We start from the raw sequence: 56102 nt of genomic DNA, 5'->3' as shown, positions 1-56102 counted from the left end.
CGTCCGCGTCACGCGTGGCGGGAGTGTCGGACGTGGCGGGGCGTCAGGCATGTCCGGCGTCTGGTGCGGTGCCACCGGAAACCCGGGCCCGGCACCGCAGAATGGCGCATGCCCTCAGCAGACGCACCCTCGCCCTGGACCGGGGAGGACCTGAACCGGCTGCACCGCGTCGTGGTCCGGGCGTTGCAGCGCCACGCCTCCCCGGCACCGGGGGCTGAGGGTGCAGCGGGGGGGCGGCGCGGGCCGGCCCGTACGCGGGGTGGTGCAACCCCCGGAACGTCCGGACACCACCCGCGCGGTCCTGTGGGACGGCCGCGACCTGGACAGTTCGCCCGCCTACGACCTCCCCCTGGTCGAAGACCTCCGACTGCAACGTCCCGTGGAGCGTCATCGATGCGGTACTGCGGCAGCTGGCGGCCGCCGGACCGGACCCGGCCGCCGCCACGTCCGCGAACGGCCTGGGCATCCCCGTCGTCGACGCCCGCCCCGCGACCCGGCGGTTCCTGGTGGAGCCCGAGTACGACCTCACCGACGCGCTCCACCAAGCCGTTTCCATGATCGGGTACTACGGCGGCGATCCGGACCCCGGGCCCGAGCTGCTGCTCGCCGGATTCCTGCTGGTCGGCCCCGCCACGGTACGGCTGTACGTCGACCGGACGCCGGCGCCGGCCCGGCCGCCGGGCCCGCCCCGCGGATCGGGGTGGACATCGCGCTGCGGGACGAGGAGGGCGCCGTACGAAGGGGGTTCACCGGGGCGATGGCGGCGCTGCCCTCCCTCGTACGCGACGAGCTCGACTGGAACACCGCGGAGGACGTGGACCCCTACTGCGCGGCGGTCCACGGCTTCACCCGGTGGTGACGCGGGCTCACATGGCCCGGTCGTGGCCCTCCCAGTACGGATCGCGCAGCCGCCGCTTGTAGAGCTTGCCGTTCGGATCGCGCGGCATCGTCTCGATGAAGTCGACCGTCTTGGGGCGCTTGTAGCCGGCGAGCTGGCGTTCGCAGTGGTGCAGGATCTCCGCGGCGAGCGCGTCGCCCGCGACGAAGCCCTCGGCCGGTTCGATGACCGCCTTGACCTCCTCGCCCCAGTCGGCGTGCGGAATGCCGAAGGCGGCGGCGTCCGCGACGGCCGGGTGGGTGAGCAGGGCCGACTCGATCTCGGCCGGGTAGATGTTCACCCCGCCGGAGATGATCATGTCGATCTTGCGGTCGCGGAGGAAGAGGTACCCCTCCTCGTCCATCAGTCCGAGGTCGCCGACGGTGAAGAAGTCGCCGATGCGGTTCTTCTTCGTCTTGCCCTCGTCCTTGTGGTAACTGAAGCCGCCGGTGTTCATCTTGATGTAGACGGTGCCCAGTTCCCCGGCGGGCAGCCGGTTGCCGTCGTCGTCGAAGACGGCCAGTTCGCTGATCGGCCAGGCCTTGCCGACGGTTCCCGGCTTCTTCAGCCAGTCCTCGGCCGTCGCGAAGGCGCCGCCGCCCTCGCTCGCCGCGTAGTACTCCTCCACGCAGCCGCCCCACCAATCGATCATCGCCCGTTTGACGTGGTCGGGGCAGGGCGCGGCGCCGTGGATGGCGTGCCGCATCGAGGAGACGTCGTACGCGTCCTTCGTCTCCTGCGGGAGCGCGAGCAGCCGGTGGAACTGCGTGGGGACCATGTGGGTGTGCGTGCAGGCGTGCCGGTCGATCAGGCGCAGCATGTCCTGCGGGGTCCACTTGTCCATCAGGACCAGCGGGTGCCCGATGTGCAGGGCGGCGCCCGCGAACTGGAGGACGGCCGTGTGGTAGAGCGGCGAGCAGACCAGGTGGACGTTGCCGTCGAAGGGGCGGATGCCGAAGATGCCGAGGAAGCCCCCGAGGTACGTCTCCTCGGGGAGCTTGCCGGGCAGCGGTCGGCGGATCCCGCGCGGGCGGCCGGTGGTGCCGGAGGTGTAGTTCATGACCCAGCCGAGGGTGCGCTCCTCGGGGGCCGTCCCGGGCTGGTCCGCGAGGAGGTCCCCGTACGGGCGGAAGCCCGCGACCGCTCCGACGGCGTAGCGGTGGCTCGCGGGGAGGGCGGCCTCGTCGGCCGCGGCGGTGGCGGCGTCGGCGAAGCGCTCGTGGGCTATGAGCACCTTGGCCCCGGAGTCGGAGACGATCCAGGCGATCTCGGGGCCGACGAGGTGGTGGTTGACGGGGACGAGGTAGAAGCCGGCCTGGGAGGCGGCGAGGTAGGCGGTGAGGAACTCGACGCCGTTGGGGAGGACGACGGCGAAGACGTCCCCCTTCCGCAGGCCCGCCGCGCGCAGGCCGTGGACGAGGCGGTTGACGTCGGCGTGCAGCCGGCCGGCGGTCCACTCCTCGCCTTCGGGGGTGACGAGGACGGTGCGCTCGGGGTCGGCGGCCGCCTGGGCCCAGAAACCGTTGGGGAGCTGGTCACTCATGCTGATCACACCTCTCAGGCCCGGCCGGCGATGCGGTTGATGCGGTCGATGGCGCGCTCGAACCCGGCGGTGAGGTCGTCGAAGACGGCCTGGACGCTGCGTTCGCTGTTCATCCGCCCGACGATCTGGCCGACGGGGGTGCCGAGCAGCGGCTGGACCTCGTACTTCTGGATCCGGGAGACGGCCTCGGCGACGAGCAGGCCCTGGAGCGGCATGGGGAGCGCGCCCGGGCCCTCCGGGTCGTCCCAGGCGTCGGTCCACTCGGTGCGCAGCTGGCGGGCGGGCTTGCCGGTGAGGGCGCGGGAGCGGACGGTGTCGCCGGAGCCCGCGGCGAGCAGCTTCTCGGTGAGGGCGCGCGAGTGGAGGTCGGCCTCGGTGGTGGTGAGCCAGAGGGAACCGAGCCAGGCGCCCTGGGCGCCGAGGGCGAGTCCGGCGGCGATCTGCTCCCCGCTGCCGATGCCGCCGGCGGCGAGGACCGGGAGCGGGGCGACGGCTTCGGCGATCTCGGGGACCAGGACCATGGTGGCGATGTCGCCGGTGTGGCCGCCGGCCTCGTAGCCCTGGGCGACGACGATGTCGATGCCGGCTTCCGCGTGGCGGCGGGCGTGCTTGGCGCTGCCGGCGAGGGCGGCGACGAGGACGCCGTGGTCGTGGGCGCGGGCGATGACGTCGGCGGGCGGGGAACCGAGGGCGTTCGCCAGGAGTTTGATGGGGTAGTCGAAGGCGACGTCGAGCTGGTTGCGGGCGACCTGCTCCATCCAGCCGGTGATCCGCCAGCCGGAGGCCTCTCCTTCGGCGAGCTCGGGCACGTGGTGCTTGGCGAGGGTGTCGCGGACGAAGGCGCGGTGCCCGGCCGGGATCATCGCCTCGATGTCGGCTTCACTGATGCCGTCGACCGCCTTCTTGGCGGGCATGACGACGTCGAGGCCGTAGGGCTTGCCGTCGGTGTGCGCCTGCATCCAGTCGAGGTCGCGTCTGAGGTCGTCGGGAGCGGTGTAGCGGACCGCACCGAGTACGCCGAAGCCGCCCGCGCGGGTGATGGCCGCGGCGACCGCCGGGAAGGGCGTGAAGCCGAAGATGGCGTGCTCGACTCCCAGTTTCTTGCTCAGCTCCGTCTCCATGGGCGGCAGGATGCCGCAGCCCGGCATGCGAGGGAAGAGATTTTCTGATGCAGTGTCAGATTCTTTACGGGCCGGTCGGTGCGGAGGGTGCCCGACGGGCGGGCAGATACCCACTAGCGTGCGGATCGCCTGCGGCGCGCACAGCGGATCCGGGAGGGGGGCCGTTCGCCCGCGGCGCGCTGGACGGCTCCGGGGCCGTCCCGGCTCCACCGGCGTCCGAGGCGCGGGGTCCGGGGGCGCTCGCCGCAGGCGGTCGGCGGGGCAGGCGGTCGGCGGGCCGCCCCAGCCTCGCCGTCGTTTGAGGCGCGGGGTCCGGGGTGGCTCGCCGCAGGCGAACGGCCGGCGGGCCATCCCAGCCTCGCCGGTATTTGAGGCGCGGGGTCCCGGGCGGCTCGCCGCAGGCGAACGGCCGGCGGGCCATCCCAGCCCCGCCGGCGTTTGAGGCGCGGGGTCCGGGGCGGAGCCCTGGGAGACGGCGCCGCAGGTGGACAGCGGACAGGAGGGCGCACATGACAGTACGCACGGGGGCCTACGGCGTGGCGGGCGCAGCAGCGCGGCCCGCACAGGCCACAACGGGCGGGCCCGAGAAGACCAACGGCCGGCCCGGAGCAGCCGGCGGCGGGCTGACGCGGCGGCGGCTAGGGGCCCGGCTGCTCGCACTCGGCGGGGTGCTCGTCCTGCACGCCGCGCTCCCCGGCGCCGCCGCCGGGGCCTCGGGCAACCCGGCCGAGCGCCGCGCGCTCCAGGGCCTGCGGCTGCGCTACGGCTCCGCACGCCAGGCCGGCCTGCTGGAGAAGCACCTCGAAGGGGTCGCGGACGAGGCCCGGCGCTTCCTCGGCCCCTCCCCCGAACACCCCTACTACGCCGGTGCGGTGGTCCTCGCCGGCCGGGGCCGCACCATCGCCCTGCACCGGGCCATGGGCGAGGCCGTGCGCTACGCGGACTACGACGGGCGGACCGACCGGGTCCGGGAGTTCCCGGCGGCCGAGCGGATCGCGATGGCCGAGGACACCGTCTTCGATCTGGCCTCCCTGACCAAGCTGTTCACGTCCATCCTGGCCGTGCAGCAGATGGAACGGGGGCACTTGGAGCTGGAGGCTCCGGTGCGCCGGTACCTACCGGAGTTCACCGGGGGCGGCAAGGAGGTGATCACGGTCCGCCAACTGCTCACGCACACCTCGGGGCTGCGCTCCTGGGCGCCCTTCTACAAGGAGTCCACGCGGGAGGGCCGCCTGAGGCTGCTGTGGTCGGTGAGGCCACAGGAGACTCCCGGTACGGTCTACCGGTACTCCGACCTGAACCTGATCACCCTCCAGCTGCTCTTGGAACAGATCACCGGTCGCACTCTGGATGTCCTGCTCCGCGACGAGATCACTGCTCCACTGGGGATGCACCGCACTCGTTACAACCCACCGCTCTCCTGGCGCCGGGTCATTGCCGCCACCGAGGTGCAGCGCCCGCCCTGGTCCGGCCTGGACCGCGGGCTGGTGTGGGGCGAGGTCCACGACGAGAACGCGTACGCGCTCGGCGGCGTCGCGGGCCACGCCGGCGTCTTCGGCACCGCCTGGGACCTGGCCCTCCTCGCCCGCACCCTCCTCGACGGCGGGTCCTACGCGGGCAGGCGGATCCTGCGCCCGTCCTCCGTCGAGCTGCTCTTCACGGACTACAACACCGCCTTCCCCGGCGACGACCACGGCCTCGGCTTCGAGCTCTACCAGCACTGGTACATGGGCGCCATGGCCACCCCGCACTCCGCCGGCCACACCGGCTTCACCGGCACCTCCCTGGTCCTCGACCCCTCCACCGACTCCTTCCTGATCCTGCTCGGCAACTCCGTCCACCCCGTGCGCACCTGGCGGGCCGGCAGCGCGCCCCGCGTGGCCGCCGGCAACCGCTTCGCGCGTGCCGTCCCGGTCCGTACCCGGCACGGCGGCACGGCCTGGTTCTCCGGGATCGAGCCCGGCGCCTCCGGCACGCTCACGCTGCCGCCGCTCGCCCCGGCCACGGCGTCCGCCCGGCTGCGCTGCGCCGTGTGGTGGGACACCGTGCCCGGCGAGGGCGCCCTGCACCTGGAGGTCTCGTCCGACGGGGAGCACTGGGAACCGCTGCCCTTCAGCACCGTCCGGTCCACCGGCGGCGCGCCCGAGGAATGGCCCCGCGGCTCGGTGAGCGGCTGGTCCGGCCACATCTGGCACCGTCTCGAAGCCCCCCTCACCGCCGCTGGGGCGGGCCGGGAGGTACGGGTGCGCTTCCGCCACACCGCGACCGGCCGCTACGTCGGCCGCGGGATCTACGTGGACGTCATCCGGGTGTCGGAACCGGCGCGGCTCCTCTTCTCGGAAGACCGCCCCGCCGACGCCGCCCGCCTCGAAGCCGCCGGCTGGACCCGCTCCGCGGACTAGACGATCAGGTCCGGGGGATCCCCGCGGACATGAGGGGAGCGAGGGGCTTGCGGAGGGGCTTGTGGAGGGGCTTGTAGACGAAGCCGGTCAGCGGTGCGAGGACCTTCCAGTCGAGCGTTTCGTAGAGCGCTCGGCCTTGGACGGTCGCGCCCAGGATGCCCGTGGCCACGCCGTTCTCGATGGCCGCGTCGGTGAGTGCGCCCATCACCACCGTCCCGAGGCCGCGGCGCTGGTGAGCCTCCTCGGTGATGATCTGGTCGAAGACGCAGGCGGCACCCGTCAGGCCGATCTGACCGCGGGCGGCGAGCTCCCCGTCGGCGGCCAGGATGCGCACGCTGATGACATCGTCGTCCGTCTCGGCGGTGGCCGTGTAACCGTCTGGCGGGCGCACGGCGGCCGGACGCAGGTCGACGGCCATCAGGAAGCCGGGATCGGTCGGCTCCCACTCGGGCGAGAACCACGGCTCCATGACGTCCGGTTCCAGAAAGGCCTTGATGCAGGTGGTCGGTTCGGTGATCGCGTCGACGAGCCCGCGGGCGGTCTCGGCATCGGCGTCGAGCAGGACGTGACGGACCGCCTGTGCCGGCAGCCCGACCTGGATGCTCAGCCCCCACGGCGCGTCCACCGGCTTCGGCGCCCGCCGCGAGACGGTCCATCCCTCGACCCACGAACGCGCGAGCTCCACCATCCGGACACCCCTCCGAGTAATGACTGAGATCGGAATTCGAATGTTACACAAGCGCGGGTGGAGCCGTCGGGAAATACGGCGCCCGCACGGGAACCGGCGCAAGGGGAGTCGTCACGCGCCCTGCTGCCGGCTCACCATCTCGGTGATCCAGACCGGCGCGAACGGAGAGGTGCAGCCCGGGGAGGTCGGGTAGTCCTTGAGCACTTCCAGGCGCTCACCGATGTCGATGGCGCGGGCGCGGTACTCGGGGTGCTCGATCCCGATCTGGGCCAGGCAGTGGTTCATCGCCCACTGCAGGCGCTCCGGGGCGTCCTTCATCCGGGCCTCGATGGTGTCGAGCAGTCCGGCGAGGTCGAGGCCCTCGGGCTTCTTCGCCACGCGTTCGGTGGTCAGCGCCCAGCCGGCGCTCGCGACCACCGGATCCGGATCGGCGGACCAGACCACGCGCAGCTCTTCGTGGTGCGGGTTCTTCTTCACCACGTAGTTCACGAGCCAGTCGTGCACCTTGGGTGTACGGGCACCGCGCAGCATGGCGTCCAGCTCGTCCTGCCCGAACGCCTTCGGGCGGCAGATCAGGATCGCCAGCAGTCTCGCCGCGGTGTCGTCCGTCTCCCAGAGCCGGCACGCGAGTTCCTGCTGCGTCTTCAGCCGCTTCGCGAGCGCGCGCAGCTTGCCGAGGTTCACTCCGTGGTCGTCGCCGTGCTTCTCGTTCACGGCGCGCGCCTTCGGGTCCTCGAGCGCGGCCAGCTCGGCCATCACCTCGACCACCGCCGTCTCGGTGCCCACCGTCTCGGCCATCTCGGCCTCCCGTCCGTCCCGTGCGGGATGCAGCCTACGACGGTGGGCGGCCCCTGTCGTACGCGCGCGGGCGCCGTGGTCGCGCGGACGACGCGCGGCGCGCGGCGTGTGGCGGGCCGGGGGCGAGCGGCCGTCCGTACGCAGCCGGACGGGTCCGCTCGCTCCGGTGTGTCACACGGCCGGGGTGCCGACCGGAGGCCGCGGTTCGCGGCGCATCGCCCACAGGGTCGGGCCGTCCCCGGGCAGCCGGATCTCCTCGCGCACGGTGAAGCCGAAGTGCTCGTAGAAGGGGAGGTTGTCCGCCTTGGAGGACTCCAGACAGGCGGGCAGGCCGGCCACATCGGCCTTGGCGAGGCCCGAGCGCAGCAGGGCGGCCCCCTGGCCCGTGCCCTGCGCGGCGGGGTCGGCGCCGATCACCGCGAGGTACCAGTGCGGATCCTGCGGCGTGTGCTGGGCGGCCGCCTCGACGGTGGCCGCGAACAACTCGGCCCGGTCGCCGAGGATGTCCTGCAACTGCTGGATGGTTTCCGCGTCGGGAACGGCCTTGGCCTGCGCCTCCGGCGGCACCCAGAAGGCCGCCGCGGCTTCGGTGAGCTCGCACACGGCGTTGGAGACGTACTGCCGGGTGAAGAGCGTCGTGAAGTAACTGCCCAGTGACGCCTCGCGCGAGGAGTCGTCGGGGAAGAACCAGCGCATCATCGGGTCGTCGTCGAAGGCCCGGGCCAGGGAGCGGCTGATCAGCGCTGCGTCGTCGATCGCTGCCGTCTTCGGCGTGTTCGGTATCAGCATGCGGACATTCTGCATCGGATGATCTTGAACGGTACGGGCGGGGTCCGACTTGTCGGACACCCGACCCCCGCCACCCGGCTCCCGCTAGTGGCGGACCAGGCAGAAGGGATGGCCCGCCGGGTCAGCGAAGATCCGCCAGCTGCGGCCGTCCGCGCCCCCGTCGAGCAGCGTCGCTCCGGCCGCCAGCACCTGTTCCTGGGCGCGGTCGAGGTCCGGGACGCCGAGGTCCAGGTGGAACTGCTGCGGCCGGGTGGGGTCCGGCCAGCGCGGGGGCGCGTAGTCCGCCGCGCACTGGAAGGCGAGGACCTGACCCGACGGCGCGTGGAGGGTCGCCCAGTCCTCGCCGACCGCCCAGCGCCGGTCCGACTGGTCGACGTTCCCGCCCAGCAGGGTCCGGTAGAACTCGGCCAGCTTCTGCGGATCGGAACAGTCCAGGACCACGCACTGCAGTTCAGCGATCATGGCCGGATCCTAGGCCCTGTCCGGGGTGCGCGAGGGCCGCGTCGATCATCCGGCGGGCGACGGAGGTCAGTTCGGCCGGGTCCGGGGCCAGGCGGGAGCGGGCGAGGGCGCCGGCCAGCCGGTCGTAGAGGAGCCCGTCCGTCCAGGCGACGAGCAGCTCGGCGGCCTCCTCGGGGCGGTCGGCGCCGAGTGCGGCGAGAATGCCGGCGGCCCGGGCCCGGGGCCCCTGCCCCGCGCGGAGGAAGTCCGCCTCAAGCGCGGGGTTACGGGCGGCCTCCAGGCTGAGTTCGAACCGGGCCAGCTGGCGCTCGCGCCCCACCGTCAGCCAGCGGTGGAGCAGTCCGGCCAGCGCGGCCGCGGCCGCCGCGCGGTCCTGCACCGGGAGCACGGACGGGCCCTCGCCGCCAAGGTCGAGGTCTTCGAGATCGAGGTCGGCCAGTCGTTGGTAGCAGGCGCCGATGAGGGCTGTCCTCGTACGGAAGTAGTACGAGGTACTGCCCGCCGGCAGCCCTGCCGCGCCGTCGACCGCGCGGTGGGTCAGCCCGCGCAGGCCGGTGGCGGCCACGAGGCCGATCGCGGTGTCGGCGATCAGCGTCCTGCGGTCCGCGGGGGCGCTCTGACGAGGGGTGGACATCCCTTCACTCTACAGCTGTAGAGGACGGCGAAAGGGGAGGGAAGGGGGCTCGTCATGTCGGCACTTGATCATCACGCGGTCGTGACAGGCGCGGGAATCGGCGGGCGCCCGGGATCGTCCTCGCGCCCAACGCCCTGCGCGCCTTCACCGCCATCGGCTTCGACATCACCCGCGCGGTGGGCCGTGCCGTGCCCGCTGCGGGATGGGCCTGCGCCGCGCGGACGGCCGCCGGTTACGGCGGACCGCCGCTCGCCGTGCACCGCCCGGCCCTCGCCGACGCCCCGGCCGGCGCACCCCCCCGAAGGCTCGGTCCGGTACGGCGTCACGGTCGGCCCGGCGGACGACCCGGACGGCTCCCCCGCGGCCCGCACCTCGACCGGCGGCCTCGCCGGCGCCGACCTGGTGCCGGCCTCCGCTACAGCCGGGAGACCGTCTGGCGCACCGTCCTGCCCGCCGCCGCGAGCCGTGCCGAGGCGGACACCGCCGAGACCTGGGGCCGCGGCGAGCGGTTCGGCGTCGTCCCGCTCGCCGACGGCCGGATCTACCTCTACGCTGCCGCCGTCGTCCCCAGGGCCACCACCCCGCCGACGTCCGCACCAAGCTCCTGCCCCGCCACGACACCTGGCACGACCTGATCCCGGCTCTGCCGGAGCGGATCGCCCCCGCGGCCGTGCTCCAGCACGACCTGGGCGATGGATGCGCTGTTCGACGGATTCGTGCTTCCGGACGGAATGCGTGCCGTGCCCGCGGGCGTTGGGAGTCGTTGGTGAAGTTCGTTGACTGTTCGATGCGAAGGCAGGCAGATCTCCATGACGACCGACATCGACTGGGAGCACCCGACCGACCCCAGGGAGGGCTCCTGGCAGCTGGACCACGTGAAGCAGTACGTGAGCTCGGGGGGCTCCGAGGGCCAGTACTGGAACGGCACCCAGACCCTCCTGCTCACCACCCTCGGCCGGGTGTCGGGCAAGCCGGTCCGCACCCCGCTCATCTACGGGGAGGCCGACGGCCGTTACCTGGTCGTCGCGTCGAAGGGTGGTGACCCCGCGCACCCGCTCTGGTACCGGAACCTGTCCGCGCACCCCACGGTCCGCATCCAGGTCGGCCCGAAGGTCATGCAGGGCACGGCCCGTACCGCCACTCCCGAGGAGCGCGCCGCGTACTGGCCGGTGATGGTCGGGCACTGGCCCGCGTACGACGAGTACCAGGCCAAGACGGACCGCGAGATCCCGATCGTGGTCATCGACCCGGTCGCATAGGCCCCGCAGGCCGGGTCCCGTCGGACAACCCCTCCCCGGGCGGGCCCTTCCCCCGCCCGGGGGCTCCGTCACCTCAGTGGCACGTCCGCGCCACCTGCTCCAGCTCGTCGCCCCACACGGCCACGTCCCGCGGGCCGATGTGCGGCGCGGCCAGGGACCGTACGCGGAAGGGGTTGCGCGGTGTCGTCCCGTCCGCCTCACGGATCATCAGGCCCTGGAGGGCCGGCGGGATGGAGCGGTCCTCGGTGAAGCGCAGGAACGTGCGCGGTACCCGCCCCCACTTCTCCGGCAGCCCCCGGGCGTCGGCGGCCCCGATCGCCGCGGACTCGTCCGGCTCCAGGGTGTTGAGCAGCGCGCGCACCTCGGCGTCCGGCAGGTCGCTGCCCAGCGCCTCCTTCGCCGCCGCGAAGAAGGCGGGGTCGCCCGAGCGCCAGTTGACCCGGTTGACGCCGAGCTCCGGCGGGGTCTGCACGGCGGTGAGGCGGAACAGGGAGCTGGTGGACGCCTCCGGGGTCGCCATCAGCTGCGTCACCGAGGCGTGCCGGGTCGGGCAGAAGGCGGACGCGTACACCAGGTGGGAGATCAGCTCGGGCACTTGGTTGGCGACCGCGTTCACCGTCACCCCGCCGAGGCTCTGGCCGACCAGGATCACGGGACCGTTGCGGTGCACGGCGCGCACGACTCCGACGACGTGCGCCGCGAAGTCCTGCAGCGTCACCCCGCCGATCGGCGAGGGTTCGGTGCGCAGCCGCTCCAGGTCCTGGGGGGTCTGGTAGGAGACCGGGAAGTACGCGCCCGCCCCGTGCCCGGGCAGGTCCACCGCGACCGCCCGGTGCCCGCGGACGCCGAGCTCGTGCAGGACGGGCGACCACCCGTAGGAGTTGCTCCCGGCGCCGTGCACGAGGACGAAGGTGGGCGCGGCGTGCCGTTGCGCATCGGCGCGCACGTCGTCGCCCAGGTCATTGCCGCCACTCAAGTTACTCATGAGTAGAATTCTAGGCGTGGGCGCCTCCATGACCGGCCGATTTCAGCCATGCGTCGCGCCGGACTCCGCGGCGGCGACGGGCTAGTGCCCGAGCACCGCCATCGCCGCGTTGTGCCCGGGGACCCCGCTGACCCCGCCGCCCCGGACCGCCCCCGCGCCGCACAGCAGGACGTTGCGGTGGGCGGTCTCCACGCCCCACCGGCCGCCCCCGCCCCCGCCCCCGTCCGAGTCGGCGAACGGCCAGGACAGGTCGCGGTGGAAGATGTGTCCTCCGGGCAGGCCCAGTTCGCGTTCCAGGTCCAGCGGGGTCTTCGCCTCGATGCACGGGCGGCCGTCCGCATCGAAGGCCAGGCAGTCGGTGAGCGGTTCGGCCAGGTGCGCGTCGAGCTGCGCGAGGGTGGCGGTCAGCAGTACCTCGCGGGCCTGGTGGTTGTCGTGTCCGAACAGCCGGGCCGGGGTGTGCAGGCCGAAGAGGGTGAGCGTCTGGTAGCCCTGCTCCACCAGCTCCGGGCCGAGGATCGTCGGATCGGTCAGCGAGTGGCAGTAGATCTCCGAGGGTGGTACGGACGGCAGTTCGCCGGAGGCGGCCTCCGCGTGGGCCCGTGCGAGCTCGGCGTACCCCTCGGCGATGTGGAAGGTGCCGCCGAAGGCCTCGCGCGGGTCCACCGCGGTGTCCCGCAGCCGGGGCAACCGGCGCAGCAGCATGTTGACCTTGAGCTGGGCGCCCTCGGGCGTCTCCTGCGGCGGTGCTTCGCCGAGGAGTCCGGCCAGGGCTCGCGGCGAGGCGTTCACCAGCACCGTGCGGCCGACGGCCCGGCCCTCCCCTGTTGCGGTACGGAACACCACCTCGGCCGGAGCGGTCCCGTCCGTGTCGATCCGCAGCACCTCGTGGCCGGTGGCGATCTCCGCCCCGGCGGCCCGCGCGGCGGCCGCGAGGGCGTCCGTCAGGGCGCCCATGCCGCCGACCGGGACGTCCCAGTCCCCGGTCCCGCCGCCGATGACGTGGTAGAGGAAGCAGCGGTTCTGCGCGAGCGAGGGGTCGTGCGCGTCCGCGAAGGTGCCGATCAGGCCGTCCGTGAGGACCACTCCGCGGACCAGGTCGTCCGTGAAGTGCCGCTCGACCGCCTGCCCGAGCGGCTCCTCGAACAGCATCCGCCACGCGGCCTCGTCGTCGATCCTGGCCCGCAGCTCGGCCCGGGTGGGCAGGGGCTCGGTCAGGGTGGGGAACACCTTCCGGGCGACCTGCCCGGTGGTGCCGTAGAAGGCGCGCCAGCTCTCGTACTCGCGGTCCGAGCCGGTCAGTCGGGCGAAGGAGTCACGGGTGCGCTCCTCGCCGCCGCCGACGAGCAGTCCGCCGGGCCGGCCGTCGCGTTCGACGGGCGTGTACGAGGAGATCGTCCGGCGGCGCACCGCGAACCGCAGGTCCAGGTCGCGCACGATCTTCGCCGGGAGCAGGGAGACGAGGTACGAGTAGCGCGAGAGGCGGGCGTCGACGCCCACGAAGGGGCGGCTGGAGATCGCGGCCCCGCCCGTGTTCCCGAGCCGTTCCAGGACGAGGACCGATCTGCCCGCCCGCGCCAGGTACGCGGCGGCCACGAGGCCGTTGTGCCCGCCGCCCACGATCACGTCGTCGTACACGTCCCGCCCGAAGGTCGTCATGGCTCTTGGTAACACACCTCGCCGAGCCGCTCCAGACAGTGGGCTTCGTCGGCGTGGGCCAGCGCCGTGTCGGGATGCTCGTCGCCCAGGGACCGCTCGCGGATGCCGGAGAGATCCCGGTAGATGGGCAGGGCCTCGTCCCAGCGGCCCAGCCGGCTGAGCCCGACGGCGAGTTCCCGGCGGCTGACCAGGGTGTCCGGGTGCTCGGCGCCGAGCACCTCGGCGCGTACGGCGCCCACCTGCCGGGCCTCGGCCACCGCCTCCTCCCAGCGTTCCAGGCGGCCCAGGTTGACCCCGAGGACGTGCCGGGCGCGCAGGGTCTCGGGGTCGGTGGCCCCGTAGGCGCGGGTGCGGTCGCGGACCAGGGCCCGGAACAGGTCGAGGGCCTGCGCGCTGTTCCCGGTGCGGCCGAGCGCGATGCCGACCTCGTAGCGGGCGGCCAGGGTGTCGGGATGGTCGCGGCCGAGCACCCGTTCCCGTACGGCGGTGACCTCGCGGAAGCCGGCCAGGGCCTCCTGCCAGCGCTCCAGGCGGCCGAGCGCGTACGCCGCCTCGTAGCGGGTGAGCAGGGTGTCCGCGTGCTCGGGGCCCAGGACGGCGGCCCGGTCGGCGGCGACCGCGGCGGCCGTGGCGTGGGCGTCGGCGAACCGGCCCAGCGCACCCAGGGCGCAGGCCAGGTTGTGGCGGCAGCGCAGGGTGTCGGGGTGGAGCGGGCCCATGGTCCGGTCGCGGGCCACGAGCACCGCGCGGTAGGTGTCGTGCGCCTCCTGGTGGCGTCCGAGCCGGCCCAGTTCGTACGCCGTCTCCTGGCGCGCGGCGAGGGTGTCGGCGTGGTCCGGGCCGAGCTCCCGCGCCCGCCCGTCGGCCACGGCCGCGTACACGGCGAGCGCCTCCTCGGGGCGGCCCGCGCGGCTGAGGGCGTAGGCGCGCGCGTGACCGGCGGCGAGCGCGTCGGGGCCGGTCCCCCGGGAGCCGGGGCCGCGCGGGACGCCGTACACCGCGGTCAGCCGCGGGTCCTCGGCGGGCTCGGGGCGGACGATGGGCGCGACGGGGCCCACGGCGGGCTGCCCACCGCTCGGACGGACGGCGGGCTGCGCGCCGCTCGGACCGACGATGGACTGCCCACCGCTCGGACCGAGGACGGGCTGCGCGCCGCTCGCGCGGGCGACGGGCTGTTGGCCGCCGGGGCGGGCGGCCGTCCAGGAACCGGTGAGCACCGCCCATTCGCCGCTCGCGGGGCGGGCGTCGATCCCGGCCTTGCGCCCGGCGGTCATCCCGCGGGCCCACGCCGGGAGCGGGGCCTGGGCGCCGGGCAGCCCGCCCGGTCCCAGCCGGGCCTCGACGAGCCGGCGGTGCACGTGGCGGGCGTCGCCGGGCCGGTCCTCGGGGCGCTTGGCGAGCAGGTCCAGGACCACGTCGTCGAAGTAGCCGGGCAGCTCGGGGCGGTGCTCGCGCAGCGGCACGGGCGGGGTGTCGCGGTGGCCGACCAGTACCGACCAGGAGTCGCCGAGGTCGAAGGGCGGGGCTCCGGTGGCGATCTCGTAGAGGACGCAGCCGAGGGAGTAGAGGTCGCTGCGGTGGTCGACCTCGCCGCCGGCGATCTGCTCGGGCGACATGTAGTGCGGGGTGCCCATGGCCATGCCGCCGCCGGTCAGCTTGGCGGTGAAGCCGATGTCGTGGGCCAGGCGGGCGATGCCGAAGTCGCAGATCTTCACGGTGCCGTCGGTGAGCCGCATGATGTTGGCCGGCTTCAGGTCGCGGTGCACGACGCCCTGGTCGTGGGTGTAGCCGAGGGCGGCGGCCATCTGCTCGGCGATGTCGACGACCACGTCCACGGGGAGCGGGCGGGTCTCGTTGTCCTCCAGGAGCTGACTGAGGTTGCGGCCTTCGAGGAGCTCCATGACCAGGTAGAGGGGACCGCCCGCGGCGCTGTCGTCGCCGAAGTCGTGGACGACCGTGACACCGCGGTGCTGGAGGGACGCGGCCACGCGCGCCTCGCGCCGGAACCGCTCGCGCAGCACCTGGGTGAAGTGGGCGTCCTGCTCGGCGCCGATCGGCTTGAGGCACTTCACCGCGACCTGCCGGCCCAGCGATTCGTCACGGGCCCGCCACACCTCGCCCATGCCGCCGCGCCCGATCAGATCGAGCGACCGGTACCGGCCCTGGATCAGTCTGGACTCCGCCATGTCTTAAAGCCGCCCCCGTTGTCGCGCTACGCCCTCCCCGGCCGGTCCAGTATGGCCGCTGATGTACGCAGTGTGTACGGAGAGGGGCGGCTCCCGGGGCCCATGCGACGCATCGCTTTCAAGATGTGACCTGGAGGCAGCTTCCAGCGCAGACCTGCGGGAATGCTGCGCAACACGCTTCCGGTGAGGCGCAGGCGCCGGGTGATGCTGCGCGGCGGCGGTGCGGGTCGCCCGTACAGCTGGTGGGCCCAGCCGGGGAGGGAACCGTACGCGAGGCCGGCGAGCGGGCGCCACAGCAGGTTTCGGCCAGGCACGAGGAGGGCAGGGACCGGCGGGCCGCGCAGGAAGTCGTCCACGGAGTGCGCGTCGGGGCCGGCGGCGAGCTCCGGGCGGATCCGCTCGAAGTAGGCGGCGAGCCCGGCGGTGTCGGCGGGGACGCCGGCCGGGTCGAGGCCGACGAGGCGGGCGTTGACGCGGTTCTCGTCGACGTAGCGGTCGGCCTGGGCAGCGGTGAGGCGGACGCCGGAACGGCGCAGGACGTGCAGGAAGCTGTCAATCTGCGCGCAGTGGATCCACAGCAGCAGCTCGGGGTCGTCGACGGGGAAGCGTTCGCCGGTGTCCGGATCGGTGGCGGAGAGCGTGCGGTGGATCGCGCGGACCCGGCCGCCGGCGCGCTCGGCGGCCTCGCTCGTGCCGTAGGTGAGGGTGCCGACGAAATCGGCGGTGCGCAGCAGCCGGCCCCAGGCGTCCCGGCGGAAGTCGGAGTTCTCGACGACTCCGCGGACGGCTCGGGGGTGGAGCGCCTGGAGGTAGAGCGCCCGGACTCCGGCGATCCACATCATCGGGTCGCCGTGGCAGTGCCAGGTGACGGACGCCGGGCCGTACAGCCCCGGATCGGCGCCGGATCCGGATCCGGATCCGGATCCCGGCCGGGATGCCGACGCTGGCCCTGGTCCTGGTCCTGGCCCTGGTTCCGGTCCTCGTGCTCGTCCTGGTCCGGGTTCCGGTTCTGGTGCGGTCGCGGTGTTCCCCATCCCGTACCTCCCCGTCGCAGGCCCCGGCGGACCCAGCCTACCGATCCGGGGCGGCCGTCAGCGATGCGTATGAACCGGGCCGACCGCCGTCAAGATCCCGTCAGGAAGTGGCGCGCGGGGCGCGGGAGCGGGCATAGCTTCGGCGTCACAGGCCGATCGGTCTCCGATCGGCGACCGCGGCCCCATCAGGAGGACCCCATGTGCCTGTTCCAGTACGCCGACGACCCGGAGCCCGAGGAACAGGGCCCGGCCGGACCCCTCTACGTGCCCGTCCGGCCGGGAACCGCGGAGGTGGTGCTCCGGATGTTCCGCACCCCGATGGGTGAACGCACCGCCGTCGGATTCACCCGTCCGGACCTGCTGGCCTCGACGCTCGGCGCCGGCCAGCCGTGGATCCGGCTCTCCGAGTCCGCGCTCCGGGCGCTGGCCGCTCCGCTCGGCACGTACCTGCTGACGATCGACCCGACTCTTTCGGCTCCCGCCGTCACCCCGGTGCCGGCGACCTCGACCCCGGCCCCGACCGCCTCCGCGACCGAAGCCGCGGTCCGTTCCGTGTGACGGCGAGGCCTTCGTCACCACCGCCGAACTTCGCGCGGGCCCGGGCGGACCCCGGTGCCCGCCGGAGCCGGGTTTCCGGGGCTTCGCCCCAGGCCCCGCGCCTCAAACGCCGGCGGGGCTGGAAGTGCCCGGCCCGGCGGCAAGCCGCAGCGAGCCGGATCCAGCCCCGCCCAGGGTGGCCGTGGACGGCGGCACGAGCGACGACCCACGGCCGGCCCCGTACGGGGTCCGCTGCGCGCCCCGTCTCATCGGGCGCGGCGCGGCGCGGATTCCCGTACGGCCACGGTCGTCGGCCGCCACTGAGAGGCGGGGGACGTCCTGGCCGCGGACCTGGCGCTGCCGGCCGGCGCCACCGGGTGCGTACGGTCCCGGAGGCGGGGGGCTCAGCGGCCGAAGACCCAGGTGGTGGCCGTGGCGGTGTTGTTCCTCCTGTTCCGGTCCGGGGTGCGGGAGGTGACGGCGGCCTTCGCGGTGATCGTGGGGCGCTGGACGGCCCGTACCGTGACGTGGAAGACGCGCAGCTGTCCGGCGCCCAGGGCATCGACGTGCCAGGTCTGCGGAGTGGGGGTGCGGCGGTCGGCGCCGGGGGGCGCATCCGTGACCTGCGCTCCGCGCGGCAGGGTCAGGGTGACGGCCAGGTCCGCGGCGGCGAAGGGCCCCTTGTTGGTCACCGTGACGGCATAGGTGTACTCGGCCCCGCCGCGCACGGAGGCCGGAGCGCTCAGGCGGACCGCCAGGTCGGCCCGGGGCGGACCGGCGCCGAGCTCCAGCCGTCCGACGCGGTCGCCGCCGAGTTCGGTGAACCACATGTTGGCGTCCGGCCCCGCGGTGATGCGGACGGGGAGGCTGCCCGCGTTGGGGAGCGGGTAGCGCGCGAAGTCCCCGTGGGGGGTGATCCGCCCGATCCCGTCGGTGAGCTGCTCGGTGAACCACAGGTTCCCGTCGGGCCCGGCGGCGATCCCGTCCGGGCCGCTGCTGCCGGCCGGCAGGGGATATTCGGTGATCTTGCCCCTGCGGGTGATCTTCCCGATCCGGTCGGCGAAGAGCTCGGTGAACCAGAGGTTCCCGTCGGGCCCGGCGGTGATGACGTCCGGGCCGCTGTCGGCGTTGGGCAGGGGGTATTCGGTGATCTTGCCCTTGGGGGTGATCCTCCCGATCCGGTTTCCGGAGATCTCGGTGAACCACAGGTTCCCGTCGGGCCCGGTCACGATGGACTCCGGGGCGCTGCCGGGGTGGGGCAGGGGGTAGAAGGTGATCTGCCCGCTGGGGGTGATCCGCCCGATCCGGTCGCCGGGATCCATGGTGAACCACAGGTTCCCGTCGGGCCCCGTGGTGATGGCGAACGGTGTGCCGCTGCCGGCGGGCAGGTCGTACTCGGTGATGTCACCCGCCGTGGTGATGTTCCCGATCCGGCGGCTGACGTCGGTGAACCACAGCTTGCCGTCGGGCCCGGCGGTGATCCCGAAGGGGCTGTTGTCGTCGCCGGGCAGCTGGTACTCGGTCAGGTCCCCGGTGGGGGTGATCCGGGCGATCTTCCTGATGCCCACCTCCGTGAACCAGAGGTTCCCGTCGGAGCCCGTGGTGATCTCGCCGGGAAAGCTGCCGGCCGTGGGGAGGGGGTACTCGGTGATGTCCCCGACGTCGGCGCGGGCGGGAGCGGGAGCGGGGGCGGCCGAGGCCACGGGGAGGCTGATCAGGCCGAGGAGCAGGGCGGCGGCTAGCTGGAACGCCCAGCTCGGGCGGCGGCGTCGGGGTGTCCGGGGCGGGGACCCGCACAGGGCGCGTGGGGACGTCGGCATCGGGAGGCAGACCTTTCGGCCGGAGGTCGGGGGCGGACCCGCCATCGGGGCGGGACCTCGCCGGCGGGTCTGGGCACTGTCGGGCGGCGCTCGAGGTCGCGACAGCGGTGCGCTGCTGGATGCCCGGGCATGCGCACTGCGCAGCGTAGGACCCCGGGTGACGGTCTGTCAGGCGACGGTGGGCCAAGAGGCTGACGGCCGGACGAGGAGGCCGTGCGCCGGCCGGCGGCGCCGGGGCGCCCGTACGGGGACCGTAGCGACCGGCCGGTTGCCTCGGCCGACCCGGCCGGGCGCCGTGGCCGAGCAGGCCCGATGCCGTGGCCGACCGAGCCGGATGCCCTGCCCGAGCAGGCCGGATGCCTTGAGCGGGCGGTCGCTGCCGTCCTCTAGAGTGCTTCCGTCCCCCATCCACGCGCCCGTGGCCCCGGCCCTGCGGCGCGCCCCCGAACCCGCCCACGGGCCCGACCGAGGAGCAGCCGTGACCGACCTGGCGTCCATACCCCTGCAGCAGGAGATCGCCCGGGATCTCCAGGTGAGCGCGTCCTTCGACGCGCAGCAGGAGATCGAACGCCGGGTGGCCTTCCTCGCCGGCCAGCTGACCTCCACGGGCCTGCGCTCCCTGGTGCTGGGCATCAGCGGCGGTGTGGACTCCACCACCGCCGGCCGGCTGTGCCAGCTCGCGGTCGAGCGGGTCCGTGCTACGGGGCAGGACGCCACGTTCTTCGCGATGCGGCTGCCGTACGGCACCCAGGCCGACGAGGCGGACGCGCAGCTGGCGCTGGAGTTCATCCGGCCCGACCGGGTCCTGACCGTCGACATCAAGTCCGCGAGCGACGCGGCGCTGGAGGCGGTGCTGGCCGGCGGCACGGTCTTCCGCGACGCGCACCACCAGGACTTCGTGCACGGCAACGTCAAGGCCCGGCAGCGCATGATCGCCCAGTACGCGGTGGCGGGCGCCCACGAGGGCCTGGTGGTCGGCACCGACCACGCCGCCGAGGCGGTCTCCGGCTTCTTCACCAAGTTCGGCGACGGCGCGGCCGACGTGGTGCCGCTCACCGGCCTCACCAAGCGGCGCGTACGGGCCCTGTCCCAGGCCCTGGGCGCGCCCGCCGGCCTGACCGTGAAGACCCCGACGGCCGACCTGGAGACGCTGAAGCCGGGCCGGCCCGACGAGGAGGCGCTCGGCGTCACCTACGACGACATCGACGACCTGCTGGAGGGGAAGCCCGTCGGCGAGGCCGCCTTCGCGGCCATCACCCACCGCTACCGGCTGACCGAGCACAAGCGACAGCTCCCGATCGCCCCCTGAGCCGGCGCCGGGCCCCGGGGGTGGAGTCCCCCGGGGCCACCGTCGTTCAGCTGTCGGAGCCGGCGGGGCCGCCGGCGACGTGGCCGTCCAGGTCGGCGTCCAGGTCACCGTGCAGGTCGCCGTCGGGGATCCAGGAGCCGTGGATGCCGCCGGTGACCCGGCGCGGCAGGCGGACCGTAGCGATCCGCTCGAGGGCGGAGGCGTCCAGGACCAGGAGCTCGGAGGCGTTCTGCTTGAGGTCGGAGACGACGGTGAGCAGGTAGCCGTCGTCCTCGCGGGTGGCCCCGGCGGCGGGGACGAACACGGCCTCGCTGAGCAGCCGGGCGTCGCCGGCCTCGTGGAGGTGACGGGCGCCGGTGCTGCGGTCGTACTTGACGATGCCGTAGCCGCCCTGGCCCTCCTGGTCGGGGAAGGAGACCGCGTACTGGTAGCGGTGCTCGGCGCCGAGGAACTCCTCGTTGAGCGTGGGGAATTCGATGGCGAGGTCGTCGATGGTCTGCTCGTCCACGCGACCGGCGGCCAGGTCGACGACCCATCGGCGGTTGTAGGAGCGGGTGTTGGGTTCCGTACCGCGGCCGGGAGCACCGACCCACCAGTTCCAGGAGAGCTCGAACCCCTCCCGGTCCACGGTCGGGCCCTCCAGCACGATCCGGCCCAGGGCGTCCTCGTAGGCGTTGGCGGCGTGCAGCATGCTGCCCGGCTCGACGGGGAACCAGCGGATCTGCGCCGCGCCCTGCGGGCCACGGGGCATGACGCCGATCCGCGCCGGCTGTGCGTCGCTCCAGCCGTACGGGATGCCGGAGTGCTCGGCGGGGTCGAAGGTGACGGTGCCCTCGTAGAAGACCACGTAGTGGCGGGTGACGGCGAAGTCGTGCTTGAGGGCGGCGGTCGCCCCCGCGACTTCGAGGCTGTGGGTGACCTGCCCCTTGGCGTCGGCGACGTAGTACATGAGGTGGGGCGGGAACGGCGAGGAGCCGAAGAAGTGCAGCTCGCCGGTGACCGGGTCGGTTTTCGGGTGCGCGGTCATCGCGCCGCGCAGCCTGCCGCCGAAGTCGTAGGCGCCGACCGTGTCGAGGTCTCGGGTGAGCTCGAAGGGGAAGTTCGCCTCGCACAGGGCGAGGAGGCGACCGGCGTGCTCGATGACGTGGGTGCCGGCGGTGCTGGCCTCCAGGTCCGGGCCGTGCTCGGTCATGTAGGGCGCGCCGTCCAGGGCGGGGGTGTGCACCCAGCGGTTGCGGTACCACTCGGCGCGGCCTTCGCGCAGCCGGATGCCGTGGACCATGCCGCTGCCCTTGAACCAGTGGGTGGGGGTGACACCGGGCTTGGGGTTGTGGCTGTTGCGGATCAGCCGGCCGGTGAGCTCCGGGGGAAGGGACCCCTCGACGGTCAGCTCGGTGGCGGTGATCTCGTCGACGGCCGGGGTGTAGTGGCCGGTCAGGTAGGGCTTGTCGGCGGTCATGGCAGGAACCTCGCTTTGCGTGACGGTGTGGGCGCGTGGGTGTGGGTTTGGGACACGGGGCGAAGAGCGATGACCGACCGTCAGTCGGCCTGCTCGGCACGGTTCTTGAGGGCGGCGAGCCAGGCGGTCAGGGAGTCGCGCAGGGCCTGGCCGAGTTCGGCGGGGGCGGCGTCGACGGGGGCGCCGCTCCAGGACTCCTCGGTGCGGACGGTCACCTGGCCGCCGGTCTGCTCGAAGGTCCACACGTGGATGCCCTCGATGCCGTTGGCCGGGCCGCCCCAGACGAGCCGCTCACCGGGAACGATCTCGCGGATGGTGGAGGTGATGTCCAGCCCGTGCGTCTTCCAGCTGAAGGAGTGGCCCGGCAGCAGCGGGCCGTCGAGCTGCGCCTGGTCGACGTGGGCGTTCCAGCTCGGCCAGGCGTCGATGTCGGTGTGCAGGGCCCAGACCCGCTCCAGCGGGGCGTCGATCACGGTGGACAGGCGGACGATGGCGGGCGCGGTCTCGTCGATGGTGAACATGGCTGCTCTTCCTCTCGGTTGATGTACGGGCGGTGACGCGTTCGGTCGGGTGGGACGAGTGGAACGGGCGCAACGGGTGGAACGGGTGGAGGCGTGGGCTCGGTCGGCCGGGTCCGGCGTCCCGGCCGGTCAGTGACGGCCGTCGGCGGCGGCGGGCTGCGGGGCCGGGCCCGCTCCGGCTTCGGAGGGGCCGGTCACCGTACGGCGAGTGAGGAGCGGGGCGAGGGCGGCGGTGGCCAGGAGGACGGCGGCGCAGACGCCGAAGGCGATGCGGTAGCCGGCCGTGAGCGCTTCCAGCTGCGGTTGGTGGACGGCTGCGTGGGCGGTGGCGGTACCCGCGAGGGTGGCCAGGACGGCGAGGCCGATCGCCCCGCCGACCTGCCGGGAGGTGTTCACCAGTCCGCCGGCCAGCCCGGCGTCCTGGGGGGCGACGCCCTCCACGGACAGGGCGGTGAGCTGGACGAAGGCGATGCTCAGGCCCAGACCGATGAGGATGCCGGGGCCGAGGAGGTCGGCGGCGTAGCTGCCGTGGGCGCTGATCCGGGACAGCCAGAGCAGTCCCGCGGCCTCGGTCAGCAGGGCGGCGGTCACCGTCGCGGTGGCGCCGATGCGGCGGGAGATCCGCGGGGCGAGGGTGGAGCCGAGCATGTTGGCGGCGGCGAGCGGGAGTTGGCCGAGGCCGGTGACCAGCGGGCCGGAGCCGAGGACCTGCTGCTGGTAGAGCGGCAGGAAGAAGAACAGGGCGATCCACACCGAGCCGAGCAGCGCCATCAGCGCGTTGCCGACGGTGACGCGACCGGCGCGGAACAGGCGCGGCGGCAGCAGTGGGTTCGGGTGGCGTCGCTCGACGAGGACGAACGCGGTCAGCAGCACGGCGGTAACGGCGAAGGCCCCGAGGACGGTGGTGTCCGTCCAGCCCGAGCGGCGGGCGGTGGTCAGGCCCCACACCAGGGCGGTCAGCGCGAGGGTGACGGTGGCGGTGCCGGGCAGGTCGAACCGGCCGCTGCCGGCGACCGGGGCAGTGGCAGTGGCCGGGACCGGGGCCGGGGCCCGCGGCACGCTGATCACGGCGCCCACCAGGACCAGGACCGTACCGATGGCGACGGCGAAGAAGATCCACTGCCAGCCCCGGGCCTGGGTGAGGGCGCCACCGAGCAGGACTCCGGCCGCGCCTCCCGCGCCGGACACCGCGCCCCACACGCCGAGCGCCCTCCCCCGCCCGGGTCCCGGCGGGAACAGGTCCATCACCAGGGCCAGGGCCGCCGGGGCGATCGCCGCGGCGCCCAGGCCCTGCAGTGCGCGGGCGGCGATCAGGACCGGGGACGAGGTGGCCAGCCCGGCGGCCAGCGAGGCCGCCCCGAACACCGCGAGCCCCGCGAGCAGGACCCGGCGCCGGCCGAGGAGGTCGGCCGCCCTTCCGCCGGCGAGCAGCAGCGCCCCGAAGGCCAGGCCGTAGGCGTTGACCACCCAGGTCGTGCCGCTGTCCGACAGGCCGATGCCGTCGCGGATCTGCGGGAGGGCCACGTTCACGATCGAGGTGGCGAGCATGACGGTGAACTGCGCCCCCGCCAGAACTGCGAGCGCCGCTCCCGGGCTCCGGGTGGTGGCGGTGATCCTCACGAGACCCTCCTTGAGTGGTTGACCACTCACACTTGACGCCTGAAAAAGGGCGGGGCTCATGCCCCGCCGACAGTCCGGCTCTACGGCGACGCCGGACTCAGTAGTGCGTGATGCCCGCGGACAGCGTCCGCATCCAGGGCGCATCCACGTCACCGGCCCCCATGGAGACGATGAGGTGGCACAGCATGCCGCGCGCGAAGAACTGCTGGACCTGCTCCTCAGCGCCGCCGGAGGCGCCGCGGACGTACTCCACCAGGCGGGCGTAACCCTGCTGGACCACCTCGCGCACGGCCGGCTCGGAAACGGCCGCGGCCTGGGCGTGCAGCTGAATCAGCATCAGGTCGTTGTCGCTGATCAGCAGCGCGTACGCATCCCCCATGGCCTCCAGGACCACCTCGGCGGAGCTGCCCTTCGCCTCGGCCGCAGCCCGCTCCAGAGCGGCCCGGACCTGTACGAAGCAGTGCTCGACCACCGCGGTGAACAGCAGCTCCTTGCTGGGGAACAGCCGGTAGACGTAGGCCTGCGAGATGCCGGCCGCCTTCGCCACCTCGGTCGTGGTGGTGCCCCAGTAGCCGCGCGCCGCGAAGGCGCCGATGGCGGTGCGCAGCACCGTCTCGCGGCGCTCTTCGGCGGTGGACAGCTTGCGGGGTCGTTCGCTCTTCATGTGAGTACTCAACCACTCACACCCTTGTGTGTCAACGCTCCCTTCAGTCCTGCGCGGGCAGCGGCGGCGGTGTCTCGGCGTCGCCGAAGAAGTAGGCGTGGGCGTGCTGGAGGTAGGCGTACAGCTCGTCCTCGCCGAGGAACTCGATCACCCCCTCGGTGAGCAACTCCCACTCGGTGAGCGACATCCCGCGGGTGCGGATCACCTCGGCGAGGCCGTCCCGCTGGAGCTCGTAACTCCGCGCGAACGGTCCTCGGAGGCGGAAGCTGTTGTGGATGCTCTCTTTGAGGTCCTCCGGCTCGTTGAGGCAGTCGGGCCCGAAGGCACGCTTGATGAAGGTGCCCGTCAGATCGTCCACGTCGTCTCCTAGGGGTGCCGTTCGTCCTGCGGTGAAGGGTGCATGGTGAGCAGCCAGATGCCGTCCGGGGCCTGCTTGTAGATCGCTGAGATGTGTCCGCCACGGAAGTCCACGGGGAGCAGGTTGATCGAGCCGTCGGCGTCCTTCGGGTTGGCCGGGTCGACGTAGTACCCCTCGAACCTCGCCGTGTGGTCTCCGGGGCCGAAGATCTCCTCGATGCTCGCCTCGACAAGGTCCGGACTGCCCCGCAGGGCCTTCTCGCGCAGGTGGGCCTCGGCCCGCACGAAGTCCGCCGGGTCGCGGAACTTCGTCGCGTAGTCCCCGCAGAAGTGGTCCGACAGCGTCGACTTGTTGGGCAAGACCTCCTTCGTGCACGTCCCTCTGTCGCACGCCGGGTCGACGTGGTTCATGGTTCTGACGTGGCCGCTGGGCTTCAGCTTCGGACTGCCGTCCTTGTAGACCGGCCGCCCCTTGCGGGCCTTGAGCGCCGCGGTGTCCGGCAAGAGGTGGCGCTGCGGGGCGTGCCCTTGCAGTGCGAGGGCCCTGATCACGCGTTCGGTGTCGGGGCCGGCCGGGCCGGTGGTGGCACCGCTGCGGTAGAGCCTGATCCCGTGTGCCGTGGCGGCGGCCAGCGCCGCCGCGGCGGCGGCGATGGATGCGGTGTTCGGGAGCGTGGACACGCAGACGTGGGAGGGGAGTTCCGGGCCGTCCGGCGGTTCGGCCGTGGCGGGGGCCGGAGCACCCTCGTAGGTGATGCTGCCGCACGATGCCGCGGCCGTCGGGGCGGTCAGCAGCCAGAACAGCAGGGTGCCGACGAGGGTCACCAGCCACGGGGCGGTCAGCCGAGTGGTTCGGCCTCGCATCACACGTCCTTTCCGCCCGCCGGAGCGGGCATCGGTACGGGAGTTGGCGGAACTCTCGGCGCGGGCGGTGACGGGCAGACGTGAGGGCCCGCCGGGTGGCCCTTCAACGCGAGGATCCGCTCGCACAGGACGGCGTCGTCGGGGGCGGCGGGATCGCTCTCGCCGCGCAGGTGGTGCCACCGCTCGGTCGCGAGGTCGAGCTGCGCCGCGTGCAGCCGGGACAGCCGGCGGTAGGCGGCGAGCCGCTGGCGGAGGCTGCCGCGGCTACGCAGGGCGTCCACCTTGAGCCGGAACCGACGGGCCGGCGACAGCAGCAGCGCGGCTTCGTCTGTGGTGATCGCCTGCCTGGCCGGCGGGGGCAGGCTGTCCAGCGCCGCCTCGAGTCCGCCCGCCTGGCTGCGCAGCCCCCGCCGCAGGAGGAGGACGTACAGCACGACGAGGGGGCCCTGCAGCAGGAGGATCTGGGCCGGGAGGACGATCAGGATGCCGGCCGCCTCCCCCGCCGGAAACCACCGGGGCGACTCCTTGGCGAGGTAGTCGATCACGCTGTTGTTGCAGAAGTGCGCGCCGGCCGCGGTGAGGAAACCGGTGCCGACGGCGGTCAGTTGCCGTGTCCGGCCGTGCAGCTGCCGGGCGAGCCCGATACCGGCGCCGCTGACGGCGGTGAACGCCGTGTGGGCGGCCATGAGTCCGAGCGCCTGCCTGCCCCAGTGGTGGAAGTTCGCGGCCGCCCCGCCCCACTCGGACATGTAGACGACGCTTTCGGTGAAGTTGAAGCCGATCCCGGTGGCCGCGCCGATGACGACGCCGGAGACGACGCCGTCGAAGTGGCGGCGGTGCAGCAGGAAGAGGACCGCCACGCCCGCCGCCTTGCCGAACTCCTCGAAGAGCCCGGCGACGACGGGCGCGCCGAGCGTCTTGCGGTACATCAGGTCCAGCGGGTTCTCCGGGAGGGGGAAGTGCAGCGTGGAGAACCCGGACCACCAGTCGTTCATCGTCATCCCGAAACCGGCGGCGATGACCGCACCCCAGCCGAAGGCGGCCAGCAGCAGCGGCACCGGAACGCGCCGGAACCGCTGCGCGCAGTGCACCAGTGCCAGCGCGTACGCGGTCGTGGGCAGGCAGAGCAGGACCGTCGCCGCCCATGCCGCCGGCCACGCCAGCAGGGGGACGACGGGCAGGCACATCACCGCGAACGGCAGCAGCAGCATCACGACGAGCGCCCTGCGGTAGCGCCGGGCCACCCCCTTCGGGAGTCCGGCCGGGTCGCGCGCGCACCACACGTGGAGCCGGACGACGGCTGCCAGAAGGGCCGTCAGCAGCCAGCACGGAAGGTAGATCCAGTAGGGCAGCGACTGCACGGCGCTCACCAGCTCGTCCAGCGCCTCCATCTCCGGTGGCAGTTCGAGCTGCCGGGGCAGGACGAGCTTGAGGACCATGCCCAGCGCGACCGCCGCGTGCAGGGAAAGGACGACGAGGAGCGCCGCCGGCCGCCGCCCGGGCCCGGTCAGGACGCCGACGGGTCGTCCCTCGGTCATGGGGTCATCCTCCTGACGGTCCGGGGTAACGGGGCAGTTCCGGCAGGCCCGGCAGCCGGGGCGGTGCCTGTGTGGGCCAGGCGGTGGGGAAGGGGAGTACGGGCGGCTCGTCCCACGGGTCGGCGGACGGCGGCCTGGTCACCGTGCCCGAACGCGGCGGGGCCGGGGGAGGCGACGACATGCCCGGAAGGCGCTGCACGTCCTCCAAGGTGGTGTGCCGGTCGACTCCAAAGCTCACGAACGCCCCGAGTGCGATCAGGAGACCGCCCGCGACGAGGCCGAACGTCCGGAAGAACCGCAGGTGCGGCTGTGACTCGAAGCCGGGCTGTTCATGTCCGGTCCGGGAGGTCCCGGCGGCGTGCGAACCGGCGGCGTGCGAACCGGCGGCTGCGCCTTGCCCGTGCATGCGGCGGCTCAGCGGGCGGGCATGTGGCGAAGGGCAGCCTGTGCCGCCCGTACGCCCACTGCGCAGGCCCCGGCCCGGTTCCTCGACTGGACCTGGAAGGTGAGGTAGTGGGTGTCGGAGACCCCTACGGTGACGTTGCAGCTGAAGGAGCTGATGGGCAGCATGCCCGCCGGATAGCCCATGATCAGGTCGATGTGCTCGTCCATCAGGGCGAAACGGATGGCGCTGCCCTTGACCTTGTCCGGCTTCCGGTGCACCCGGAGGTCCACCGACTCGCTCACGCGGTTGGCCCAGAAACAACTGGTCGGCGTCTGGGCCACGCCCCCGCGCGCCGCCCAGGGCATCGAGGCGGGCGGGACCAGCCCGAGCTCCTCCTCGGCCTGCGGCGGGATCAGGTCACACGGTTTGGCCTTCTCCACGGGCAGCGGCGCGACGTCGAACTGCGCGATGCTCGTCCGCTCCCTCAGCGGAACGTCCCGGTTGGCTCCCTCTCCCCCACCCTCCCCTCCGCTCCCGCAACCCGACAGGACCACCATCGAGGCGATGGCCAGCCCGACCGCCGACGCCACCCGCATCTCCCACCACTCCCCGTAACGGACCGATACAGGGAAAACTACCGAACGTGACAACCCATGGAAGTGGTCCGCCCGATCTGCCACTCCGAAGGGTGAACCACGGGCGGGGCCAGGGCTGGGCATCGGGCGTTGTACGCCCCGGGGTTGCTACGCGATCATCAGCACAGGGAGCACGGGCGATCCCCCTCTCCCCTTCAGCGGTTGTCCACCGAACAAGGGAACAGACAGTGACTCTTCCGCGCGCTCGCATCGTGCCCGTATTGGTAACCCTCGCAGCGGGTGCGGCGATTGGCACGGTCGGCGCACTCGCGGCCAAGTTCGACAGCCCGATATTCCACGTGCTGGGCCTCATATTCTCCGGAGGGTGGTCGTGGGCGTGTTTCGCCTTCCTGGTCGGCTACTTCCGTCCATCGAAAATCGAGGCGGCTTGGCTGGCCTCTTCGGCATTGGCCGTCGGCGTGGTCGTCTACTACCTGCTCAAGGCCTGGAGCCCCGTCACGCCCATCGGGATGGTCGATTCGGGCGAGCCGATCGAGGGGACGGTCTCGTCAGGAATCCTGTACTGGGCCTTAGCCGCCTTCTTCTTCGGCGCCCCGCTGGGACTGTTCGGAAACCTGGCACGCATCCCCGGCATTGCCGGCCTCCCGCTCCGTCTGCTCGCTCCGCTGATCGCCTATGTCGAGACCTCTGAGCGCCTGAACGTGGAAGCAGCCACCGCAGGACCGCTTGCCGAAGCCACGTGGACCACGATTCGTGTACTGGCCGTCCTGACCGCCGTAGCCCTGGTAGGACAGACGGCGTGGACGTGGCGTCGTCGGTACAACAGCGCGAAGGCCGGGGCCGATTCGAACTGAGGGCAAGTCAGGGCGCGGGCTCGCCCCGACTTTCCGAATCGGTGCTGAGTGCTCAGCTGCGGTCGGTCGTGGACGCGAGGAAGGATTCGACCGCGAGGTTGAAGAGTGCCGTGTTCTCGAGGTTGACCATGTGGGCTGCCGAGGCGAACCGTTGGTGCCTGGCATCGGGAACGGTTCGGGCGATGGCCTGGGCGTTTGACGAGATGTCACTGCTGTCGAGTTCTCCGTCGAGAACCAGCGTGGGCACGCCGATGGAGGCCAGCCGGTCCGCTGCACCGATTTCTCTCGGCATCCCCGCCCCGAGTCCCCGGGCGTGCCGCGCGACATTGGCGGACGCCGACGCATGCATCCGCTCGCGCAGTTCGCGGCCGACCTGGGACGGTTCGCGGTGCGGCCCGTCCACCCACATCCGGAGGAAGTGCTCCACGAACCGCTGCGCTCCGCCGTCCGGGTCGCCCATCGCGGCCATCTGCTGTGCGGTGTGGTGCGCGACGTACGGGTCGGTGAAGGGCCGGCCGCTCACCCCGGGCGAGGCAAGGACCAGTGCGGAGACGGACTCCGGATGGGCCACTGCCGTATCGACGGCGGTCCGCGCCCCGAGGGAAAGCCCTACGAGCGTGGCGCACGGGACATCGAGGTGGGTGAGCAGCGCGTGTAGATCGTCATGGTTGGCGTAGTCACCGGCCACGGTGGAGGAACGCCCGTGGCCGCGGGCGTCGTAGCGGATGACGCGGTACCCCAGGCCCGCGAGCCACGAGAACTGCTCGTCCCACATGTTCAGGTCGAGCATGCCGCCGTGGAGGAGTACGACGGGGGGTCCTTCGCCGGCCGACTCGTAGAAGAGCTCGCCCGCCTCGACGGGTACGGTGGCGGCTGTGACGGCGGGTGTCCGCGCATGCGTCATCGTGGGTCGTCTCCTCGCTCCGTGGGGTCCGTGGGGTCCGTGGGGTGTGGCGGGGCATCCTGTGCGAGGTCCTTGAATTCCTCGCCGAGGCGACGGAGTACACGCAGAGCCGTCGTGACGTCACCGGTGGTGAGGTCGGACAGCCGGCGCCGCAGTTCGGTTTCCTCGGCTTCCTGGATGCCCCTGATGGTGGTTTCCCCTTGCGGGGTGAGCCGGATCAGGCGCGAGCGCCGGTGCTCCGGGTTCGGGGTGCTCTCGGCCAGCCCCAGGGCCGTCGCATCGTTCACCAGACGCTGGACCGGCTGCCGGTCCAGGCCCAGCAGGCGGGCCAGTTGAGGAACCGTTCGGGGGCCGCCCCTGCGCAGTTCGTCCATCACCGCATGCTGACCGGCGGTCATCCCCGTGGCCGTCAGCTCCCGCTCCACGGCACGCACGACCGTGCGGTGCAGCGGCCACAGGCTGCGGATCACTTCGTACAGCAGAGGACCCGACGGGGGCTCGTCCTTCGCGTGCTCATCGACACTCACGATGTCATCATGACACCTTTGGTGTCTATGTGGCCACAGGTTCAGAGTGGCGGATCTGTTGGACGGGCACCCAAGTCCGAGGGGCCGGGAGTCACGCGTTCTGGCGGATCGACCACTTAAATTCGGCCACAGCACGCTGTTAGGTTCCATGCGACCGAGGCGAACCCCCGGTCGCACACGCCCCGGGCTACTGCGTGTCTTGGGGCGTGTCAGACTCCGGACGAGGGCGCGGTGGGCGGTGCCCGCCGCGCCCCCGCCGCGCCCCACCGCGCCCCCGCCGCTTCGGACGAGTCGGCATCCGCTGCCACTCACATCCCGGGAGCGAGCGGTGTGCGGGCCGGTTTACACGCCGTGTCCGTGGGGCGTGATCGTCCGGTAATCCGGTCTTCCTACCGTCTTGGGCGTGGGGATCTTCCCACTCCTGCCGCAGCTCACCCGGCTTGTGCCGGGCGACGTCGGCGGTCCTGGGGAAGGAGTCTCGGTGACGACGCCGGATGCGAAGACGGAGAGCGTACGGACGGTCTGCTCGTACTGCGGAGTCGGCTGCGGCATCGTGCTCGACATCGGCCGGGACCCGGCCACCGGCCGGCGGATGGCCAAGAAGACCTCCGGGGACAAGCTCCACCCGACGAACTTCGGAAGGCTCTGCACGAAGGGCTCGACCAGCACCGACATGATGGCTGCCACCGGGCGGGCCGCCACGGCACTGGTCCGCGCCGAGCGCGGCGCCGAGCCCGTGGAGACGCAGGTGGACTCGGCGATCACGTCGGTGGCCGGGCGGCTGCGCGCGATCCTCGACGAGCACGGCCCCGACGCCCTGTCCTTCTACGTCTCGGGCCAGATGTCCCTCGAGGCCCAGTACCTGGTCAACAAGCTGGCGAAGGGCTTCGTACGGACGAACCAGATCGAGTCCAACTCCCGTCTGTGCATGGCGAGCGCCGGCTCCGGCTACAAGCTCTCGCTGGGCGCGGACGGGCCTCCGGGCTCCTACCAGGACTTCGACCGGGCCGATGCCTTCTTCGTGATCGGCGCGAACATGGCCGACTGCCACCCGATCCTGTTCCTGCGGATGATGGACCGGATCAAGGCGGCCGGCGCGAAGCTCATCGTCGTCGACCCCCGGCGCAACGCCACCGCCGCCAAGGCCGACCTGTTCCTGCAGATCAAGCCGGGTACGGACCTCGCGCTGCTGAACGGGCTGCTGCACCTGCTCGTGGAGAACGGGCACACCGACGAGGCGTTCATCGCCGAGTTCACGGACGGCTGGGAGGACATGCCCGGCTTCCTGGCGGACTACCCGCCGGCGACGGTCGCCGAGATCACCGGGATACCGGAAGCCGACATCCGGCAGGCCGCGCAGTGGATCGGCGAGGCGGGCGAGTGGATGAGCTGCTGGACGATGGGGCTCAACCAGTCCACGCACGGCACCTGGAACACCAACGCCCTCGTCAATCTGCACCTCGCCACCGGGGCGATCTGCCGTCCCGGCTCCGGACCGTTCTCGCTGACCGGCCAGCCGAACGCGATGGGCGGACGCGAGATGGGCTACATGGGACCCGGCCTTCCCGGCCAGCGCTCCGTCCTCGTGGCCGAGGAGCGCGCCTTCATCGAGGACCTGTGGGGCATCGAGGGCGGAACGCTGCGCACCGAGGTCGGACGCGGGACGGTGGAGATGTTCGGGCAGATGGCCGCGGGCGACATCAAGGCGTGCTGGATCATCTGTACCAATCCGGTCGCCTCGGTCGCCAACCGCAAGACGGTCATCGCCGGTCTGGAGGCCGCGGACCTGGTCATCACGCAGGACGTGTTCGCCGAGACCGAGACGAACGCGTATGCCGACGTCGTACTGCCCGCCACGCTGTGGGCGGAGTCCGACGGCGTCATGATCAATTCGGAGCGGAACCTCACCCTCGTCCAGGGCGTCGTCGACCCGCCCGGGCAGGCGCTGCCCGACTGGCAGCTGATCGCCCGCGTCGCCTGTGAGATGGGATTCGCCGAAGCCTTCACGTACGCGAGCGCCGAGGACGTCTTCGAGGAGCTCAAGCGGGCCTGGAACCCGAAGACCGGCTGGGACCTGCGCGGAGTCGGCTACGAGCGGCTGCGCGAGACCCCCGTCCAGTGGCCGGCCCCGTCCGCGGACGGCAGCGACCGCAACCCGATCCGCTACGTCAACGACGGCGTCAGCCAGACCCTGCTGGAACGGGAGGACGGCACCCGGCCCCGGCTGGCCTTCCCCACTGCCACCGGTCGCGCCCAGTTCTTCGGCCGCCCCCACCTGCCGGCCTCCGAACTCCCCGACGACGACTATCCGTTCGTCCTGAACACCGGCCGCCTGCAGCACCAGTGGCACACCCTCACCAAGACCGGAAAGGTCGCCAAGCTGAACAAGCTCAACCCCGGCCCGTTCGTCGAAGTGCACCCCGACGACGCCGCTGCCCTGGACGCCCGGGACGGGGACCACATCGAGGTCGCCTCCCGGCGCGGCCGCGCCGTTCTGCCCGCCGTCGTCACGGACCGCGTACGGCCGGGGAACTGCTTCGCGCCCTTCCACTGGAACGACCTGTTCGGGGAGTACCTCAGCATCAACGCCGTCACCAACGACGCCGTCGACCCGATCTCGTTCCAGCCCGAGTTCAAGGCCTGCGCCGTGGCGCTGCGCGTGGTGGCCGCCCCGGAGCCCGAGGAGACCGCGGCCGTGCCCGCAGCCGCTGCCGCGCCCGTCCCGCAGTCGCAGTCGCAGTCGCAGGCCGGAGGAGTGGCCACGGCCGTCGCCGCCCTCACCACCCTCTTCGGTCTGACCGATGTCACCGGACCGGCTCTGGAAGAACGGGAGCGCACGTACCTGTCCGGATACCTGTCCGGCTTCGCCCTGGCGCCGCCCGGAGGGGTCCCGGTACTGCCTGAGACCGCGCCCTTCGCCCCTGCGACGGCCCTGTGGGTGGACGGCGTGCTGGCCGGCATGTTCTCGCGCACCTCGGCCCCCACAGCACCGGCCGTCGCACCCCTCCCGCCGGCCTCCTCCGACCGGGTGGCCGGTGCCGTCCCCGCAGCGGTCGCGGCCCGGAAGGTGATCGTGCTGTGGGCCTCGCAGACCGGAAACGCCGAGGAGTTCGCCGCCACGGCGGCCGACCGTCTCGGCGAGATCGGCCATGCCCCGGCCCTGCTCTCCATGGCGGACATCACCCCCGGACAACTCACCGCCGATACCGACCTGCTGATCGTGACCAGCACCTTCGGGGACGGCGACAGCCCCGACAACGGCGCCGGTTTCTGGCAGGGTCTCGCCGCTCCCGACGCCGCCGGGCTGAACGGTCTCCGCTACGCCGTGGTGGCGTTCGGCGACTCCAGCTACGACGACTTCTGCGGCCACGGCCGCCGCCTGGACGAACGCCTCGCCGAACTCGGCGCCGACCGGCTCCACCCTCGTATCGACTGCGAACCCGACTACGAAGAAGCCGCCGCGCAGTGGCTCGACCAGGTCTCCACCGCTCTCGCTGCAGCCGTCGGCCCGCAGGCCGCGGCAACGACGGCAACGACGGCAACGACGGCACCCCTGGCCCCCGCAACGGTCGCCGCCGCGGGGGCGTCACTCCCCCCGGCCCCGTCCGCCGCCGCGTCCACCGCCACCCGGCCCGCCCCATCCGGCGGCTACTCCAAAGCGTCTCCGTTCGCGACCCTCCTGATCGGGAACCGGCTGCTCAGCCTGCCCGGATCGCAGAAGGAGGTACGGCAGTTCGCCTTCGACACCCGCGACGGCGAGCTCGCCTACGAGGCCGGCGACGCCCTCGGCGTGTGGCCGGCCAACGGCTCCGGGCTCGTGGCCGAATGGCTGTCCCTCACCGGTCTGGACCCCGACGAGCCCATCGCCCTTCCCGACCGCGACGGCATGCCCTTGGAAGAGGCCCTGCGGACCCGCTTCGACATCGCCCGCATCACCCCGGACCTGCTCAAGTTCGTCGTGGCCCGCACGGGAGACCGGGACCTCCAACGGCTGCTGCGCCCGGACAACAAGGGTGAGCTGGCCAAGTGGAGTTGGGGGCGGCAGGCCGCGGACGTCATCGGCGCCTTCCCCGTCCGTGCCTCCGCCGCCGAGTGGACCGGAGTCCTCAAACGGCTCCAGCCGCGCCTGTACTCCATCTCCTCCAGCCCGCTCGCGCACCCGGGCGAGGTCCGCCTGACGGTGTCCGTCGTCCGCTACACCAACGACATGGGCCGGGACCGGAAGGGCGTCTGCTCCACCTACCTGGCGGACTGCGCCGACGACGGCCCCGTCCAGGTGTTCGTCCAGCGCTCGCCGCACTTCCGCCCGCCCTCCGGCTCCGCCACCCCCATGATCATGGTCGGTCCCGGTACCGGCGTCGCACCGTTCATCGGGTTCCTGGAGGACCGCCGGGCCAAGGGGCACACCGGCCCCAACTGGCTGTTCTTCGGCGAGCAGCGCGAGGCCACCGACTTCTACTACCGCCAGGAACTGGAAGGCTTCCTCGCCTCCGGCCACTTGGACCGCCTCGACGTCGCCTTCTCCCGCGACCAGCGCAACAAGATCTACGTACAGGACCGGATGCGCGAGCACGGCCCGCGCCTGTGGCGGTGGCTGCAGGACGGCGCCCACTTCTACGTCTGCGGCGACGCCGGCCGCATGGCCAAGGACGTGGACCGGGCCCTGCACGAGATCGTCGCCACGCACGGCGGCATGGACGAGGAGTCGGCTGCCGCGTACGTACGGCAGATGGCCGGCGACAGGCGCTACGTCCGGGACGTCTACTAAAACGTGTGAAACGTGGCGGAGCGCCTTTGCCCGGTTCCGCGTCGCGAGCGCTGCACACGTTGTCACTACATCCAATATCTCGTGCGCAGACGCCGCGACCTTTGGGGCTTTCGACAAGCATTTGCCAGGCGATTGTCGAATATTAGCCGCAGATGCAGGATGAGACTGAAGGCGTCCTGCGGAGGAGGCGGCAGGTGAGCGACGGTAGCCCGGGCAGCGACATCCGCAGGCGGCTTCGGCATGTCGAGGTCATCTCCGCCCCCGAGCCCGACGGCACAACCGTCGGCAGGCGGGCATGACCCCCCTGTCCCTGCTCACGAGGCGAGGTAACCCATGACGACACGTACCCAGGACGGCAGCGCCGGTGACGTCGACTACGGCGCGATCGGCGGCGGGTACTCCGCGTACCGCCGGCCGGACGAGCGGATCGCCCGGTTCATCGCCGAGGTACTGGGCGACGCCCGCAGCGTGCTCAACGTCGGCGCGGGCGCCGGGTCTTACGAGACCGCGGCGCGCACGGTGACGGCGGTCGAGCCGTCCGAGTCGATGCGCGCCCAGCGGCCCACGCAGCTCGCCCGCGCGATCGACGCCGTCGCCGAGGCCCTGCCGTTCGCGGACGGGGAGTTCGACGCGGCGATGACGCTGTTCAGCGTGCACCAGTGGTCCGACGTACGGGCCGGCCTGCGCGAGATGCGGCGCGTCACCCGCGGCCCCGTGGTCATCCTCACCTGCGACCCCGCCCTCGTACGCGACTTCTGGCTCTACCGGTACGCGCCCGAGGTGCTGGACACCGAGGCCCGCCGCTACCCGACCGTCGAGGAGGTGGCGTCGGCCCTCGGCGGCGCCGGCGTCGTGCAGACCGTGCCGATCCCGCTGCACTGCACGGACGGGTTCAACGAGGCGTACTACGGCCGCCCCGAGATGCTGCTGGACCCGGCCGCCCGCCAGGCGTGCTCGGCGTGGAGCTTCGTCGACGACCAGGTCCGCGAGCACTTCGACCACTCCTTGCGCAGCGATCTGAATTCCGGTGCCTGGGACGCGGAGTTCGGCCCTCTGCGTCGTCAGCCCACGTACGAAGGGTCGCTCGTCATCGTGCGCGCGACCCCGTAGCACAGCAGCAGCACGAGAAAGAGACACGGCACGATGGCGAGGCGGTGGCCCGGACGGATCATCCGCTCCGGCCCGCACGCCGTGCGTCCGAGCGGCGAGGAACCGCGTGCCGACCGCGTCATCGGCGCGGGCGACACGGTCACGGCCCACTTCGGGCCGCTCCTCGGCGGGCACGGTACGAACTTCACCCGCACCGTCGTCCTCGGCGACGACCCGGCCAGGCTACGGCTCCGCGCGGACCTGCCCGCGATCTTCGCGGCGGGCCGGGCGGTGTTCCACGCGAATTCACGGATCACGGGTCGGCAGCTGTACGAGTTCGCCTGCGATCGACTTCGGCTTGGCGGGGAGCAGCAGTCCGTCGACCACCCGGTCCGCGCTCGCCGGCCCGGAGTCGGCGGACGCGGCTGCGGGCGGGCCGGCCTCCCCCGCCGACCCGGCACGACGGGTGCGGCGGCGACGCTCGGGGTCAGGTGGTGCCCGGCGATCCAGTAGCGGGCGTAGCCCCGCCGTTCGGCATGCCGGGCCGGGCCGACCGTACGGTGCAGCGCCAGCGCGGGAAGCAAGAGGTACGAGGTCCAGTACCGACAGCGGAACGGTTCCTCGCGACGGCACCTCGGCGCCACACCTCTCACAGTTCACTGCCGGTCGGTGATGTGCTCGGGGGCCGGATGGCAGGGCAGGGTGCGGATGCGGGTGTCGGCCCGGGACCGCGGGATCCGGTACCCGGCCCCGGGCGAAACCCAGTGAACCAACCCCGCAAGCGCGGGCACGACTGGTTGCGCCTACGAAAACCGGCCGCGGGACGCGAGCCCGCCCTATCGGATCGACCTAGGCGGAGGTGTCTGACCCGGCGTCGAGGTAGGCCCACGCCGCCGTCCCGGACCGCAGCACCACCTCGGACCGGGCGTAGTCGTCGACCTCGTAGTCGTCTGCCGCGGCCAGTTCGGCGTCCGTGATGCGGAAGAGCGTGCCCTCTACGTCGTCACCCTCCCGCGCCGAGGGGAGCACACAGGGGTGCCGATCGGTGCCGCTCGCCGCGATGACCTCCGGATCGGTGATCGTGATGTATGTGGTCGCGTACCCGGGCAGCGCGTCGGGCGTACCCGTGAGGAGCCGCCCGAAGCGGGCCAGTTGGACCTGCTCGGACTGCAACGTGCCGTAGGAGAACAGCAACTGGGTCGCCTCGGTGGTCATGGGGTGAATCTCCTTGCATCTGCTGCCGGTTGACCCTCATGAACCTAGTGGATGCGGCCGCGGTGGACACGTCAGATTCCGTGTTCGCCGAGGTCGCAGCGCGTGACCTGATTGCCGCAGACCGCAGCGTACGCGAGGTGGATGTCCGGGATACGAGCCGGAACCGGCTCGTCGGGGAGGCGCCGGGAACGAACGTTCCCGGGCTCCGGCTGGACCCGTTCATCTGCCCGGCGAACGACGAGCGGCCCCGACGGGGCGTCCGCAGTGGCGGGCAGGCCAATTGGATCCTGGAGGTCTGCCTGGTCGACGCGTGCCAGGGGTTCGGCGGGTCCCTCAAGCAGCTGCTCGGCACGCCCTGACACCGCCGGAGCGCAACGGCGCGTCGCCCGTGCTGCGCCCGGCACCGTTCGGGCCCCGCACCGGGAGGGGTCGGTGCGGAGCCCGAGGAACCTCGACGGCCACAGGGGCCGGAGGGTGGAGAGGGTGGATCAGGCAGCGGAGAGGGAGATCTCGGTCGCCTTGATCAGTGCGACGACGGAGCTGCCGGCGGACTCAAACTCACCACGGGCGGGACCGTCACCGTCGCCGACCCGGTGGCGGAAGGCGCCCAGGCCCTCGCGATCGTCGCCCCCGAGGCCGTCTCCCTCCACCGCGAACGCCCCGCCGGCAGCCCCCGTAACGTCTGGCCGGGCACCGTCCGCGAGATCACCACCTCCGGCAGCCGGCTGCGTGTCCTCATCACTTCCACCGCCGTCGCCGACGTCGTCGCCGAGATCACCCCCAGGCCGCCGCCGAACTCGCCATCGCCGACGGCACCGAGGTGTGGTGCAGCGTCAAGGCGACCGAGATCACCCTCGTCACCATCTGACACCACCGCAGTACGGCTGATGTCGTCATCTCACGGACCGAGTCGTACCGATGTCGTATGCGACATCACCATGAGACCAGCGCCTGGGTGCTGCTGCTCAGCGCCTCGTCTCGTACCTGGTCAGGACCACGCCGTCGGGAAACGTCCGCGTCTCCACCAGGTTCAGGTTCACCCAGCTGTCCAGCGCGCTGAAGAACGGCGTGCCGCTGCCCACCAGGACCGGATGGGTGGCGATCTCGTACTCGTCGATCAGCCCGGCGCGCATGGCCGCGCCGGCGAGCGTGGCGCCGCCGATGCTCATCGGGCCGCCTTCCTCGGCCTTGAGCCGGGTGATCTCGGCGACCGCGTCGCCGGTGACCAGGCGGGTGTTCCAGTCGACCTCGTCGATCGTCGAGGAGAACACCACCTTCGGCGTGTCCCGCCAGTTCCGCGCGAACTCGATCTCCGCCGGGGTGGCGCCCGGCTGCTGGTCGCCGGTCGGCCAGTAGGAGCTCATCGCCTCCCACAGCTTGCGCCCGTACAGCGTCAGGTCACACGCCAGCTCGTGGTCGAGCCACCACTGGAACAGCTCGTCGCTCGGCGGTCCGGTCCAGCCGATGTCGTCGCCGGGCGCGGCGATGTAGCCGTCCAGGGTCAGGTTCATGCCGTAGATCAGTTTTCGCATGGCCCAGCCTTCCGTTCGTGGGTGTCCGGCGTATAGACCAGCGTGGCGCGGGAAACTCATCGGTGCGCGATCCGGGCTCGCCCGCAGTCGGTCAGTGGGTGCGGAGACTGATGGTGTACACGTCCGTACGGTTCTGTGGTGCGTCGGAGTGGGTCTCGGTGAGCACCGCCCGTACTCCCTTGTCGTCCGCCACCAGGCCTTGGTAGTCACCGAGGAAGTAGCCCCCGGCGAACGGTGCCTGCAGCCAGTCGAAGATCCGCGAGATGCGTCGCTCGGTCCGGTGCCTCGGGTCCCCGTGCGGCAGGGTGGCGAGCTGGTAGGCGGTGGGCAGGGTGGTGGTGTCGCCCGGCTCGAGGAAGCGCAGGTCGTAGTAGGTGAGTGCGACCGTGCCCCGCTCGTCGACCGCGATCGACGGGGAAAAGGCCGGCACGTCCTCCGGGCTGATCAGCTCCGGGGCTCCCCAGGTGCGTCCGCCGTCGGTGGAGCGCACCAGCTGGACGGAGTCGAACCTGCCGCCGGAGAAGTCCGAGCCCTCGTACGCCATGTAGAGCGTGCCCGCCTTCGGGTCGACGGCCGGGCTGGGCAGGGTGGACCCGGCGCGCAGCAGCTTGGTGGGGTCGTTCGGGTCGACCTCCGGTACGGAGGTGTCCCGGGCCACGGTGACCGGGGCGCTCCAGGTCTCTCCGGCGTCGGTCGAGGTGACCACTTCGTAGCGGGCCTCGACGACGGTGCTCAGGTCCTCGGAGTAGGTGATCCGGTCGAAGAAGTCGTACAGGGTGCCGTTGTTCCGGTCGACGACGATCTGATGGCCGATGGTCTGGGTGTTGGGCACGGTGCTGGTGTCGACGAAGGGCCGGGCCTCGCTCCATGTGCGGCCGCCGTCGCGGGTGACGGAGATGTAGCCCGGACCGTCGAGGGAGCTGGGGCCGGGCGGGTCGTTGTCGAGTCGGTTCCAGACCTGGTAGGCGGTGCCCTCGCGGATCGGGTCGGCGGTGAGCGAGGGCTTGTCGTTGAAGAACGGCTGCTCGTCGACGTGCGTGGTGGTGAGGTTCCGCCAAGTGCGGCCGCCGTCACGGGAGGTGGCGGCCAGGAGGGCGGTGCGCGTGCTCTTGGTGAAGTCGACGCCCTCGCCGCTCGCGTAGACGGTGCCGTCCGGTCCGGTGCTCACCCAGGGGTCGGTGGCCCGTTCGTAGTCCGCGCCGCCGGGGGCGCAGAGGCTGAACGGCAACGTGCTCCGGTGGAAGGTGTGGCCGTCCGTGGTCCAACTGGCCACCAGGCCACGGGCGCCGCCGTCGTTCCAGCGGTCCTGCTGGAAGACGGTGACCACGCGCTCGGGGTCGCGCGGATCGACGGACAGGTACGGCTCCACCTCGGTGGCCGGGTAGACGATGCTGTCGGGGGACCTCGCTCCGATGGTGCACTTCGCGTACGGATCGCCCTCGGACACCTTGACCAGTGGTGTGCCGTCGGGGTTCCGGTCTGCTGCGGCGGGAGTCGCGCCGGTGACCGTGACGAGCAGGAGCGCGGCGGTGGTGACGGCGGTCAGGGGCAGCAGGACGCGCATGCAGGATCTCCTCCGGGCCTGTCGGCTGGGCGCGGAGGCGTACCGGAACGCGAGGGTGGGGATGACTCCGCTTGGTCCTTTTCGGCGTTGCGGCCGGTGCCCTTGATGGGCCGAACGACGGAGTCATCCCGGGGTCGTCGAGGAGCACGGCGGAGCCGACCGGCGGGTGCGGTGCACCGTGCCGGTCGGCTCCCTTAGTCGTGCTGTTACGGCGTCGTGTGGTAGGTCCCCGGTGAAGTGGGACGACCTGCTGGACCTCTTCCGGGGTGTGGATGAGTCAGGGACATCAATACAGCCAGGAGATGCGAACGACCTCGTCGGTCACTGGATGGCGACGTATGGCGACATGGCCGAGGCCGTTCAGGACGGCGGCGCGGACCGTCTCGAAGCGGTGGCGGTCTCGGCTTCGAGACGGTCGGCGTCCACCATCGCAAGTGCCGGTGCCGGTGCCGGTGCCGTGGTGCCGCGGTGTCGAGACGGGCGCGGGCGATATAGGCCGTCAGCCCATACGCACAGCGCCGGGTGCACCGGCTGGACTCGTTGCCCTGCCGTGCGCCGACCGGTCAAGTGATCGGCGGCGAGGTCCCGTCAGGCAGCGTGCAGACGTAGCCGCCGTAGGGGCGTCCAACGATCTGTCCGCCGGCGGCCGTGCAGTCGTCCCTGGAGATGTTCGGAGACGAGGCGGCCCCGGCGCTGACAGCGCCGACGGCGCTCACGCCGGCAAGGGTTGCCGCGGCCAGGGCGAGGCCCAGGATTCTTCGCATGCGCATGACTTCCTCCTCCTCTCAGGCGCCTTCGGTCGGCCTTCGGGAAGGACAGGTCTCAAGACGACGGCGCCCTCTTACTCAGCATGGGCGCTCCGCATGAGGCCCGCGAGGCGAGGCTGGGCGCCGCGCCCGGGCGGTGATTGCCCGGCCGCATCGGTACGCCGCGCGCGCGTCGGTGGAAGCGGGGCGACATCGATGTCCTTGGCGTCGAGACTGCCCGCCAGGGCCGCGTTGTGTCCGGGCAGGCCGGGGGTTGAGGAGGAGACGGGCCGTACATGCCTCCGACCGGTGCCGGCGGGCGGCTGCCGCGCGCGGTCCTCTAACGCGGTTCGTGGGCCGCCGCCCGGCAGGCACCGGTCGCGGCGCCGCCCGCCACTCCGGCCTCGGTCAGCCCGGTCACACAACTCTGCAGGTCTCCGACCACGCCACGGCTGCAGGCCGCGGTGACGGAGTCGGAAGCGGCGGCACCGGCCCCTTGGGCCATCTGCGTGCAGGCGGGGATGTCCGCCCGGACCGAGGGAGCGGCGAGGACCGCACCGCCGAGGGTGAGGGTCAGGCCGGTGAGGGCACCGGCGATACGGGTCGACGTGCGCATGGGACGCACCTGCCTTCCGGGTTGGTCGCGCGGTCCTGGTCCCGGCGGGCCGGATCCACGCGGTAAGGCCGCCTGGCGACGCTCGGTGAGCGGTGCCACTCCCCGGCCGGCCGGCGGGCTCACAGACTGACCGCACGATTCTGCGTCGCATCCATTCAGCCGCACCGGGACACGGCCGCCAGGCCGAAGGTCCTCTCGCGGGCCCCTCACTCCAGCGTCGCATCCTCTCCCCCGCCCGTCCTGGGCACCCGGGGAGGCGGTTGCTCTGTGCCGAGGGCCAGCGGCTCGTTGCCCTTGTCGCCAAAGGTGAGCCGCCATGGGCGCACCTCGACCTCGTTCACCCAACAGGCCGTCTCATTGGGCATGTTCGCCAAGTCAGGGTGGTACCGGAGTCGCCGACCCAACCGCAAGGCGGCAAGCACTGCTGGCCCGTCGAGCGCACCATGGCCCGGCTCGCCGGGCAGGATGCGTCGGCGTAGGCGAGATGGGCGCCGCAGAAGGTGCCGGTCGAGGGCTTCGGGATGCGTCGCTGGCTCGGTGTACCCGACTTCGCCTACGAAGGCGGCCGCGTCCTGGTGATGGACGAGCCGGTGCGGATCCTGCCAGGCGTGGAAGCCAGAAGTACGGCGGGTGGACTCCTCCCGGCCAGCCGATCGAGACAGCTGCAAGGGCGCGTTCCCGCAGGTCAACCCGACCCCGCACCCGTCAGCACGGTCACCCGCATGGCCCAACATGACGTGCCACCCACATGGGTGAGAAGCTGATTAGTGCCCCAACAGAGGCAATCCGTGAAAGGGGAACCGAATGCGCATTCGACGAATCCTCGCCGCCGTCATCGCCACGGCAGCCTTCGCCGGACTCGGCCTCACAGGCGCCGCCACCGCCGCCACCCCACAGGCTGCCCCATCCGTTGTCACCCCTTCCGAGTGCAAGCAGGGCGGCGGAACGCCCGCGGTCAACGAGGATGGCAACTACTGCAAGGGCGGTACGTACAACGGGGAGCAGGTCGACTGAACCCTCAAGGCGCCCCGCAGCCAAGCGTCGCGGGGCGCTCCCGCGCGAGCGCAGCCGGGAGGGTCGCAGGGATCGTGCGCCGGGGCAGCACCAACACAGTGCGCTATCGACGGGCGATGATGCGGCTGGCCTCGGCCAGCGGCAACTGGGTTCCCGTGATCGCCCAGTTGGTGCAGGCCGACGAGGACACGGTGCGGGACGTGATCCACCGGTTCCACCAGATCGGCCCGGCCTGCCCGGACCCTCGGTGGACGGGAGGCCGTCCCCGCCTGCTCAGCCCTGACGACGAGGACTTCGCCGTCCAGATGGCCACCACCCGCCCGACCAAGCCCGGCCAGCCCCGCCGCAACTCCCTTCGACCCGCGCATGGGTGAACCGACGGTGCCCCGGTCCACGTGACGCCGTACTCCTCCGAGGCTCCACGAAGTACAGAGTTACGTGCACCGGCCTTGTAGGACTGCGGCGGGTTCGGTTGAGGTGGGGCCGGGCTGGCAGGCTGCACTCATGGCTCTCAACGATGCCCGGCCGCAGGATGGCCGATCGCCACGGGCATCGTGGAAGATGTCCGCAACCCCGGGCCCAGTGGCGCCCGCACAACCGACAGACGCGTCACAGGTGCGCGTTCTAGTTGTTCGGGTCCCACTCTGCGAGCTGCTCCATCGGCTCGGTGTTGCCGGTGGTCTCCACGCTGTCGAGCGGGATGCGATCGTAGAAGTAGAGGACCAGTTCGCTCGCTGCGCCTCGCATCACCATGTCGCCCGGCTCCGCGTCGGCGGCGAGGTCGTCGCAGCGGACTCCGTCGGCGTTGAGGGTCAGGCGCCAGGAGCGGCCCTCGGCCGCGTGCAGGTCGATGGTCGCCGGCTTGAACGGCCAGGGGACGGACGTCGCCGAGACGGTCGTCAGGAACTCGTCGACGCCCTCGACCGCGACGTCCGTCGGCAGCGGCTGTGCGGCCCCCTGAATGAGCTGGACGTCGTAGGTGTGGACGGCGAGCTCCTGGATCTGGTGCCGGGCCACGGCTCCGCTGGTCTCCGGGGCCTGCGAGCGGCCCCACCAGGTCCAGCAGCCGCGGTCCGGGCCGGCCTCGCGCATCGCTTCGAGCATGAGCTCGGTCGACTCGGCGAGCCAGGCGTCCAGGGCTTCGCGGTCGCGGGGCGCGGTCGGCGCGCCCTTCGGGTTCGTCCTCGCCGGGGGCTCGGCGCCCGGGCCCGCCGCGACGATGGCGGCCTGGCGGCGGCGGCCGTCGCCGAGGTGCTGCGCCAGTTCGCGCAGCGTCCAGTCCGGGCAGGTCGGGACCTGGACGTCAAGGTCGGGGGCCGACGCGAGCGCGGCGCGGAACGCGGCCGAGCGGTCTTCGATCAGCCGCAGGACCTCGGGGAACTCCAATATGTTTTGCACCTCGGTTGTGTATCACGACGCTCCTACCGCCGGGTAGCGAATTTGTCGGACGAACGCGCCGGCGCCGAAGCCGTCCTGAAACTCCGCGCATTGCTCGCCAACGGCGACTTTGACCGCCACCTGAGCTACCAACTGGGCCACAAGCACCGGCGCAACCACCAGGCCCGCTACCAACTCGCTGCCGCGTCGGGCGAGCAGGCAGTGCAGGGCTTCGTGGCCGATGCGGATCACTCGGCCGTGCATCTTGCGCAGGTAGGTGAGCAGTGTGCGGATGGACCGGCGGGTGAAGGGCTGGCCGGGCTTGGTCGGGCGGGTGGTGGCCGTCTGGACGGCGAAGTCCTCGCTGTCAGGGCAGAGCAGGCGGGGACGGCCTCCCGTCCACCGAGGGTCCGGGCAGGCCGGGCCGATCTGGTGGAACCGGTGGATCACGTCCCGCACCGGTCAGCCTCCTGATCTCGACCAGCTCCGCCACCACACCCCCCAACCCGGCGGGCCGGCCGTTACGGTGGCCCGCATGAACGAGAACACCTACTGGACCTCTGCGCCGGACCGGATCGTGCGCGGCTCGATGAGCCTGTGCCATCTGACAGTGTTCGAGGCGCCATTCAACGTCGACGCCCGCAACCTGCCCCCCAACGACCCCGAGCGCGCACGCGCGTTCGTCGAGTCGTTCGAGGGCATCGAGGCCGTCCTGGAGGACCTCGGGCCGCGCTCCGCGCAGACCCCGCTCCCCTCGGCAGCAAGGTCTGATCTCGACATCGTGCACGCTGCGGCGTGGGGCGGCATGTTGAGCATCGTGACTCCCGCGTTCGCGACCGACGGCAACGACGAGCCGCTCCGGTCGGCCGCGAAGGAGTTGCGCGAGCGGTTCCCGGATGCGCGGATCGTGGGACGGGTCTCCTACCACGGGGGGATGGAGCACACCGAGAACATCGTGTGGCTGCCGGACGGAACGATGTTCCACGCATCGGGATGGCCGGATGACGAGCCGTTCGTCGTCTCGGGCGATCCGCATGCGGTGATCGCTTCCCTGGATCTCAGGGGGTGGATGGTGGACAACGCCGGCGTCGACCTGGACGTGCCCGCGAACGAGGTCTACTGGGCGGGCTTGGGGGGCTTGGCACTCGGGCAATCGGATCCGTGGGGGTGGGAGGAGATGGAGACGACGGCGTTCCGTGTTCGGCACTCCGAAGACGCGGTCAGGGACATGGAGAGCTTGTACTTCGTCTAGGCGGATGTCGGCGGGTGCCCCTCGGGCCGAGGGTTGCGATGCGTGAACTGGCGGCCCGCACAGTAGTGTTGACGCCTCGCCGACACGCTTTAACTCGTCTTTACTTGTGGCAAGTGGGGGCTATGGTGGTCGGGTGGCGCGTACATGTCACGGGGGCCCGCGCGCCGCCCACACCCCCTCAGGCCCCACCGGAGAGGGAAAGACGAGCTCTTGAACAAACACATTCGAATACCGTCCAAGTGGCGGTTCGCGGCCAGGTTAACGGCCGCTGTCGGCCTGACAGTCGCGATCGTCACCACCGGGCTCCAGGCCGTCGAGGCCGCGCCACCGAAGCTGCCGCCGGTCTCGGCGAAGATGAAGGCGGGATCCGGGAAGCGCTGCGACACCCGCAACGGCCTCCCGACCGCCCCGACGACACCGCCGGACTCCGGGTTCCCCGACAACCCGACCGGGAACCTGTACAAGGACACCGCCCTCCCCAAGAACTTCGAGTTCGACCTTCCGGGACAGGCGTACGACGGCCTGCAGACACCGACAGCCGCACAGAAGACCGAGGCCCTGTCGAAGGTCCCCGGGGACCTGGACAAGAACGTCGAGGCATGGAAGAAGATCGCCAACGCGTCGGGGAAGCCTGCGGACCGGGCGATGGAGATCTACGCCCGGTACTTCGCGAACAAGGAGAACCTGGGGTTCAAGCACTGGTTCGACAAGCGGTACATCCGCAACCAGGTCAACAACCACAAGGGCTCGGGCTTCGAACGGCAGCTCGTCAAGGACTTCAAGCTGATCGGCCCGGACTGGCTGTGTGAGGTCACCGTCGAGCTGTTCGACAAGAACGGCGACAAGGTCGGCGAGCGCCGGTACGACGCCTACAACCAGAAGAGCAAGGAGTTCAACGAGTTCAAGTCGAACTCGAAGCTGACGGCGAAGCAGCTCGCGAGTGACCGGGTCGTCGCCAAGTCGATGCCCGACCACAAGTTCCGCTTCACCGGCGCGAAGCCCTTCACCAAGGGCCAGGTCAAGCTCATCGACGACCTGGAACGCGACGTCCGCAACATGCGGAACGGGAAGACCGGGCAGGTGCGCGGAAACCAGCGCATGTACAACCCGGTGCCCAAGACCACCCCGATCCAGGGGTATTCGGACCATCAGCGGTGGTTCGCGCCCGCCTGCCAGACCGGCACGACGCAGCTCTCGGCGGCCGGCGCCAACACGTGCGGCACCCGCGGCCCCGCCAACGACCGGGCCCTGTCCTCCGGGAAGACCCTGGAAGAGGCGAAGCGCTACCAGCGGGACGCCAACCGCCTCGACCCGAGGGGCACCCTCCCCAGGGGCGGCCCGGGCGGCGTCGACTTCACCACCATGGAACTCCGGTACGTCGGCGGCCTCGAAAAGGGCAAGGGCATGAGCTACTCCATGCGCGCCGACCAGATGCCCGACCCGGACAACAACCCCGGCTTCGGCGGCGAAACCCGGATGCAGCTCTCCTCCGACGCCCTGTTCACCTGGCTCGCCCTGACCCCCGAAAAGTTCTGGGTCAACCTGAATCCGGACCAGCCGAACAAGGTCATGGACGCCAAGTTCGGCAAGACCGACGCCGGCCGCGTCCTCCTCGACGCCGACCTGGTCATGAAGCACGACTTCTCCGAAGCCCTGAACCCCGACAAGCATCCCGGGGGCAAGCGGTACTGGGACACCGCGCCGCGCCGCAACGGCATCCCCTGCTTCCCCGGTACCCGCTTCTGGATCGAGCCCGACGAGGCCAAGGTCCGCGAGCAGGACGGCGGGATCTACATCCTCGAATCGCCGATGGACGTCTCCGCCGAGTGGCTGGACGTCGACTACACCGTCCCCGGCTCCACCGAATGCACCGACCTCTCGGACGCCGAGAAGAAGGCCATCGAAGTCTCGGTCAACGCCAACATCGTCCCGGTCATCCAGGAGCGGGTGAACAAGGACCCCAAGTACGCCGAGCTGCGCGCCGTCTACAACGCCCGCGTCGCCGCCGAGTACATCCGTCAGCAGGACGCCAAGTCCCCGACGGACTTCCACGACATCATCAACTCCAACGACGTCTCGGCCTGGCCGATCCGCGCTCCGCATGAGGACTGGACCCGTGAAAAGGTCTGGGACAAGTACATGCAGTCCATCAAGGAGGGCATCGAGTGGTTCGAGCTGGAGTACGGCGGCAAGCTGTACAAGCAGGGCGTCGGCGGCGTCGACTTCTCCAAGCAGCCCAAGCAGAACATCCCCAAGGCCCAGTTCGACACCCAGAACCAGGACCTGGACAACACCACCGTCAACTCCGGCAAGTCCGATGACACCTCCTACCGGGACCTCGACACCTTGTACCTCGGCGGAGGCCCGGCCGCGGACGGCAGCGGCGAGGACCCGGGCGGCGAGGATCCCGGCGGCGACCCCACCCCGACACCGACCCCGTCGGGCACCGGCAAGCCGACCAACCCCCCGACGACCCCGGCCCCGGACCCCACGAACCCCGGCGGCGGTGACAACACGCCGCCCACACCGGAGGACCCCGACGGCGACCTCGCCGACACCGGCTCCCACACACCGGTGGGCCTGATCGCCGGTCTCGCCGCTGCCCTGGCAGCGGCCGGCGTCACCCTGACGTGGTGGATGCGGCGCCGCCGCACCGCGCAGGAGTAGCCCGACCAGGCAGTCACGTCTCACAGTGAAGGGCTCCACCCGTAAGCTACGCGCCGGGTGGAGCCCTTCACCGTCCAACCTGCATCGATGCCACCCATCCCTCCCCGTCTCTGACCGGAGGGACGCACTCTTCTTGGCACTTCCGTACAGCAGCTCAGCAGAACTCGGGCGCAGCACGCCGCCGTGGGCACAGTCGACGACCAAGGCGCGTTCCTTAGGCAGAGGTTGAGCGTGGGTGCGGACCGTGCCGCGCCAGAGGCGGGGGCTGCCGACCGGGACTGGAGACGGCGCATGTGACGGCTGCCGATCTGCCCACAGGCGGCAGCGCCACGGGGCGAGGAGCAGCGAACCCCCGACGCTTCTCCATGCGCTGCCATTGCATGCACCTGCCGGATCCGTGCGCTCCTGACGCGCCGGGCCGATGATGCGTCCCACCCGGACGGATGGATGCGTCAGGGCCGGGCCGGGATCACGGGCTCGCGACCTTGAGGATTGGGTTGTCAGCGCGTCAGCCCCTATTGCCTGCCCCGACGGCCCGAGGTTTTGGCCGAGCCTGAGCACTTTGATCCCTCCAGCGTGAAGCCTACGTACCGTTCGGCGAGGCACCCGTAAATGCATCGGCGACGCTCAACGCAAGATCACTTTGGCGACCCTAGCGGCCTGGGACCCGTCACGGCATGGAGGGACAGGCGGCCTGGTGATAGCAGAACGGGTGAGCCGCGCGTTCAGCGAACGGACTCCGCTGATCGGGTGTTCTGCCCTGCGGGCCGGTGTCTGCGCCGCCGCCTGCGGGTGGTGCGCCGCGCATGACCGGAATTGAACTCAGCAGCGCCGCGTTCGACGGTCACGCCGTGATCCCCCGCCGGTACAGCAGGGAGGGGGAGAACATCTCGCCGCCTCTGACCTGGGCAGGGGTGGGCTGCCGTGGCCCAATGACTTTGGGCGCGTGGGCTGGGATGGTCCGATGCCTCCGCCGGGGCACGGGCCACACCGCTACTTCTTCCGCCTGTACGCCCTGCCCGAGGCGCTCAGCCTGCACGGCCGATGGACCGTCGACACCGTGCACCGCGCACCGCGCGGTCGAGGGCAAGGAACTGGCCGTCGGAACTCTGGTCGGCACCTATCAGCGCTGATCGCCGCGCGAGCCGGAATCCTCGGGGCGCGACCGGCGTCCGTCGACGGTGCAGCCGCGCACCCGGGGCGAGGCCGGACGTCAGTTCCAGGTTCCGGACTCCGCGCTCGAGCGTCACCCAGCCGCAGCCAGTGCAGTGCGATCGCCCGCCCGGGACGCTCGATGTCGCGCGAGGTATCCGGGACAGCAGCCGTGTCGCGACCACCGGAACCCGTCCAGAGGCGGCCGCCTCGACTGGGCGGGCAGGGACGCGCTCATTCCAGGCAAAACCTGAAGTCGACTTTCCTTCATCAAATGATGGAGAGTCACGCGGCGCACACTCTGGGCGATTTAACTACTTGACAGCGCGTCCAATAAAGGACCACGGTAGATCAAGTTTGCGTAAAGTCCCACGCTCCACGTGGCCGTTGAATGGCCTGGACCAATGGCTCCGAGATCCTCAACCCGTCGAAAACGCACCGGGATTGACTGTCTGTCACATCGCCCCTTTATGGTGATTGAATTCGCGACATCTTCGCGCGTAGAGCAAGGGCGTTCAGGTCCCCCGATCTCTCTGGCAGGATTCCCGGCACCCAATCCAGTCAAGGAAAGAGGTGCGGTTGTGCGTGGTCGCGGAATGCCTGAATCTCGACTTCACCGGCAGTGCAAGGCCGTCGATCTGCCTGAATGTGACGCTCGGTCAATTCGCGTCGCCCGGCTGTAGTTGCCCGGCCCCCGGTCGCCGTCCACGGCGACTCGCATCCCCGCCTGCGGAACCGCAAGAAGCTGGTCGGGGAGCGTTGGCCGGCGGCATGAGCGCGGCCGCCGCCGAAGGCGCCGCCGTCGGTCCATCGTCTCCGATGTCTGCCCGGCCGGTCACGGCAGCCTCATCGGCAATGCGGCGCCGTCCCTGGGGCGTTGGCGGTGAGGGGGTCGCGGCTGCAGCTGGTCGAGTCGCCCCCTGTGCCGCTGCTCCGGTGAGTGGCCGCCGCCCGCTTCGAGCGCCGCTCCGGTCGGTTCTGACTGGCCTGACCAACTGACTATTCGTCACTTATGGGAGCGCCGCCAGGCAAGCCCGTTCCCGCATTTCAGATCAAGGAGCATGATGCACAAACGTCGCGCGTCCCGCCGCAAGAAAGCGCTGATAGCCGCGATCACCGCCGCGCTCTCCGGCGGTCTGCTCTTCGGCTTCAATGCCCTCGCCCAGGCCGACGTGGTCAGCGGCACGGTCATCGGCGGGCAGGGCAACTACAAGACCGTCAACCACCGGGCCAAGCCGTCCCTCTCGGCCCAGGTGAAGGGGTCCTCGAAGGTGGGCGCCGCGATCCAGATGTCCTGCCGGACCACCGGCGACACCGTGGAGAACAACCCGAGGTGGATCTTCACCGGCTCGTTCTACATCGCCGACGCCTTCATCAAGGAAAACACCACCTCCCTGCCGGTCTGCGGTTCAACCCCGAACCCGAAACCCACCCCCACGACCGCGAAGACACTCGGCATCGACATGCAGAAGCAGGTCAGGACCCAGTGGTGCTGGGACGCCTCCGGCGTGACCATCGCCAAGCACTGGGGCCGCTCCGTCAGCCAAGAGCAGTTCTGCCAACTCGCAGCCCAGGGAACCTGGGTGAACTGCAACAACCAGCCTGCGACGCTGGAGGACATGGCCAATGGCCTGGCCAGGCTGGGACTGAGGAACAGCGGCCGCAGCCTGTACCGCAACGCCTCGTTCGGTGAGTCCGCCGCCGAGATCGACGCAGGCCGGCCGTTCGCCGTTCGGTTCGGCTGGCGCACCGGCGGCGGTCACATGAACGTCATCTACGGCTACGACAGCGCCACCAACATGATCGCGGTCGGCGACCCGTGGCAGACCACCCAGACCTACACCTGGTGGAACCACTCCACTTACACGAACAACAACTCGTTCCAGTGGACCCACTCCCGCATCGGCATCCAGGGCTGAGGAGCAGACCGACCATGCAGACCATGCGACACGCCAGGCACGCTGCACTCCGGGCCGCCGTCCTCGCCACGGCCGCGCTCGCCGCCGCCCTGTGCGGAATCGTTCCCGCACAGGCTGCGGAAGGCGACGGCATAGCGGGCTACCAGTCGGCCCAGCAAGCCCTCGGGAGTGACCAACTCCGCAACACCGTCTCCCGCTTCCTGGTCTCGGCCCGGCAGCCCCGCACCGCCCCCGCCGCGGACGGCGGCACCGTCGGCACCCCTGGGAACGCACCCGCCGCGGTCGCCGCGCCGCCCGGGTTCGATCTGAACAAGGACCCGGTGCCGATGTTCGAGATCAGCCCCGAGTTCGTGACCGGCAAGACCCGGGCGACCCCGCAGACCGCGCTCCGGCTCTCCTACCTGGCCTCGCGGGTGACCGCCTCCGACGGCAAACACGCCGCCGTATTGCTCGCACCCAAGGGGAACGCCGCTACGCCGGCAAGCGGCGAGCAGAACGTCGGTGCCGAGGGCTGGCAGCTAGCGGGCATCCGGGACGGGGACGCCGAGGTCGGCTTTGCCGAGCGCGGCACTCCCCAGGCCCGTACCTTCACCGAGCCGCAGATCCACGCCTGGTACCGGCTCACCGCCGAAGGCATGGTCGAGCCGCTCAACGAGGAAGCGACCACCGGCCTCGGTGGAAAGCACGGAATCACCCTCGCCGCCTACCAGAAGTTGGTCACCGCCCGCTACGGCGACAAGATGCCCGGCTCGGAATACGACCGCAAGGGCCTGGCCGGCGGATACGGCGGCCTCGTGGAGAACCAGCCGGAGCAGGTCACTGCTGCATCCGGTAAACCGGCGCCCGAGTCGTCCTGGCAGCCGATCTCCGCCACCGCGGCCGCAGCCGTGGCAGGGGTCGCCGGTGCGGTCGTCTACGCGCGCCGCCGGAGAACTGCCACCACCCGCTGATCCGGCTCCATAAGCCGGGCCCCTTCTCCGTGCTCAGCCCGGCGGCTTCCGTCACCGGATCCGCACAGGCGCGGGAAGGAGGCCCGGCCCCTGTCTGTCAACGCAGGAGCACGTCCGGGCCGGTGGGGTACGACCTCGTGGAGAATCTCACGGCAGGCAGTCCACCCGTTCGACGTGGGTTGCCCGCCGACGTGGGCGGGCCGGGTTCCACGTCCTGCTCGGCCGTGGATTCTCGGATCAGTTCCATGTCCCATCTCGCCCGAACCCGCCACCTGCGGACGGCCGGTGCGCCTCGCCGTACACGAGTACGTCGATGTCGTCGGGTTCGGCCTGGCTGCTGCCCGAACGGCCGGTGACAGTCTGGGCTTACGCGCAGGGTTCCGGGGGGCGTTGCGGCCGTCACCCGCGCCCGCACCATCACGGCCACTACCACCGGCAGCGACCTCGTCCCGGTCCAGCGGCCGCGAACTGTTCCGACTCCTGAGGATCACCGCTGGTCAGAAGGGAGACAGTCCGCAGTTCGCGGCCATGGTGGAGGGCATCCAGGTTCCCCGCCTGGTGCCGGGCCGTCCCCGCGTCCGTCCGCTGCGGGTCCGCGGCGACAAGGCGTATTCCTCTCGGGTCAACCGTGCCCATCTGCGGCGGGGGGATCCACTGCACGATCCCGGAGCCGGCCGACCAGGCTGGCCACACGCACAGGCCGGTGACCCGGATGCCGCCGGTGGCCCGATCCAGCGGAAACCGGCCTCCTCCAGTGCCACCGGGCGGGATGCGTGTCGTCGTGACCCGTGACGAAGTGCCCGAGGGCGCCCGGCTCGGGGCGTGAAGACCTCCTCTGCTGGTGATCGGCAGCGTACAGGCCGACCTTGTGAGGCAAACTTGGCACCGACAGGTGCGTGCGCAGGACGCGGTGCCAACTATCCCTCTTTTGTGCCAACTAAAAAGCTTCGTCACAGCCGCTCAGCGGCGGACCCTGGGCATGCCCAGGCCGATCCAAGAGATGATCTCGCGCTGGATCTCGTTGTTGCCGCCGCCGAAGGTGAAGATGACGGCGCTGCGGTAGCCGCGTTCGAGTTCGCCGTGGAGGACCGCGCCGGCGGAGCCGTCCTTGAGGGAGCCGGCCGCGCCGACGATCTCCATGAGCCAGGCGTACGCGTCCCGGCGGGCCTCGGAGCCGTACACCTTGACCGCGGAGGCGTCCTGGGGGGTGAGGGTGCCGGCCTGGACGGCGTTCACCATCTGCCAGTTGAGCAGCTTCATCGCGTCGAGCCGGGCGTGGGTGCGTGCGAGGCGGCCGCGCACCCAGCCGAGGTCGATGACGCGGCGGCCGTCGGCGAGTTTGGTCGCGGCGGCCCAGCGCTGGACGTCGTGGAGGGCCCGGATGGCCATGGTGCCGTGCGCGGCCAGGGTGACGCGCTCGTGGTTGAGCTGGTTGGTGATCAGGCGCCAGCCCTTGTTCTCCGCGCCGACCCGGCGGTTCGCGGGGACGCGGATGTTCTCGTAGTAGCTGGCGGTGGTGTCGTGCGAGGCGAGGGTGTTGATCAGGGTGCAGGAGTAGCCGGGGTCGGAGGTCGGCACGAGGAGCATGGTGATGCCCTTGTGCGCGGGCGCGTCCGGGTCGGTGCGGACGGCGAGCCAGACCCAGTCGGCGGTGTCGCCGTTGGTGGTCCAGATCTTCTGGCCGTTGACGATGTACGTGCCGCTCTCCTCGTCGCCCTCGCGGACGGCCTTGCACTTGAGCGCCGCGAGGTCGGTGCCGGCATCGGGCTCGCTGTAGCCGATGGCGAAGTCGATCTCCCCCGCGAGGATCTTCGGCAGGAAGTACGCCTTCTGCTCGTCGGTGCCGAACTGCATGATGGTCGGCCCGACGGTGTTGAGGGCCATCAGTGGCAGCGGTACGACGGCCTGCGCGGCCTCGTCGAAGAAGATGAACTGGTCCATCGGGGACATCCCGCGGCCGCCGTACTCCTCGGGCCACCCGACGCCGAGCCAGCCGTCCGCCCCGAGGCGGCGGATCGTCTCGCGGTAGTACCGCTTCTGGGCGGCCGGGTCCTCGTAGCGGGCGTAGACGTCGTCGGGGACCAGCTCGGCGAAGTAGGCGCGCAGCTCGGTGCGCAACTGCTGCTGCTCAGGCGTGTATTCGAGGTGCACGGCCCCTCCGGGAGTCTCGCGGTCCAGCCGGTTCGCTGTGGCGGCGGTCAGAGTAGAACCAGTTTCAGAAATTCGGAAGGGCCGGGGACGGGTGCCGGCGGTTCCAGCACCCGTGTGCCGGCGGTTCCGCGGCGCCGTTCATACTCTCGGCCATGACGAACCCACGGAGCAGAGCGGAATTCTTCGTCGAGCCCGAGCGGGACGGCCGTTTCAGCGGCCCCGCGACCGGCGACGAACGGCGCATGCTGGTCGCCTTCCTGGCCGACCACCGCGCGACCCTGGAACTGAAGTGCTCGGGTCTGGGAGAGGAGTTGGCGCGGCGCGCCGTGGAGCCGTCCACGCTCTCCCTGCTGGGACTGGTCCGGCACCTCGCCGATGTGGAGCGCCGCTGGTTCAGGAAGGTCCTGGCCGGGCAGGACGCGCCGCCGCTGTACTCCTCCGCGGCCGAACCGGACGGGGACTTCGACGGCGCCGAGGCCCACCCCGCGGCCGTCGAGGCGGCCTGGGAGGCGTGGCGCCACGAGGTGGCCTTCGCCGAGCGCTTCGTCGCCGAGGCGCCCGGCCTCGACGTCGAGGCCGTCGACGCGTGGCGCGGGAAGGTGTCCCTGCGCTGGGTCCTCATCCACATGGTCGAGGAGTACGCCCGGCACAACGGCCACGCCGACCTGCTCCGCGAGCGGATCGACGGAGCCGTCGGGATCTGAGGCGTTGGCATCTGAGGCGTTGGCAACTGAGGCCTCGGCATCCGAGCCGTAGGCATCTGCGCGGCCGGCCACCTCACCGTGGTGCGGCCGCGCCGATCCCCGTGCCCGGCAGGCCCGGTCGGATGAGGACCTTGATGTGCTCCTCCGGCCGGCGCAGAGAGGCGAAGGCCGCGTCCAGGCCGCCGAATCCGGCCTCGCCGGTGACCAGCGCGGCCGGGTCGATCCGCCCGTCGGCGAGCCGTGCCAGCGTGGCGCCGAACTCCGCCGGCGGGTAGGTGAGGCACATCCGGATGGTCACGTCCTTGTAGATGCCGACCACGGGGCGGATCACGTCCTCGGTCATCACCCCACCGATCTGCAGGATCTCGGCGCCGCGCGGGACGGTGTGCAGGAGCCGGTTCAGCATGCCGGGGACGCCCACGCAGTTGACGACCACCATGGGCCGTGCACGCGCCCCGGCCAGCTCCGCGCAGCGGGCCACCGGATCCTCGTCGGCCGGGTCGACCACCGCGTGCGCGCCCAGCCGGGCCGCGGCCGCGCGCCGCAGCGCCGAGGGGTCGGAGGCCACGACCGGCCCGGCGCCGCGCTCCAGCAGGGCCGCGACGGCGCCGAGGCCCACCGGGCCGCAGCCGGCGACCACGGCCGGACTGCCCTCACCGGCGGAGCTGCGCGCGATGTTCCCGAAGCCGACGGCCAGCGGCTCGGTGAGGGAGGCCAGTGCCAGGTCCAGGGAGTCCGGTACGGACAGCAGCGCCTGCGCCTGTACGACGATCCGCTCGCCGAATCCGCCGGGGAAGGTGTTGCTGTAGCCGACCGTACGGACCACTCCCCCGGCGTCGAGCGCCCAGGGCAGGCCGACGACCCCGGTCCCCGGTTCGGGGCCGCTCGCGCCGGGCCCGTACGCCAGCACGCGCCCGGAGAACTCGTGGCCCATGACCAGCGGCCGGTCCGGGTCGAAGAGGAAGCCGGTGGTGCCGCTGTCCCGGGAGGCGCG

Annotated in this window: 48 protein-coding genes and 4 pseudogenes (1 of these 52 cut by a window edge); 20 read left to right on the top strand and 32 right to left on the bottom strand. The window is 71.6% G+C overall.

Translation table 11 applies throughout. The features are described 5' to 3' along the window. The first annotated feature begins 700 nt into the window (after positions 1–700). Positions 701–859, top strand: coding sequence for a hypothetical protein (locus ACIPYQ_RS13005; protein WP_401249758.1), 159 nt, complete (start codon positions 701–703; stop codon positions 857–859). 7 nt (positions 860–866) lie between these two features. Here ACIPYQ_RS13005 and ACIPYQ_RS13000 read toward each other — a convergent pair whose 3' ends face one another. After that, positions 867–2420: an acyl-CoA synthetase gene (locus ACIPYQ_RS13000; protein ID WP_401249755.1), complete on the bottom strand. Its 1554-nt coding sequence runs from the start codon at positions 2418–2420 to the stop codon at positions 867–869. Positions 2421–2434: 14 nt separating this feature from the next. Continuing rightward, positions 2435–3541: an NAD(P)H-dependent flavin oxidoreductase gene (locus ACIPYQ_RS12995; RefSeq protein WP_401249752.1), complete on the bottom strand. Its 1107-nt coding sequence runs from the start codon at positions 3539–3541 to the stop codon at positions 2435–2437. Between the two features lie 509 nt (positions 3542–4050). On the opposite strand from ACIPYQ_RS12995, the gene ACIPYQ_RS12990 reads away from it, so the two are divergent. Continuing rightward, a complete protein-coding gene (locus ACIPYQ_RS12990; protein WP_401249749.1) occupies positions 4051–5943 on the top strand; it encodes a serine hydrolase in 1893 nt (630 codons plus the stop codon). 4 nt (positions 5944–5947) lie between these two features. On the opposite strand, the gene ACIPYQ_RS12985 is transcribed toward ACIPYQ_RS12990, so the two are convergent. The 5 genes from ACIPYQ_RS12985 to ACIPYQ_RS12965 form a co-directional block, all read right to left on the bottom strand. Beyond that, the gene (locus ACIPYQ_RS12985) at positions 5948–6631 is read right to left on the bottom strand and encodes a GNAT family N-acetyltransferase (protein WP_401249746.1); all 684 of its coding nucleotides are present in this window, start codon (positions 6629–6631) and stop codon (positions 5948–5950) included. Between the two features lie 111 nt (positions 6632–6742). Beyond that, positions 6743–7429 carry a DNA alkylation repair protein gene (locus ACIPYQ_RS12980; RefSeq protein ID WP_401249743.1) on the bottom strand — a complete coding sequence of 229 codons (687 nt, stop codon included), beginning with the start codon at positions 7427–7429 and terminating at the stop codon, positions 6743–6745. A 171-nt stretch (positions 7430–7600) separates the two neighbouring features. After that, entirely contained in the window at positions 7601–8218 is a 618-nt protein-coding gene (locus ACIPYQ_RS12975) for a GNAT family N-acetyltransferase (RefSeq protein WP_401249740.1), read from the bottom strand. 84 nt (positions 8219–8302) lie between these two features. Further along, on the bottom strand, positions 8303–8680 hold the full coding sequence (locus ACIPYQ_RS12970; protein WP_401249737.1) for a VOC family protein: 378 nt from the start codon (positions 8678–8680) through the stop codon (positions 8303–8305). Then, positions 8670–9314, bottom strand: a complete 645-nt coding sequence (locus ACIPYQ_RS12965; RefSeq protein ID WP_401249734.1) for a TetR/AcrR family transcriptional regulator — start codon at positions 9312–9314, stop codon at positions 8670–8672. Before ACIPYQ_RS12965 ends, ACIPYQ_RS12970 begins: the two co-directional genes overlap by 11 nt. A gap of 188 nt (positions 9315–9502) precedes the next feature. Here ACIPYQ_RS12965 and ACIPYQ_RS12960 point away from each other — a divergent pair, with 188 nt between their 5' ends. Continuing rightward, positions 9503–9949: a hypothetical protein gene (locus tag ACIPYQ_RS12960; RefSeq protein WP_401249731.1), complete on the top strand. Its 447-nt coding sequence runs from the start codon at positions 9503–9505 to the stop codon at positions 9947–9949. A gap of 174 nt (positions 9950–10123) precedes the next feature. Further along, a complete protein-coding gene (locus ACIPYQ_RS12955) occupies positions 10124–10573 on the top strand; it encodes a nitroreductase family deazaflavin-dependent oxidoreductase (protein WP_401249728.1) in 450 nt (149 codons plus the stop codon). A gap of 73 nt (positions 10574–10646) precedes the next feature. On the opposite strand, the gene ACIPYQ_RS12950 is transcribed toward ACIPYQ_RS12955, so the two are convergent. The 4 genes from ACIPYQ_RS12950 to ACIPYQ_RS12935 all read right to left on the bottom strand — a co-directional run bounded on the left by ACIPYQ_RS12950 (position 10647) and on the right by ACIPYQ_RS12935 (position 16437). Then, positions 10647–11558, bottom strand: a complete 912-nt coding sequence (locus tag ACIPYQ_RS12950; RefSeq protein ID WP_401249725.1) for an alpha/beta fold hydrolase — start codon at positions 11556–11558, stop codon at positions 10647–10649. 81 nt (positions 11559–11639) lie between these two features. Beyond that, complete coding sequence (locus ACIPYQ_RS12945; protein ID WP_401249722.1) at positions 11640–13217, bottom strand: phytoene desaturase family protein; 1578 nt, start codon at positions 13215–13217, stop codon at positions 11640–11642. Next, complete coding sequence (locus tag ACIPYQ_RS12940) at positions 13214–15403, bottom strand: tetratricopeptide repeat protein (protein WP_401249719.1); 2190 nt, start codon at positions 15401–15403, stop codon at positions 13214–13216. The genes ACIPYQ_RS12945 and ACIPYQ_RS12940 overlap by 4 nt, the downstream gene beginning before the upstream one ends. Before the next feature lie 26 nt (positions 15404–15429). Next, entirely contained in the window at positions 15430–16437 is a 1008-nt protein-coding gene (locus ACIPYQ_RS12935; protein ID WP_401249716.1) for an oxygenase MpaB family protein, read from the bottom strand. A 198-nt stretch (positions 16438–16635) separates the two neighbouring features. Here ACIPYQ_RS12935 and ACIPYQ_RS12930 point away from each other — a divergent pair, with 198 nt between their 5' ends. Then, the gene (locus tag ACIPYQ_RS12930) at positions 16636–16995 is read left to right on the top strand and encodes an SAV_915 family protein (RefSeq protein WP_401249713.1); all 360 of its coding nucleotides are present in this window, start codon (positions 16636–16638) and stop codon (positions 16993–16995) included. 383 nt (positions 16996–17378) lie between these two features. On the opposite strand, the gene ACIPYQ_RS12925 is transcribed toward ACIPYQ_RS12930, so the two are convergent. Continuing rightward, positions 17379–18794: a hypothetical protein gene (locus ACIPYQ_RS12925; RefSeq protein WP_401249710.1), complete on the bottom strand. Its 1416-nt coding sequence runs from the start codon at positions 18792–18794 to the stop codon at positions 17379–17381. 478 nt (positions 18795–19272) lie between these two features. Here ACIPYQ_RS12925 and nadE point away from each other — a divergent pair, with 478 nt between their 5' ends. Then, on the top strand, positions 19273–20103 hold the full coding sequence (gene nadE, locus ACIPYQ_RS12920; protein ID WP_401249707.1) for an ammonia-dependent NAD(+) synthetase: 831 nt from the start codon (positions 19273–19275) through the stop codon (positions 20101–20103). 46 nt (positions 20104–20149) lie between these two features. On the opposite strand, the gene ACIPYQ_RS12915 is transcribed toward nadE, so the two are convergent. The 8 genes from ACIPYQ_RS12915 to ACIPYQ_RS12880 form a co-directional block, all read right to left on the bottom strand. Further along, entirely contained in the window at positions 20150–21562 is a 1413-nt protein-coding gene (locus tag ACIPYQ_RS12915) for a carotenoid oxygenase family protein (protein ID WP_401249704.1), read from the bottom strand. A gap of 80 nt (positions 21563–21642) precedes the next feature. Then, a complete protein-coding gene (locus ACIPYQ_RS12910; protein WP_401249701.1) occupies positions 21643–22083 on the bottom strand; it encodes an SRPBCC family protein in 441 nt (146 codons plus the stop codon). 129 nt (positions 22084–22212) lie between these two features. Next, positions 22213–23703, bottom strand: coding sequence for an MFS transporter (locus tag ACIPYQ_RS12905; RefSeq protein ID WP_401249698.1), 1491 nt, complete (start codon positions 23701–23703; stop codon positions 22213–22215). Positions 23704–23800: 97 nt separating this feature from the next. Then, on the bottom strand, positions 23801–24367 hold the full coding sequence (locus ACIPYQ_RS12900; protein WP_362240987.1) for a TetR/AcrR family transcriptional regulator: 567 nt from the start codon (positions 24365–24367) through the stop codon (positions 23801–23803). Between the two features lie 43 nt (positions 24368–24410). Further along, the gene (locus ACIPYQ_RS12895) at positions 24411–24725 is read right to left on the bottom strand and encodes a hypothetical protein (RefSeq protein ID WP_401249695.1); all 315 of its coding nucleotides are present in this window, start codon (positions 24723–24725) and stop codon (positions 24411–24413) included. An 8-nt stretch (positions 24726–24733) separates the two neighbouring features. Then, positions 24734–25588, bottom strand: coding sequence for a hypothetical protein (locus ACIPYQ_RS12890; RefSeq protein ID WP_401249692.1), 855 nt, complete (start codon positions 25586–25588; stop codon positions 24734–24736). Beyond that, on the bottom strand, positions 25588–27126 hold the full coding sequence (locus ACIPYQ_RS12885) for a PrsW family intramembrane metalloprotease (protein ID WP_401249689.1): 1539 nt from the start codon (positions 27124–27126) through the stop codon (positions 25588–25590). Before ACIPYQ_RS12885 ends, ACIPYQ_RS12890 begins: the two co-directional genes overlap by 1 nt. A 414-nt stretch (positions 27127–27540) precedes the next feature. Further along, positions 27541–28107, bottom strand: coding sequence for a DUF3558 family protein (locus ACIPYQ_RS12880; RefSeq protein WP_401249686.1), 567 nt, complete (start codon positions 28105–28107; stop codon positions 27541–27543). 227 nt (positions 28108–28334) lie between these two features. Between ACIPYQ_RS12880 and ACIPYQ_RS12875 the strand changes: the two genes are divergently transcribed. Beyond that, a complete protein-coding gene (locus ACIPYQ_RS12875; RefSeq protein WP_401249683.1) occupies positions 28335–28961 on the top strand; it encodes a hypothetical protein in 627 nt (208 codons plus the stop codon). Between the two features lie 52 nt (positions 28962–29013). Here the strand turns inward: ACIPYQ_RS12875 and ACIPYQ_RS12870 are convergent, their stop codons facing one another. Then, entirely contained in the window at positions 29014–29865 is an 852-nt protein-coding gene (locus ACIPYQ_RS12870) for an alpha/beta fold hydrolase (RefSeq protein WP_401249680.1), read from the bottom strand. After that, complete coding sequence (locus ACIPYQ_RS12865) at positions 29862–30392, bottom strand: MarR family winged helix-turn-helix transcriptional regulator (protein ID WP_401249677.1); 531 nt, start codon at positions 30390–30392, stop codon at positions 29862–29864. Before ACIPYQ_RS12865 ends, ACIPYQ_RS12870 begins: the two co-directional genes overlap by 4 nt. A 481-nt stretch (positions 30393–30873) precedes the next feature. Between ACIPYQ_RS12865 and ACIPYQ_RS12860 the strand changes: the two genes are divergently transcribed. From ACIPYQ_RS12860 to ACIPYQ_RS12850, 3 genes and pseudogenes are all read left to right on the top strand, one after another. After that, positions 30874–35160, top strand: coding sequence for a molybdopterin-dependent oxidoreductase (locus tag ACIPYQ_RS12860; RefSeq protein WP_401249674.1), 4287 nt, complete (start codon positions 30874–30876; stop codon positions 35158–35160). Between the two features lie 333 nt (positions 35161–35493). After that, positions 35494–36270 carry a class I SAM-dependent methyltransferase gene (locus ACIPYQ_RS12855; RefSeq protein ID WP_401249671.1) on the top strand — a complete coding sequence of 259 codons (777 nt, stop codon included), beginning with the start codon at positions 35494–35496 and terminating at the stop codon, positions 36268–36270. Between the two features lie 30 nt (positions 36271–36300). Beyond that, positions 36301–36762, top strand: a pseudogene (locus ACIPYQ_RS12850) (M24 family metallopeptidase); the annotation flags it as partial. A gap of 336 nt (positions 36763–37098) precedes the next feature. Here the strand turns inward: ACIPYQ_RS12850 and ACIPYQ_RS12845 are convergent. Further along, complete coding sequence (locus tag ACIPYQ_RS12845) at positions 37099–37464, bottom strand: gamma-glutamylcyclotransferase family protein (protein WP_401249668.1); 366 nt, start codon at positions 37462–37464, stop codon at positions 37099–37101. Positions 37465–37601: 137 nt separating this feature from the next. Between ACIPYQ_RS12845 and ACIPYQ_RS12840 the strand changes: the two genes are divergently transcribed. Further along, entirely contained in the window at positions 37602–37823 is a 222-nt protein-coding gene (locus tag ACIPYQ_RS12840; RefSeq protein ID WP_401249665.1) for a hypothetical protein, read from the top strand. Between the two features lie 150 nt (positions 37824–37973). Further along, positions 37974–38332: pseudogene (locus ACIPYQ_RS12835) on the top strand (TOBE domain-containing protein); the annotation flags it as partial. Positions 38333–38429: 97 nt separating this feature from the next. Here ACIPYQ_RS12835 and ACIPYQ_RS12830 read toward each other — a convergent pair. The 5 genes from ACIPYQ_RS12830 to ACIPYQ_RS12810 form a co-directional block, all read right to left on the bottom strand. Next, positions 38430–38996 carry a dihydrofolate reductase family protein gene (locus ACIPYQ_RS12830; RefSeq protein ID WP_401249662.1) on the bottom strand — a complete coding sequence of 189 codons (567 nt, stop codon included), beginning with the start codon at positions 38994–38996 and terminating at the stop codon, positions 38430–38432. 91 nt (positions 38997–39087) lie between these two features. Further along, complete coding sequence (locus ACIPYQ_RS12825) at positions 39088–40560, bottom strand: sialidase family protein (protein ID WP_401249659.1); 1473 nt, start codon at positions 40558–40560, stop codon at positions 39088–39090. A 563-nt stretch (positions 40561–41123) separates the two neighbouring features. Beyond that, on the bottom strand, positions 41124–41330 hold the full coding sequence (locus tag ACIPYQ_RS12820; RefSeq protein ID WP_361756645.1) for a hypothetical protein: 207 nt from the start codon (positions 41328–41330) through the stop codon (positions 41124–41126). A 316-nt stretch (positions 41331–41646) separates the two neighbouring features. Then, entirely contained in the window at positions 41647–41922 is a 276-nt protein-coding gene (locus ACIPYQ_RS12815) for a hypothetical protein (RefSeq protein WP_401249655.1), read from the bottom strand. A 206-nt stretch (positions 41923–42128) separates the two neighbouring features. Then, entirely contained in the window at positions 42129–42656 is a 528-nt protein-coding gene (locus ACIPYQ_RS12810) for a CbrC family protein (RefSeq protein WP_401249652.1), read from the bottom strand. A gap of 70 nt (positions 42657–42726) precedes the next feature. On the opposite strand from ACIPYQ_RS12810, the gene ACIPYQ_RS12805 reads away from it, so the two are divergent. Beyond that, positions 42727–42936, top strand: a complete 210-nt coding sequence (locus ACIPYQ_RS12805) for a hypothetical protein (RefSeq protein WP_401249649.1) — start codon at positions 42727–42729, stop codon at positions 42934–42936. 116 nt (positions 42937–43052) lie between these two features. After that, positions 43053–43295: pseudogene (locus ACIPYQ_RS12800) on the top strand (helix-turn-helix domain-containing protein); the annotation flags it as partial. Between the two features lie 265 nt (positions 43296–43560). Here the strand turns inward: ACIPYQ_RS12800 and ACIPYQ_RS12795 are convergent. Further along, the gene (locus ACIPYQ_RS12795; protein WP_401249646.1) at positions 43561–44334 is read right to left on the bottom strand and encodes a maleylpyruvate isomerase family mycothiol-dependent enzyme; all 774 of its coding nucleotides are present in this window, start codon (positions 44332–44334) and stop codon (positions 43561–43563) included. 180 nt (positions 44335–44514) lie between these two features. Further along, positions 44515–44772: pseudogene (locus ACIPYQ_RS12790) on the bottom strand (IS630 family transposase); the annotation flags it as partial. 76 nt (positions 44773–44848) lie between these two features. On the opposite strand from ACIPYQ_RS12790, the gene ACIPYQ_RS12785 reads away from it, so the two are divergent. The 5 genes from ACIPYQ_RS12785 (at position 44849) to ACIPYQ_RS12765 (ending at position 52253) form a co-directional block, all read left to right on the top strand. Then, positions 44849–45565, top strand: a complete 717-nt coding sequence (locus ACIPYQ_RS12785) for a DUF6333 family protein (protein ID WP_401249643.1) — start codon at positions 44849–44851, stop codon at positions 45563–45565. 210 nt (positions 45566–45775) lie between these two features. Then, on the top strand, positions 45776–48232 hold the full coding sequence (locus ACIPYQ_RS12780) for a hypothetical protein (RefSeq protein ID WP_401249640.1): 2457 nt from the start codon (positions 45776–45778) through the stop codon (positions 48230–48232). A 964-nt stretch (positions 48233–49196) separates the two neighbouring features. Then, a complete protein-coding gene (locus tag ACIPYQ_RS12775; RefSeq protein ID WP_401249637.1) occupies positions 49197–49706 on the top strand; it encodes a hypothetical protein in 510 nt (169 codons plus the stop codon). Positions 49707–50445: 739 nt separating this feature from the next. Continuing rightward, the gene (locus ACIPYQ_RS12770) at positions 50446–51303 is read left to right on the top strand and encodes a papain-like cysteine protease family protein (protein WP_401249635.1); all 858 of its coding nucleotides are present in this window, start codon (positions 50446–50448) and stop codon (positions 51301–51303) included. A gap of 14 nt (positions 51304–51317) precedes the next feature. Then, entirely contained in the window at positions 51318–52253 is a 936-nt protein-coding gene (locus ACIPYQ_RS12765) for a hypothetical protein (RefSeq protein ID WP_401249632.1), read from the top strand. A gap of 960 nt (positions 52254–53213) precedes the next feature. Here the strand turns inward: ACIPYQ_RS12765 and ACIPYQ_RS12760 are convergent. Beyond that, positions 53214–54404, bottom strand: a complete 1191-nt coding sequence (locus ACIPYQ_RS12760; protein WP_401249629.1) for an acyl-CoA dehydrogenase family protein — start codon at positions 54402–54404, stop codon at positions 53214–53216. 152 nt (positions 54405–54556) lie between these two features. Here ACIPYQ_RS12760 and ACIPYQ_RS12755 point away from each other — a divergent pair, with 152 nt between their 5' ends. Beyond that, complete coding sequence (locus ACIPYQ_RS12755) at positions 54557–55108, top strand: DinB family protein (RefSeq protein ID WP_401249626.1); 552 nt, start codon at positions 54557–54559, stop codon at positions 55106–55108. 73 nt (positions 55109–55181) lie between these two features. On the opposite strand, the gene ACIPYQ_RS12750 is transcribed toward ACIPYQ_RS12755, so the two are convergent. After that, positions 55182–56102 carry the 3' portion of a zinc-binding dehydrogenase gene (locus ACIPYQ_RS12750; protein WP_401249623.1) on the bottom strand. Its footprint extends 150 nt past the window's final position, so the window shows 921 of its 1071 coding nt (coding positions 151–1071); its start codon lies beyond the right edge, outside the window — the gene reads right to left on this strand; the stop codon is at positions 55182–55184.

Origin of the sequence: Streptomyces sp. NPDC090045 (genome assembly GCF_044747975.1) — a bacterium.
Lineage (GTDB): Bacteria > Actinomycetota > Actinomycetes > Streptomycetales > Streptomycetaceae > Streptomyces.
The sequence above is the reverse complement of the archived record's forward strand: the minus strand, read 5'-3'. Positions and strand labels throughout refer to the sequence as shown.

Excerpts from the sequence above, each read along its gene's own strand:
- ACIPYQ_RS13000 (WP_401249755.1), bottom strand. The coding sequence starts at position 2,420 with ATGAGTGACCAGCTCCCCAACGGTTTCTGGGCCCAGGCGGCCGCCGAC.
- ACIPYQ_RS12995 (WP_401249752.1), bottom strand. The coding sequence starts at position 3,541 with ATGGAGACGGAGCTGAGCAAGAAACTGGGAGTCGAGCACGCCATCTTC.
- ACIPYQ_RS12990 (WP_401249749.1), top strand. The coding sequence starts at position 4,051 with ATGACAGTACGCACGGGGGCCTACGGCGTGGCGGGCGCAGCAGCGCGG.
- ACIPYQ_RS12985 (WP_401249746.1), bottom strand. The coding sequence starts at position 6,631 with ATGGTGGAGCTCGCGCGTTCGTGGGTCGAGGGATGGACCGTCTCGCGG.
- ACIPYQ_RS12980 (WP_401249743.1), bottom strand. The coding sequence starts at position 7,429 with ATGGCCGAGACGGTGGGCACCGAGACGGCGGTGGTCGAGGTGATGGCC.
- ACIPYQ_RS12975 (WP_401249740.1), bottom strand. The coding sequence starts at position 8,218 with ATGCTGATACCGAACACGCCGAAGACGGCAGCGATCGACGACGCAGCG.
- ACIPYQ_RS12970 (WP_401249737.1), bottom strand. The coding sequence starts at position 8,680 with ATGATCGCTGAACTGCAGTGCGTGGTCCTGGACTGTTCCGATCCGCAG.
- ACIPYQ_RS12965 (WP_401249734.1), bottom strand. The coding sequence starts at position 9,314 with ATGTCCACCCCTCGTCAGAGCGCCCCCGCGGACCGCAGGACGCTGATC.
- ACIPYQ_RS12955 (WP_401249728.1), top strand. The coding sequence starts at position 10,124 with ATGACGACCGACATCGACTGGGAGCACCCGACCGACCCCAGGGAGGGC.
- ACIPYQ_RS12950 (WP_401249725.1), bottom strand. The coding sequence starts at position 11,558 with ATGAGTAACTTGAGTGGCGGCAATGACCTGGGCGACGACGTGCGCGCC.
- ACIPYQ_RS12945 (WP_401249722.1), bottom strand. The coding sequence starts at position 13,217 with ATGACGACCTTCGGGCGGGACGTGTACGACGACGTGATCGTGGGCGGC.
- ACIPYQ_RS12940 (WP_401249719.1), bottom strand. The coding sequence starts at position 15,403 with ATGGCGGAGTCCAGACTGATCCAGGGCCGGTACCGGTCGCTCGATCTG.
- ACIPYQ_RS12935 (WP_401249716.1), bottom strand. The coding sequence starts at position 16,437 with ATGGGGAACACCGCGACCGCACCAGAACCGGAACCCGGACCAGGACGA.
- ACIPYQ_RS12930 (WP_401249713.1), top strand. The coding sequence starts at position 16,636 with ATGTGCCTGTTCCAGTACGCCGACGACCCGGAGCCCGAGGAACAGGGC.
- ACIPYQ_RS12925 (WP_401249710.1), bottom strand. The coding sequence starts at position 18,794 with ATGCCGACGTCCCCACGCGCCCTGTGCGGGTCCCCGCCCCGGACACCC.
- ACIPYQ_RS12915 (WP_401249704.1), bottom strand. The coding sequence starts at position 21,562 with ATGACCGCCGACAAGCCCTACCTGACCGGCCACTACACCCCGGCCGTC.
- ACIPYQ_RS12910 (WP_401249701.1), bottom strand. The coding sequence starts at position 22,083 with ATGTTCACCATCGACGAGACCGCGCCCGCCATCGTCCGCCTGTCCACC.
- ACIPYQ_RS12900 (WP_362240987.1), bottom strand. The coding sequence starts at position 24,367 with ATGAAGAGCGAACGACCCCGCAAGCTGTCCACCGCCGAAGAGCGCCGC.
- ACIPYQ_RS12890 (WP_401249692.1), bottom strand. The coding sequence starts at position 25,588 with ATGCGAGGCCGAACCACTCGGCTGACCGCCCCGTGGCTGGTGACCCTC.
- ACIPYQ_RS12885 (WP_401249689.1), bottom strand. The coding sequence starts at position 27,126 with ATGACCGAGGGACGACCCGTCGGCGTCCTGACCGGGCCCGGGCGGCGG.
- ACIPYQ_RS12880 (WP_401249686.1), bottom strand. The coding sequence starts at position 28,107 with ATGCGGGTGGCGTCGGCGGTCGGGCTGGCCATCGCCTCGATGGTGGTC.
- ACIPYQ_RS12870 (WP_401249680.1), bottom strand. The coding sequence starts at position 29,865 with ATGACGCATGCGCGGACACCCGCCGTCACAGCCGCCACCGTACCCGTC.
- ACIPYQ_RS12855 (WP_401249671.1), top strand. The coding sequence starts at position 35,494 with ATGACGACACGTACCCAGGACGGCAGCGCCGGTGACGTCGACTACGGC.
- ACIPYQ_RS12845 (WP_401249668.1), bottom strand. The coding sequence starts at position 37,464 with ATGACCACCGAGGCGACCCAGTTGCTGTTCTCCTACGGCACGTTGCAG.
- ACIPYQ_RS12830 (WP_401249662.1), bottom strand. The coding sequence starts at position 38,996 with ATGCGAAAACTGATCTACGGCATGAACCTGACCCTGGACGGCTACATC.
- ACIPYQ_RS12825 (WP_401249659.1), bottom strand. The coding sequence starts at position 40,560 with ATGCGCGTCCTGCTGCCCCTGACCGCCGTCACCACCGCCGCGCTCCTG.
- ACIPYQ_RS12820 (WP_361756645.1), bottom strand. The coding sequence starts at position 41,330 with ATGCGCATGCGAAGAATCCTGGGCCTCGCCCTGGCCGCGGCAACCCTT.
- ACIPYQ_RS12815 (WP_401249655.1), bottom strand. The coding sequence starts at position 41,922 with ATGCGCACGTCGACCCGTATCGCCGGTGCCCTCACCGGCCTGACCCTC.
- ACIPYQ_RS12810 (WP_401249652.1), bottom strand. The coding sequence starts at position 42,656 with ATGTTGGGCCATGCGGGTGACCGTGCTGACGGGTGCGGGGTCGGGTTG.
- ACIPYQ_RS12805 (WP_401249649.1), top strand. The coding sequence starts at position 42,727 with ATGCGCATTCGACGAATCCTCGCCGCCGTCATCGCCACGGCAGCCTTC.
- ACIPYQ_RS12785 (WP_401249643.1), top strand. The coding sequence starts at position 44,849 with ATGAACGAGAACACCTACTGGACCTCTGCGCCGGACCGGATCGTGCGC.
- ACIPYQ_RS12775 (WP_401249637.1), top strand. The coding sequence starts at position 49,197 with ATGCCTCCGCCGGGGCACGGGCCACACCGCTACTTCTTCCGCCTGTAC.
- ACIPYQ_RS12770 (WP_401249635.1), top strand. The coding sequence starts at position 50,446 with ATGATGCACAAACGTCGCGCGTCCCGCCGCAAGAAAGCGCTGATAGCC.
- ACIPYQ_RS12765 (WP_401249632.1), top strand. The coding sequence starts at position 51,318 with ATGCAGACCATGCGACACGCCAGGCACGCTGCACTCCGGGCCGCCGTC.
- ACIPYQ_RS12755 (WP_401249626.1), top strand. The coding sequence starts at position 54,557 with ATGACGAACCCACGGAGCAGAGCGGAATTCTTCGTCGAGCCCGAGCGG.